The 57671-nt window shown below is 71.8% G+C and carries 41 protein-coding genes (1 of these 41 running past the window's edge); 15 read left to right on the top strand and 26 right to left on the bottom strand.

What is annotated here, in order from left to right:
• The 11 genes from AQJ11_RS24830 to AQJ11_RS24785 all read right to left on the bottom strand — a co-directional run.
• Positions 1-546, bottom strand: the 5' end (the start) of a protein-coding gene (locus tag AQJ11_RS24830; RefSeq protein ID WP_059264430.1) for a putative baseplate assembly protein. Its footprint begins 1422 nt before the window's first position; only the first 546 of its 1968 coding nucleotides appear in the window; its start codon is at positions 544-546; its stop codon lies beyond the left edge, outside the window.
• A complete protein-coding gene (locus AQJ11_RS24825) occupies positions 543-950 on the bottom strand; it encodes a GPW/gp25 family protein (protein WP_014671033.1) in 408 nt (135 codons plus the stop codon). Before AQJ11_RS24825 ends, AQJ11_RS24830 begins: the two co-directional genes overlap by 4 nt.
• 3 nt (positions 951-953) lie before the next feature.
• Positions 954-1229: a PAAR domain-containing protein gene (locus AQJ11_RS24820; protein ID WP_041664984.1), complete on the bottom strand. Its 276-nt coding sequence runs from the start codon at positions 1227-1229 to the stop codon at positions 954-956.
• A 111-nt stretch (positions 1230-1340) separates the two neighbouring features.
• The gene (locus AQJ11_RS24815) at positions 1341-3269 is read right to left on the bottom strand and encodes a VgrG-related protein (RefSeq protein WP_059264429.1); all 1929 of its coding nucleotides are present in this window, start codon (positions 3267-3269) and stop codon (positions 1341-1343) included.
• 8 nt (positions 3270-3277) lie between these two features.
• On the bottom strand, positions 3278-4075 hold the full coding sequence (locus tag AQJ11_RS24810; RefSeq protein ID WP_059264428.1) for a CIS tube protein: 798 nt from the start codon (positions 4073-4075) through the stop codon (positions 3278-3280).
• A 3-nt stretch (positions 4076-4078) separates the two neighbouring features.
• The gene (locus AQJ11_RS24805; protein WP_014671029.1) at positions 4079-4510 is read right to left on the bottom strand and encodes a phage tail protein; all 432 of its coding nucleotides are present in this window, start codon (positions 4508-4510) and stop codon (positions 4079-4081) included.
• Positions 4511-4535: 25 nt separating this feature from the next.
• Complete coding sequence (locus tag AQJ11_RS24800; protein WP_244218337.1) at positions 4536-6176, bottom strand: hypothetical protein; 1641 nt, start codon at positions 6174-6176, stop codon at positions 4536-4538.
• 125 nt (positions 6177-6301) lie between these two features.
• Complete coding sequence (locus tag AQJ11_RS48355; RefSeq protein WP_014671027.1) at positions 6302-6445, bottom strand: DUF6760 family protein; 144 nt, start codon at positions 6443-6445, stop codon at positions 6302-6304.
• Positions 6442-6882, bottom strand: a complete 441-nt coding sequence (locus tag AQJ11_RS24795; protein WP_014671026.1) for a hypothetical protein — start codon at positions 6880-6882, stop codon at positions 6442-6444. Before AQJ11_RS24795 ends, AQJ11_RS48355 begins: the two co-directional genes overlap by 4 nt.
• Positions 6882-7325 (bottom strand): phage tail protein, encoded by a 444-nt coding sequence (locus AQJ11_RS24790; protein WP_014671025.1) that lies wholly within the window; start codon positions 7323-7325, stop codon positions 6882-6884. Before AQJ11_RS24790 ends, AQJ11_RS24795 begins: the two co-directional genes overlap by 1 nt.
• A 50-nt stretch (positions 7326-7375) precedes the next feature.
• Positions 7376-8941, bottom strand: coding sequence for a phage tail sheath family protein (locus tag AQJ11_RS24785; RefSeq protein WP_059264426.1), 1566 nt, complete (start codon positions 8939-8941; stop codon positions 7376-7378).
• A gap of 505 nt (positions 8942-9446) precedes the next feature.
• Here AQJ11_RS24785 and AQJ11_RS24780 point away from each other — a divergent pair.
• Together AQJ11_RS24780 and AQJ11_RS24775 are read left to right on the top strand one after the other, a co-directional pair.
• A complete protein-coding gene (locus AQJ11_RS24780; protein ID WP_244218336.1) occupies positions 9447-12947 on the top strand; it encodes a hypothetical protein in 3501 nt (1166 codons plus the stop codon).
• A 25-nt stretch (positions 12948-12972) separates the two neighbouring features.
• On the top strand, positions 12973-13611 hold the full coding sequence (locus AQJ11_RS24775) for a hypothetical protein (RefSeq protein ID WP_059264425.1): 639 nt from the start codon (positions 12973-12975) through the stop codon (positions 13609-13611).
• 1019 nt (positions 13612-14630) lie between these two features.
• Here the strand turns inward: AQJ11_RS24775 and AQJ11_RS24770 are convergent.
• The 4 genes from AQJ11_RS24770 to AQJ11_RS24755 all read right to left on the bottom strand — a co-directional run bounded on the left by AQJ11_RS24770 (position 14631) and on the right by AQJ11_RS24755 (position 20508).
• Positions 14631-16760, bottom strand: coding sequence for an ATP-binding protein (locus tag AQJ11_RS24770; protein ID WP_059264424.1), 2130 nt, complete (start codon positions 16758-16760; stop codon positions 14631-14633).
• Positions 16757-17452, bottom strand: coding sequence for a Pvc16 family protein (locus AQJ11_RS24765; protein WP_059264423.1), 696 nt, complete (start codon positions 17450-17452; stop codon positions 16757-16759). The genes AQJ11_RS24770 and AQJ11_RS24765 overlap by 4 nt, the downstream gene beginning before the upstream one ends.
• A gap of 9 nt (positions 17453-17461) precedes the next feature.
• Positions 17462-19555: a VWA domain-containing protein gene (locus AQJ11_RS24760; protein WP_059264422.1), complete on the bottom strand. Its 2094-nt coding sequence runs from the start codon at positions 19553-19555 to the stop codon at positions 17462-17464.
• 275 nt (positions 19556-19830) lie between these two features.
• Positions 19831-20508, bottom strand: coding sequence for a helix-turn-helix transcriptional regulator (locus tag AQJ11_RS24755; RefSeq protein WP_059264421.1), 678 nt, complete (start codon positions 20506-20508; stop codon positions 19831-19833).
• Between the two features lie 193 nt (positions 20509-20701).
• Between AQJ11_RS24755 and AQJ11_RS24750 the strand changes: the two genes are divergently transcribed.
• Entirely contained in the window at positions 20702-22084 is a 1383-nt protein-coding gene (locus AQJ11_RS24750) for a COG1470 family protein (protein ID WP_244218335.1), read from the top strand.
• A gap of 107 nt (positions 22085-22191) precedes the next feature.
• Here AQJ11_RS24750 and AQJ11_RS24745 read toward each other — a convergent pair whose 3' ends face one another.
• Both AQJ11_RS24745 and AQJ11_RS24740 read right to left on the bottom strand, forming a co-directional pair.
• A complete protein-coding gene (locus tag AQJ11_RS24745; RefSeq protein ID WP_059264419.1) occupies positions 22192-23019 on the bottom strand; it encodes an eCIS core domain-containing protein in 828 nt (275 codons plus the stop codon).
• Positions 23020-23670: 651 nt separating this feature from the next.
• Positions 23671-25623 carry an APC family permease gene (locus tag AQJ11_RS24740; protein ID WP_059264418.1) on the bottom strand — a complete coding sequence of 651 codons (1953 nt, stop codon included), beginning with the start codon at positions 25621-25623 and terminating at the stop codon, positions 23671-23673.
• A 754-nt stretch (positions 25624-26377) separates the two neighbouring features.
• On the opposite strand from AQJ11_RS24740, the gene AQJ11_RS24735 reads away from it, so the two are divergent.
• The 7 genes from AQJ11_RS24735 (at position 26378) to AQJ11_RS24700 (ending at position 35300) form a co-directional block, all read left to right on the top strand.
• Positions 26378-28873 carry a sensor histidine kinase gene (locus tag AQJ11_RS24735; protein WP_059264417.1) on the top strand — a complete coding sequence of 832 codons (2496 nt, stop codon included), beginning with the start codon at positions 26378-26380 and terminating at the stop codon, positions 28871-28873.
• A gap of 387 nt (positions 28874-29260) precedes the next feature.
• Positions 29261-29350, top strand: coding sequence for a K(+)-transporting ATPase subunit F (gene kdpF, locus AQJ11_RS24725; protein WP_016434100.1), 90 nt, complete (start codon positions 29261-29263; stop codon positions 29348-29350).
• A gap of 7 nt (positions 29351-29357) precedes the next feature.
• On the top strand, positions 29358-31019 hold the full coding sequence (gene kdpA / locus AQJ11_RS24720; RefSeq protein WP_014671013.1) for a potassium-transporting ATPase subunit KdpA: 1662 nt from the start codon (positions 29358-29360) through the stop codon (positions 31017-31019).
• The gene (kdpB, locus tag AQJ11_RS24715; RefSeq protein WP_175252076.1) at positions 31019-33148 is read left to right on the top strand and encodes a potassium-transporting ATPase subunit KdpB; all 2130 of its coding nucleotides are present in this window, start codon (positions 31019-31021) and stop codon (positions 33146-33148) included. Before kdpA ends, kdpB begins: the two co-directional genes overlap by 1 nt.
• A 23-nt stretch (positions 33149-33171) precedes the next feature.
• Complete coding sequence (locus AQJ11_RS24710; RefSeq protein WP_208616600.1) at positions 33172-33840, top strand: potassium-transporting ATPase subunit C; 669 nt, start codon at positions 33172-33174, stop codon at positions 33838-33840.
• Between the two features lie 139 nt (positions 33841-33979).
• Complete coding sequence (locus AQJ11_RS24705; RefSeq protein ID WP_014671010.1) at positions 33980-34663, top strand: response regulator; 684 nt, start codon at positions 33980-33982, stop codon at positions 34661-34663.
• Between the two features lies 1 nt (position 34664).
• Positions 34665-35300, top strand: a complete 636-nt coding sequence (locus AQJ11_RS24700) for a histidine kinase (RefSeq protein ID WP_059264415.1) — start codon at positions 34665-34667, stop codon at positions 35298-35300.
• Positions 35301-35453: 153 nt separating this feature from the next.
• Here AQJ11_RS24700 and AQJ11_RS24695 read toward each other — a convergent pair whose 3' ends face one another.
• A complete protein-coding gene (locus AQJ11_RS24695; protein ID WP_059264513.1) occupies positions 35454-36017 on the bottom strand; it encodes a universal stress protein in 564 nt (187 codons plus the stop codon).
• 306 nt (positions 36018-36323) lie between these two features.
• Here AQJ11_RS24695 and AQJ11_RS24690 point away from each other — a divergent pair, with 306 nt between their 5' ends.
• The 3 genes from AQJ11_RS24690 (at position 36324) to AQJ11_RS24680 (ending at position 38926) form a co-directional block, all read left to right on the top strand.
• On the top strand, positions 36324-36692 hold the full coding sequence (locus AQJ11_RS24690) for an SAV_915 family protein (protein ID WP_058079452.1): 369 nt from the start codon (positions 36324-36326) through the stop codon (positions 36690-36692).
• Positions 36693-36706: 14 nt separating this feature from the next.
• Complete coding sequence (lysA, locus tag AQJ11_RS24685) at positions 36707-38041, top strand: diaminopimelate decarboxylase (RefSeq protein ID WP_059264414.1); 1335 nt, start codon at positions 36707-36709, stop codon at positions 38039-38041.
• A 372-nt stretch (positions 38042-38413) separates the two neighbouring features.
• Entirely contained in the window at positions 38414-38926 is a 513-nt protein-coding gene (locus AQJ11_RS24680; protein WP_279616952.1) for a hypothetical protein, read from the top strand.
• Between the two features lie 87 nt (positions 38927-39013).
• Here AQJ11_RS24680 and AQJ11_RS24675 read toward each other — a convergent pair whose 3' ends face one another.
• Positions 39014-39562, bottom strand: coding sequence for an SMI1/KNR4 family protein (locus tag AQJ11_RS24675; RefSeq protein ID WP_014671004.1), 549 nt, complete (start codon positions 39560-39562; stop codon positions 39014-39016).
• A 24-nt stretch (positions 39563-39586) separates the two neighbouring features.
• On the bottom strand, positions 39587-44332 hold the full coding sequence (locus AQJ11_RS24670) for a DUF6531 domain-containing protein (protein WP_059264412.1): 4746 nt from the start codon (positions 44330-44332) through the stop codon (positions 39587-39589).
• Between the two features lie 152 nt (positions 44333-44484).
• Here AQJ11_RS24670 and AQJ11_RS24665 point away from each other — a divergent pair, with 152 nt between their 5' ends.
• Positions 44485-45228, top strand: coding sequence for a class I SAM-dependent methyltransferase (locus tag AQJ11_RS24665; protein ID WP_059264411.1), 744 nt, complete (start codon positions 44485-44487; stop codon positions 45226-45228).
• A gap of 251 nt (positions 45229-45479) precedes the next feature.
• Here AQJ11_RS24665 and AQJ11_RS24660 read toward each other — a convergent pair whose 3' ends face one another.
• From AQJ11_RS24660 to AQJ11_RS24635, 6 genes are all read right to left on the bottom strand, one after another.
• On the bottom strand, positions 45480-45812 hold the full coding sequence (locus AQJ11_RS24660; RefSeq protein ID WP_014671001.1) for a putative quinol monooxygenase: 333 nt from the start codon (positions 45810-45812) through the stop codon (positions 45480-45482).
• 121 nt (positions 45813-45933) lie between these two features.
• Positions 45934-48753, bottom strand: coding sequence for a SpoIIE family protein phosphatase (locus AQJ11_RS24655; protein ID WP_398780484.1), 2820 nt, complete (start codon positions 48751-48753; stop codon positions 45934-45936).
• A 100-nt stretch (positions 48754-48853) separates the two neighbouring features.
• The gene (locus AQJ11_RS24650; RefSeq protein ID WP_059264409.1) at positions 48854-51235 is read right to left on the bottom strand and encodes a SpoIIE family protein phosphatase; all 2382 of its coding nucleotides are present in this window, start codon (positions 51233-51235) and stop codon (positions 48854-48856) included.
• 88 nt (positions 51236-51323) lie between these two features.
• Complete coding sequence (locus AQJ11_RS24645; protein WP_059264408.1) at positions 51324-54137, bottom strand: M48 family metallopeptidase; 2814 nt, start codon at positions 54135-54137, stop codon at positions 51324-51326.
• Positions 54134-54655: a hypothetical protein gene (locus AQJ11_RS24640; RefSeq protein WP_059264407.1), complete on the bottom strand. Its 522-nt coding sequence runs from the start codon at positions 54653-54655 to the stop codon at positions 54134-54136. Before AQJ11_RS24640 ends, AQJ11_RS24645 begins: the two co-directional genes overlap by 4 nt.
• Before the next feature lie 168 nt (positions 54656-54823).
• Positions 54824-56857 carry an ATP-binding SpoIIE family protein phosphatase gene (locus AQJ11_RS24635; RefSeq protein ID WP_059264406.1) on the bottom strand — a complete coding sequence of 678 codons (2034 nt, stop codon included), beginning with the start codon at positions 56855-56857 and terminating at the stop codon, positions 54824-54826.
• 599 nt (positions 56858-57456) lie between these two features.
• Here AQJ11_RS24635 and AQJ11_RS24625 point away from each other — a divergent pair.
• Positions 57457-57671: LLM class flavin-dependent oxidoreductase (locus AQJ11_RS24625; RefSeq protein WP_159061690.1), on the top strand; the 215-nt coding region annotated here is incomplete at its 3' end.

Raw genomic sequence — 57671 nt, 5'->3', positions numbered from 1 at the left:
GCAGCGGGGCACGGGCCGGGACAGCCCTATGTAGAGACAGTCCCCGGGGGTGGGCGTGCGACCGAAGCACGGCACGTCGCGGCCGAGGGCCAGCTCCTGCGACCGGTCGGCGGCATTGCCGACGGCCGGCCAGGTGGCGAGCTGGGAGAGCGCGCACGGTAGGACCGACAGGTCCCGGCTGGTGGTGAACACCACCGCCTCCTCGGTCTCGGTGCGCACCGTCGCCACCTCGGTCCCGGCTGCGACGCGCACGGTGTCGGGTTGCGGCGCGGACAGCCAGAACGTGGCCTCGGTGCGCGCGGCCGTCGGCGGATACAGCCGCACCCCGATGAGGTCCAGGAAGGCCAGGTAGTTCTTGTCCGGCACCCGGTTCAGCCGGTAGACGAGCTGGTCGACCATGGTGGCGAACGCCTCGATCAGCGTGACACCGGGATCGGAGACGTTGTGGTCGGTCCACTCGGGACAGCGCTGCTGCACCAGCCGCTTGGCCTCGTCCACCAGTTGCTGGAAGCGCCGGTCGTCCAGGTTGGGACTCGGGAGCGTCATGCGGACCCCTCGTCGTCCGGGATCACGTAGAACGGGAAGACCAGGTTGCGCGGATCGTTGGTACCCCGCACCGTGTACCCGATGTCGATGTAGAGCACCCCGTCGTCCGCCTCGTCGAACCGTACGGCGACCTCCGCCACCTCGATGCGCGGCTCCCACCGTTCCAGGGCGAGCCGCACCTCGTAGGCCAGCTGTCCGGCCGTGCCGGCGTCGGCGGGTGCGAAGACGTAGTCGCCGAGCGCGCACCCGAACTCCGGGCGCATCGGCCGCTCACCGGGCGAGGTGGCCAGGATCAGCCGGATCGACTCCTCTATCTCGCGCTCGTCCCGGACCAGCGCGACGCTGCCGGTGGCGTCCGTACGCGGCGGAAACGCCCAGCCCGCGCCGATGAACTGCCGGCCCATGCCTCACCCTCCGATCTGCACGCTCGGGCACCCGGACGTGACCGGCGAGCCGCAGCCCGCCGCATCGCCCACCCGGACGGCCGGCCGGCCGCCGATGAGCACCGTGGAACTGCCGGGCGGGGCGAGGGCGCTCGGGGCGTGCGCGGCGGGCGAGGAGCACTGGTGCGCGGTGCCCACCGTGGCCGCGGGCCGCCCGCCGATCAGCACCGTGGGCTCTCCGGGCGGGCCGATCACCCCGGGATGCCCGGTGGGGTCGCCGACGCGTGCGGCTGCTGGCATGTGCTGTGCCCCCTGCCTGGTCCTGATCCGTCCGGTGCCGTGCCTGTTCGTGCCGTGCCTGTTCGTGCGGTGCCTGTCCGTGCCGTGCCTGTCCGTGCCGTGCCGGGCCGTTCAATTGATGCGCACCATGGGCGCGTTGACGGTCAACGTGCTGCCGCCGCGGAGCTCGGTGCGGCTGCTTCCGTTCACCGACACCTGGCCGCCCCGCACCTCCACCGCGCCACCCGTGGACAACCGCACCTCTCCGGTGCCGCCGTCCACCTGGACCCCGGTGCGGGCCGTGAGCTTCACCGAGTCGCCGGTCAGCTCCAGCGTGCCGCTGCCCGCGTCCAGCGCGACGCCGCTGCCCGCCTTGATCGAGACCTGCTCCCTCGCCTCGATCTCCACCGTGCCGTCGCTGTGCACCACGATGGTGGTGCCCCTGCGGTCGAGGTTGATCCTCAGCTTGCCGTCGCCCGTCACCAGCCGTACGCCCTGCGGGCCGTTCGCGGCGTCCAGCAGCTCCAGCTTGTTTCCGCCGCGCGAGCCGAACGCGCGCTTGTTGACGGCCCCGCTCGTGGGGTCGACGGCTTCCGCCTCCTCACCGTTCCCCTGGCCGCCCTGGCCGCCCTGGCCGCCCTGGCCTCCGGCCTGTGGCTGTCCGCCTCGCGCCTGCCCTGGCCTGTCCTGGCCGTTGTAGAGCGCGGCGAGCACGTAGGGACGGTCCAGATGACCCTGTTCGAACCCGACCAGCACCTCGTCGCCGACCTCGGGGATGAACGCCTCCCCGCCTCCGGTACCGCCCGACTGCGCGGTCCGCGCCCAGTCGCTCGCGTACTCGTCGGACAGCCACGGGAACCGCACCTTGACCCGGCCCAGACCCTCCGGGTCCTTGGTGTCCGTCACCGTGCCGTTCGCCAGCCCGGAACACCGCGAGCCCCCGCCGGCGCCGCCCCCCGGGCCGCCGCCGGTCAGCCCGAACAGCGAACGCTCCTGCTGCCCGGAGACCGTCACCCAGGTCTCGTAGCCGCGGACCGGATCGAAGACATGCCGGGAGGACGTCACCGTGTACCGGCCCTCGAAGGGCGCGCCCACCCCGGCCAGCGCGACCGCGCCGCCCGCCCGTACCTCGGGATTGCCCCGGATCACCGCCTCCAGTTCGGCGAACGACCCCGCGATCCGCGCGGCGAGGGCCTTCGCCGCCTGGTCCACCCGGGCCTGGTTCTCGTACGGCACGTCCGACACCACGAAGTCCGCCTCGCCGAACGGCCGCACCACCTCGGCCGCCGTCACGCCCAGCTCCAGCGTCGCCGTCCCGCCGGCGTCGGCGCGGCCGACCAGCGGCTGCTTGGTCCTCATGTCCCACCCCCGCACCTCGACCGCCGACACCTGTTCGGCGGCGGACACCCCGGCCCGGCAGCGCAGCAGGTTGTCACCCATCTCCAGGACCAGGGGATCGCGGTCGGCCCGCGCGGACGTGTCCGGAGCGGCACTCGCCCCCGTGGGCCTGACGACGTGCAGCCGGCCGTCCGTCACATGGATCTGGGCACCCGCCTCCTCGGCCAGCGAGCGCAGGAACTCCCAGTCGCTGACGTTCGGTTGGGCCACGTGCTCCAGCACGGGGCCCGCCACCTCCACCGTGCCCGGTTGCAGCCCCGCCCGCCGCGCCACCCGCACGCAGATGTCGGCGAGCGTCATGTTCTGGTAGCTGGCCACCCGACGGCCGCGGAAGAGGCGGTGCGCATCGTCCAGCCCCCGCACCACCGTGAACGTGCCCGTGTCATCGATCTCCACCTCCAGCGCCGTCACGCTCCCGGTGAACAGCGGCCGCGGCGACGGACCTCCACCGGCGCCGGCCAGCAGCCGCACCCGGGTGCCGATCCGCACCCCCGTCTGCTCCAGCAGCACCCGGCCGGGGTCACGGAAACGCAGCACGAACAGGTCCGGCAACGTGCGGCTGTCGTCCACGTACCCCTCGACCAGGGTGTTCGCCACGGCCGGCGGCAGCGGACGGCCGTCGAACTCCACCGCCAGCACCTTGGCGACGCTCTGATTGACCATGACCGGCCTCACCGACCCCCGTCGTGTCCGTCGCCGCCGTCACCGCCGCGCTCCAGTTCGTCCAGCGCGGGCAGCAGCAGCTCGCGCCCCTCGGACAGGCGCATCGGATCGTCGATCCCGTTCGCCTCCGCGATCGTCCGCCAGGCCGCCGGGTCGCCGTACTCCCGCCAGGCCAGCAGCGCGAGCGTGTCGCCGGCGCGCACCCGGTGCACACGGCGCGCGTGCAGCGCTCCCGAGGTGGGGTTCTGACCGGGGGTCTCCCCGGTGATCTCCTCCATCGTGACCTGGCACACCGCGCGGATCGGCACCCCCGAGGTGGTGAACAGGGTGTACTTCGCCTGCACCTGGCTGACGTAACCGGGGAAGCCGGTGAGGCCGCCCCAGTGGAAGACCACCCACGGCGGCGAGGCCCGCTGCTGCTGCCGCGTCTCACTCGTCGGCACGCAGCAGGCGAACAGCTTCTCCACGGCGGTCACCACGCTGGTGTCCTGGGTGTCGCTCGCGTCGAAGAACATCTCCACGGTGAGCTTGCTGGGCTGCGGCCCCTGGTACTCGGGCGGCCCCGCGCTCTTCGCCCCCTTCGCCGGAGTCCGCTTCCAGGCCGCCGCCTTGGCCAGCGACAGCTCCTTGGGGTTGAACTGGAAGTCGATCCGTCCGCACGGCGCGCCCGGTGTCAGACTGCCGCCCGGCGGCGGGGTGCGCAGCTCCAGGTACGCGTGCTCCAGCTTGGGCCGGGCCCCGCCACCGCCCCCCTGGGCGGCCCTCGTCCCCGCGCCCGCCGCGCTGAACGCCACCGGCGAACTCACCGCTCAGCCCTCCATCACATAGCCGTGGTGGGCGATCTCGATGGTCTCCGTCGCCACCTTGGGGGACTCCGGGTTGAACGAGGGGCCGGTCCAGCGCACCGGCACCACCTCCAGCAGCCCCCACTGCGCCACCTTGCGGCCGTCGCCGGTACGCGCCTCGATGTGCGCCGTCCTGCGCCTGATGCCGGTGGTCATGCTCGCGAACCACTTGGCCACCTTCTCGGTGTCCCGGGTCAGCGGCCTGGACAGCTTGACGTTCGGGTACTTCAGGCGGGTCGGCAGCTGCCACACGTGGCCGTTGTTGCCGCCCTCCTCGCGCTGTTCGAGCACCACCTCGCAGCCCAGGCCCTCACAGGTGTTGAACGAGCCCAGTTCGATGCCGTCCACGGTGACGACGAAGCAGACGCTGACCGCGGGGTCATCGGTCACGGCCATGCCGTACCCCTCCTCTCCGTACTCGTCAGTGCCTGGTGTCGATCAGATGGCCGGCCCGTTCCCGGTCCAGCCGCAGCTCTGCCTTCAGCAGCCGGCTCAGCGGTGCGAACAGGGCGCGGACCAGTGCGTCGTCCACCTTCGGCGCGCCGGGCCCGGAGCCGCCGGACGCCGGGCCGCGGGCCTGGTCCCCGGGCTGCTCCTGTGCGGCGGAGGGTGCGGCGCCCGAGCTCTCGGGAAGGGGCTCGGGCGACGGCTCGGCGGACGGAGCCGGCGGGTCGGGCGGATCCGGGGGAGGCGGCTCGGAACCGGTTGCGTCCCGCTGGACGACCCCGGACGACGGTGCGGACGGCATGCGCTGGACGGCCGGGGGGAGCGGCACCGGGGCCGGCCGCGGACCGTACGGCGGCGCGGGACGGGCGGACGACACGGACGGCGGGTGGAACACCACCGAGCCGTCGGCCATGCGCTGCGCCACCCCTGCGGCGACGGCCGCCGCGCCCGCATCCGGCACCGGGCCGGACCCGGGACGGGACGGCTCCCGTGCGGCCATGGGCCCGGGACGGGACGGCTGCCGTGCGGCCATGGGCGGGGGAGTGGCGGGCGGAGCGACGGACCGCTGGGCCGACGGCACCGGAGCGGACCTGGACGGTGTCCCCTCCGCGCGGGCCGGATCCGCTCCCGCTGTCGCCGCCGGACCGTCGTCCGTCCCGGAGGACCACCGCAGCGGTACGACGCGCACCCCGGCGTCGCCCCCGCCGACTTCCGGCACGCCCTCGGCTCCCGGGGGCAGCACCCGGGAGAAGAGCGGCACCTGCCGCTGCGCGACGAGCGGCAGCACCGGCCCCGCCGCCGGGACCGGTTCGGCGGCCACCGGCATTCCGGCGGCCGTGGCCCGCTGGATCCGTACGGGCGTGGTGGTGGCGGGGACGGCCGGTTCCGGCTCCGGTGCCGGGCCGGTGTCCGCAGGAGGAACGACGAGCGGGTCGTCGGCGAGCAGCGGCCGGGACGCCGGGTCCGGCAGGGCGGCGCCGGGCTCGTCCGATGCCAGGGGACCACCGGTGCTCGCGGCGGGCCTGCGCTGGGCCGTGGGCGGCAGCCCGGTCAACGGCTCTCCCAGACCGAAGCCGTGCGGGCGTGCGGAGCCCGGCTCCACGGCCCGCTGGACCGGCGGCGGTGACGCGGACTCCGGTGCGGGCGGTGCCGGGGGCCCGTCCGTTCGCACACCGGGCCGCGGCTCCTCGACCGGCACACGTGCCAGCCGACGCAGCGGCATGTCCGGGGACGCGGCCGAGACCAGCGGCGCGGACGTCTCCACGGTGACGCCGCCGCCCGCGTCGTGCGGGGTGGACGGTTCGTCGAGCCCACCCCCGTCCACCGCGCGCTGCAACGCCACGACCGGGAGCCGCATTCCACTCGTCGCCGCCGCGCCCGTCTCGCGCGCCGCACCCCGGGCAGCCGGGGACACCTCACGGCTCACCGTCGGCATCTCGGCGGACGCGCTCGGCGCCACCAGCCCGTGGCCCAGCCCGGACGGCGCCTGCGGACTCACCAGATGGCCGGGCCGGGTGAGGAACGACGCGTCCCGCCAGGTGCCCAGGGAACCGCGGAACCCCGCCGGATCCGTCACCAGGGCGGGAGCGTCCACCGTACGCTGGAGTGGCGGCACCTCGCGCCACCCCGGGACGTGCGCGGGGGGACCGCTCGACTCCGGTGTGCTCGCCGACGCGGTGCGCTGCGCACCCTCGCCGCGGCCACGCCCACCGGTGAGCCGGGAAAGCCATCCCATCGGCGTCACCGCTCGTTCAGGCGGGCGACGTACTCGACGTACCGCAGCCGGTCCGGGTGTTCGAGATCGAGGATCTGGTCGAGGGACCAGTGGAAGTGGTAGGCGAGGTACGCGACTTCCTCATGGATCCGGTCGGCCGCGTACGTCATGATTCCCCCAGGCGACCACCACCGGACAGGTCCACCGCGAAGTTCTCCCGGCACGAGGGACAGGTGACCGCGGCGCGGGTGTGCCCCTCGGCGTTGATCCGGCGGTAGAAGTCCTGGAGGAAGGCGAGGTCGGAGGCGAACAGGTCCTCGACGACGCCGGGGTGGACGTCCTCGATCGTGCCGAGGCGCACGATCACCCGTGAGATCAGCACCACCGACAGGTAGGCGGAGTTCTCCCGGACCCGGTCGTCCCGCAGCGGTACCAGCTCGTCGCGGGCGGTCGCCAGCCGCATGACGCCGTCGCGGTGCACGGTCCCGGACCCGTCCACGTATCCGCGTGGCAGCTCGAAGGGGAACTCGGTACGCAGTGTGCCGGCCGGCCCGCTGCCGTCCGCTTCCGTGCCGGCGGGGGCGGACGCCGTGATCGTGCGCCGCATCAGTCGACTTCCACGCTTTCGTAGGTGATCGACAGCTTCTCCGTCAGCACCGAGGTGTCGCCCGCCTTGAGCGTGCTGATCTCCAGCGACTTGGGCCATGCGTTGATCAGCTTGTAGCGCTTGATCGGGATGCCCTCGTAGTCGTAGACGATGATCGAGCCGTTGCGGCGGGCGTTGACCATCCTCCCGAACCGGGAATCCTTGATCCATCGCTCGAAACTGTTGTCCTCCGTCAGACCGCGGGTGACGGTGACCTCACCGGCCTTGGGACGGCCGGGCAACTTCTTGATCGCGTACTTCCCGTCGGCCGTGTTCTGCTTCAACTCGATGACGTCCTGCTCCATCTTCAGACCACTGACCTCGGTGATCTGCTTGATGAGGACGCTGTCGAACTCAAGGCCGAAGGAATGTCCCACGGAACTGTCGAGCTCGGGGAGCGGCATGCAAGCCTCCTAGAATCCGTCCGTCGTGAGGGCCCTCGCAGCACCCACCGTCACTCGTCGACCCCGCCCGACCCCGCTGACAGCTGCGCGAGCCGGAACACCACGAACTCCGCGGGCTTGACCGGGGCCACCCCGACCTCGCAGATGACCTGGCCCGCCTCGATGGACTCCGGAGGGTTGGTCTCGCGGTCGCACTTCACGTAGAAGGCCTCGTCCGGCGTCAGCCCGAAGAGAGCGCCCTTGCGCCACTCGTTGACCAGGAACGCCGAGATGGTGCGCCGGACACGGGCCCACAGCGCGTCGTCGTTCGGTTCGAAGACCACCCACTGGGTTCCCGCAAGGATCGACTCCTCCAGGTAGTTGAAGAGCCGTCGTACGTTGAGGTACCGCCACGACGCGTCGTCGGCGAGCGTACGCGCGCCCCACACCCGGATACCCCGGCCGGGAAACGCGCGGATGCAGTTGAGCCCGATGGGGTTCAGAAGGTCGTGCTCGCCCTTGGTGATCTGCGTCTGCAACCCGACCGCGCCGCGCAGCACCTCGTTCGCCGGCGCCTTGTGCACCCCGCGCGTCTCGTCGTTGCGCGCCCAGACACCCGCGACATGCCCGCTCGGGGGCACGAAGGCGTCGCGGCCCACAGCCGGGTCGAACACCTTGATCCACGGGTAGTAGAGCGTGGCGTACTTGGAGTCGAACCCCGCCGTCTCCTCACGCCAGGTCTTGATCTGACGCGGGCTCAGTCCGGGCGGGGGATCGAGGATGGCGATCCGGTCACCCATCGCCTCGCAGTGGGTGATCAGTCCCCGCTGCACCGAGATGACCGTCTCCAGATCCAGCGCCCCGCGCTGGAACGCGCTCATCAGGTCGGGTGCGGCCACCATCGTGACCTCCTCGACGGCCTCCAGACCGCCGAACCCGGTGCGCCGGTCAGGGTCGCCGACGTACGCGTCCGCCGACAGCGTGTCGGGCACCGCGACGGCCCCCGCGCCCGGCCCGGCTCCCGGCGCCGCAACCAGCGTCACGGACTGCGCCTCGGGGCGGGCGGGCGCCGCCCCCTTGCCGGACTCCTCCAGCCGGATGAGCTGTGAGCGGGCCCTGACCTGGGTGGCCACGTTGTCCTTGCTGCGCTTGGTGGTCACGGACGGATACGTCTCGGCGACCACCCCGTCCCGCTTGACGATCAGGGTGAAGACGTCCTGCGGCGGGTCCTCGCCCTCGGGATCGGCGACCTCGACGGTGATCTCCCCTGTGACACCGGGCAACATCTTGACGGCATACGGTCCGAGCTGACCCGTGGGCCCCGCGGCGAACTCCCGCGCCGTTCCCGCACCCGCCTCGTCCCGGTCTCCCTCCGGTTCGCCGATCCGTATGACGTAGCAGATGCCGCCGCCGTTGGAGAAGTACCCGTGGACGGAGGAGGCGAGGTACGTCCCCTCGACGAAATCACCGAAGACAGTGGTGAACTGCGTCCAGTTGGTGATCAGCGTCGGCTCGTTGAACGGGCCCTTCTGCGCGAACCCGATGAAGGCGGCGACCGAGGTCCCGACCCCCTCGATCGGCCGTGACCCGGATTCCACCTCTTCGACGTAGACACCCGGGGACAGGTACGACGGCATACCACTCTCCTTGACCGGGGAAACGACAGCGATTGTTCCCGGACGGACGATCCGCGTAGAGGGGCTTTCGGCCGCACCGGCGTACAGAACGCCGTGCCCGAAGGGGCAGTCCACGTCCCTTCCCCATCGGGCACGCCCCTCTGCCCCCGTCGCTACACCGCCTGTCACGGGCATGCCCGCGGTGAGTCGGCACCCTGAGGAGCATGCCGCGGACGTCACTGCCGCCACCGCCACCGCCGTCCCACCGCCGCCCGGCCGAGCGGGTGACGCGGTGACGCCGGCCCCGCGGAAGGAGTCGCAGACGGTCCGCCCCGCCCCGCCCCCGCGGCAGGCGGACACCGCTCCCGCGCCGGAGCGGACGCCTCCCCCCGCGCCTCCCGGGCGGGGGCTGACCCCCCAGGGTCTGCGGCGTCTCCAGGGTGCGGCCGGCAACGCGGCCGTCTCGCGTCTCGTGGCCCAGCGCTACACGGCCCCGGTGAAGCCGCCGCCGTCACAGGCGCCGGGCATGCGCAGGGTCACCGCCGACATCGCCGCCAAGAAGCAGAAGCTGGCCCAGCACAGACCCGCGACCGCCGAGTCCCGCTCGGCCCAGGACGCGGCGAAGGCCCCGCCCGACGACAAGGAGGCCCAGGGCAAGGCCGCCAACGCGGAGAAGATGAACGCGGCCAAGCCCGGTGAGTTCGACAAGGTGGCCTTCATCGCGGCGGTCAACGAGGCGATCGCCGCGCAGGCCCCCAAGAACCTCGACGAGGCGGACAAGTTCGCCGATTCCGGCAAGGCCGAGAAGGTCAAGGGGGCGGTCGACGGCAAGGTCACGGACGGCAAGAAGGCCTCGGCGAAGGACATCGAGACCACGACCAAGGCGGCCCCCGACACCTCCAAGGCCAAGGAGAAGCAGGTCGTCCCGATGCGCCCGGACCAGCCTCCGGCGAATCCGGGTGCGCCGAGCGCCGAGGACGCGACACCACGGCCACAGCCGCCCGAGGTCACGGACTTCTCGGAGGGCCCGAGGAAGACCGACCAGCAGATGGCGGACGCCGACGTCACCGAGGAGCAGCTGGCCAGGAGCAACGAGCCGGAGTTCACCGCCGCGCTGGGGGAGAAGCGGAAGGCCGAACAGCACTCGGCGACGGCTCCCGCCCAGGCCCGTACCGCCGAGAAGGCGCAGCTGGCGACCGCCAAGTCCGGCGCGGCGGCGGCCGGCGCCCAGGCGATGTCCGCCCTGACGGCCACCCGCACCGCGGCGGGCAAGCAGGTCGACGGCGGCAAGGGCGAGGCCAAGTCGAAGGACGAGCAGAAGCGGGCGGAGGTCACGGCCAGGCTCCAGAAGGTCTTCGACGCCACCCAAAAGGACGTCGAAGGAATCCTGGAGGGCCTGGACGGCAAGGTCGACAAGCAGTTCGAGGAAGGCGAGAAGAAGGCCCGGGACGCCTTCACCACCGACCAGAAGCGCCGGATGAAGGCGTACAAGGACAAGCGGTACGGCGGCTTCTGGGGCCCGGCAAAGTGGGCCAAAGACAAGATCGCGGGCATGCCGGAGGAGGCGAACCAGCTCTTCCAGGAGTCCCGCAAGCTGTACGTCCGCATGATGCAGGGCGTCATCTCGTCCATCGCGGACACGATCGGCACCGACCTCGGCAAGGCCAAGGCCCGCATCGCCAAGGGACGCGCGGAACTGAAGGCGGAGGTGGACAAGCTCCCCGCCGACCTGAAGAAGTACGGCGAGGAGGCGGCCAAGGACTTCGCGGGCAAGTTCGACGACCTGGAATCAGAGGTCGACGACAAGTCGAAGCAACTGGTCCAGACCCTGGCCCAGAAGTACACCCAGGCCCTCAACGCGGTCGACGAGGAGATCAAGAAGCTCCAGGAGGCGAACAAGGGCCTGGTGCAAAAGGCCGTGGACGCGGTCGCCGGGGTCATCAAGACCATCAAGGAGCTCAAGGACCTCCTGATGGGCATCCTGGCCAAGGCCGCCGCCGCGATCACGAAGATCATCAAGGACCCGATCGGCTTCCTGGGCAACCTGGTCCGCGCGGTGGGCGCCGGCCTCCAGCAGTTCGTCTCGAACATCGGCACGCACCTGCAATCGGGCCTGGTCTCCTGGCTGTTGGGCACGGCGGTGAAGGCCGGCATCGAGATCCCGTCCCGGTTCGACCTGAAGGGCATCATCCAGCTCATCGCCTCCCTCCTCGGCCTGACCTGGGCGAACATCCGTGCCCGCATCACCCGCAAGGGCGTCCCCGACCAGGCGATGAACACGGTCGAACAGTCGGTCCCGGTGGCGAAGGCCCTGGCGACGGAGGGCCCGGCCGGCGCGGTCAACGAGATCCAGGCCGAGGTGGGCGACCTGAAGTCCACGATCCTGGAGGAACTGAAGTCCTACCTGATCCCCACGGTCATCATCGCGGGCATCACCTGGATCATCTCCCTGCTCAACCCGGCGTCGGCGTTCGTCCGCGCGGTCAAAGGAATCATCGACATCGTCTCGTTCATCGTGAACCAGGGCGCCCAGATCGTGCAGTTCGTCAACGCGGTGCTCGATGCGGTCGTGGCGATCGCGGGCGGGGGCTCGGCGGGCGTCCCGAAGATGGTGGAAACGGCGTTGGCGGCGAGCGTCCCGCTGCTGATCGGGTTCTTGGCATCGCTGCTGGGGATCGGGGGGCTGGCCAACAAGATCAGGCAGGTGTTTCAGAAGGTTGCGCGGCCGGTTAATCGGGCTATCGACAAAGTCGCTGCCAAGATCGCCGCGTTCGGCAAGAAGATCTGGGTCAAACTCAAGAGTAAAGCCAAGGGCAAAGACAGCAAGAGTGCTGACGGGACGGGACCGAGCGGCAAACTGGACGCCAAGGCGATTTCCGTGGACGCGAAGGCGGCAGTCGAGCGGCTCGGCCGCGGCCCGTTCGCTCGCGAGGAGGTCGACGCGGCGCTCGCCCCAGTGCGCACCAAATATCGCACGGCGACCATCACCTCCGAGGACAACTTGTCGGCGCACTGGGGCGTCCACGTGCAGACAGCACGTGCCGACAGCAGGACGAACGCGTTCGACATCAAGGGCGCGCACGAGGAGATCTACAAGTCGCTCAGCACACCGCAGTCTCGGGCGATGCTGAACCAGCTTCAGACGACCGGCGGGATCGCGTACACGACGACGCTCCGCGAACTGATCCCGAAGAGCGACGCCGTGCGCGAGCAGATGCTCGCCAAGGGCTACAAGAACTACACCGACCCCAAGAAGTCCGGGCTTCCGGTCGACAGACTGAAGCGACAGCGTCAGAGGATCGAAATAATCCTGCGCCACGGCATCGCGGAGGAGCGGAAGCGCTCCGGTGACGAGGCCTGCGCCTCCATGCGGCAGCAGATGCAGGCCCTGGAGCAGGAACTGGCGCGGATCGGCGACCGACTGTCGGACGGCAGTGGATGGTCCGAGGCCGAGGAGAAGCACGTCGAGTTCCAGCTCAACGAGATAGCTGAGAATCTGCTCAAGATCTCACAGTCGCACGGCTACGAGTCGGAGGAGCTGCTCAAACATCCGTCAAAGTACGCTGTCAACGGCCGCCTGAAGAACAATTATGCGAAAGACGTCCGTAGATACTTCTACCCATCGGGATTCACCGCGGCAGCCGAGGGCGAGGTCTTCGACCGCGATCTGCCGGTCATGATCAAACGGAAGGAGGACCACCCGGAGCTGAAGAACCAGACCGGCTACAAGGACGACGAGTACTTCTACTGCAGTGGGGTCCCCAGCAAGTCCAATCGACCCCCGCACATCGCGCCGACGTCCGCAGCATCGGTGGACCACATGACTCCGGTGGCTTCGCACTGGAACGCACCGGGACACGGGGGAAGTACCGGAAGCAACACTCACCAGTTGAAGCGGAAAGACTGGTACAACATGGTGTCGAACCTGACATTACTGTGCGGCCCGTGCAACTCTGCGAAGCAGTCCGGCGGTGTGAATTATATGCCTGAAGTCGGGCCACTGTTCAAGGGACCGGACGATCCGTGAGGTGGCGCCCGCCTTTGGAGGACGGATGTCGAATTTCCTTCTGTGGCTTGACCGGTTCGAGCGCGGCGACGGTGTCGCGGTCGTGGAGGTCATGCGCACAAACATCGGCCGTGTGGTCGACGGCGATCCCGAGTTCACGCAGGGCATTGCTGACGCGCTGAGGTTGCCGCTGAGCGTGCGCGAGTGGTCGATCGAGGTATTCCGGAGTTCCTACTACAGCGAGTATCCGGAGTCCGACGACTGGCGGGATCGGTATCCCGAGGTATCGCGCATCACGCTGAGCGGTGATGTGACCGGCGATGGCGAGGTCGAGCCGGCCCTAGAGCCGGCGGAGTTCGACGGCTACGACAGTACCTGGAGCCCGAATCGCCGGAAACGGGCTGACCCGAACGGTCGGTACGCTGCGATCGGTGTCAGGGTCGGCGAGCAGGTCGACGACGCGCTGGCGGAGCGCATTGGCAGAATCCGGCCAGGGGCCATGGTCGACACCGTCGTCGCCCGGTCGAACCGTCTTCGCGGTACGCGGGTGACGCTCGATCTCGGAACAGTCGATTTGGAGAGCGATGCGGAGGCGGTGGACGAAGTCGCGGGGCGACTCTGGGAGCTAGGTCTCATCATCAACCGGCGTGACGTCGAACTGAGATTGGCCGAGCTTGGCAACTGAGCAACCACAACGGACCACGCCTGACCCGGCGATAGGATGACGTTGCTCGACTCCACGAGCCTGCCGTTCACCGCGCACGCCGACAAGGTCAGCCAGACGGCTTAGTCCTACTCGATCACGGTCCAACTCGACGGTGTTGGCGACGTGGCCTGCGCAGTCACCGTGACCACGCCTACGACTACCTTCGTTCGCATGAACCCGATTCCTCGGCCTCGCTGCGGTTGCTGGCCAAGATCCGACAGGAGTTGTGCCCGTGATGGAGAGCGGCCCTTTGTCGGCCTGATGCCGGCGGTCTGGTTCAAGAGCAGCTACAGCGCGGAGGGCGCCCAGGCGGTTTTGGCGGGTGTGGCCCTGGCAGAGGGCCCGGGGCGTGCTGTGGGATTGCTTGCCGTCCGCCCCAACGGCGACCGATTGGGTGGGCCAGCCCAGGTCGATGCGGTAGGAGCAGCCTTGCTCCGAGTCCGGGATGCCCACTGGAGGACGAGGGCGGGAGGCCGTCGTCCAGGCAGATAAGGCGTACTCGGGTTTCCAGGGGGGATTCGGCTCGGGCGTCTGCCAGGCGTAGCCAGTCCCGGGCCCTGGGCGCGCCGGGGCGGCCGGACAGGTGGGCCGGGACCGTGAGGAGGCCGTGCTCGGTCGGCGCAGGTGCGGGCCAGGGTGGTCAGAGGGATGCCGCGCAGTGTCATGCGGGCAGTGGGTCAGACGGTGGTTCGGTGAACGCGTATGCCTGGACGGCTGCGGATCCCGGGAACGCAACGACGGACCCCGGTCGTCCCGCCCCGCCCAGTAGCTGCCCTGGGTCAGCGGAACCCACTGGCCCGACCTGATCATTCGACAATACGGTGTTCCGATCAGCGCCGGCTGACTTGAGCTGTGGGGCTGTTACCACCCGGACCTGCTGCGTGGCAGTGGCGCAGACCCGTTGGAGGACTTCGCTGCTGATCGTCATGTCGCTCTTTGGCGTGAACCTCGGACCGTTCGCAAGGGCTGTGGATAGCAGGTGCAGGCGGAGGACTCTCTCAGGCGCTGAGCAGCGACATATACGGCCCGAACTCCGACGCCAGAGTAAGCCGGCCCAGCTTCTGGTACTCCCGCTGCACCGCGTGGATCAGGTCCGCCATCGTCACCGGAGTCCCCGACTCCGCGGCCAGGTAGGCCGCCGTCACCGCCACCGAGCGGATGTTGCCGCCTGCCAGTTCGAAGGACTCCGCGCAGAAGTCCAGGTCCAGGTCCGTGGTGCGGGGGAGGACCGGGCCCAGGCAGCGGTCCCAGAGGGCGCGTCGCTGGGCGGGATCGGGGACGGGGAAGTCGATGACCAGGTCCAGGCGGCGGGTGAAGGCGTCGTCGAGGTTGGCGCGGAGGTTGGTGGCGAGGATGGCCAGGCCGTCGAAGGTCTCCATGCGCTGGAGGAGGTACGCGCTCTCGACGTTCGCGTAGCGGTCGTGGGCGTCCTTGACCTCCGAGCGCTTGCCGAAGATGGCGTCGGCCTCGTCGAAGAGCAGTACGCCGTTGATGCCGGCCGCCTCCGAGAAGATGCGTTCGAGGTTCTTTTCGGTTTCACCTACGTATTTGTCGATGACCGTGGCCAGGTCGACCGTGTAGAGGTCCAGGCCCAGGTCCGCGGCGATCACCTCGGCGGACATCGTCTTGCCGGTCCCCGAGTCGCCTGCGAACAGGGCCGTCACGCCTCTGCCCCGGCCGCCGCCCGGACGCATGCCCCACTCGCCCAGGACCCGGTCGCGGTGGCGGGCGCGGGCGGTGAGTTCGCGGAGTTGAGTGAGCGTATCCGGGGGGAGGACCAGGTCGGGCCAGGACACCGCCGGTTCTATGCGGCGGGCCAGGCGGTCGAGGCCCGCCGCGTTCTGTGCGCGGGCGCCCGCGCGGATGTGGTCCGGGTGGAGGGTGCCGCCGTTCAGGGTCGCGGCCTGGGAGGCTCCTTGAGCGGCCCTGGCGATCTGGTCCGGGGTGAGGAGGAAGGGGGAGAGGAGGTGCGTGAGGTTCAGGTCCGGGGGGATGGGGGCCGGGTAGGCGTGTGTCCAGAGTGCCGCCCGCGCCGTCGGTTCCACGCGTGGGGCGTGCAGGAGCAGGGGCGGGCGGGACGACCATGTCGCGTCCCACGGCAACCGGCCGATCAGCACTGCGGGGACGGGGACGTCGGTCACCAGGCGGATGATCTCCGTCTTGTCCGGTTCCCGGGTCAGGGCGTCGAGTGGCGCACACACCAGGCCGGCGGTGGTCAGCCGGGCCTCGCGGGACAGGACGCGCACCGCCTCGGTGGGGTTCGGGTCGCGCGCCAGGCGGTCGAGGTCGACGCCCAGCACGCCGCGGCCCGCGCGCGTCAGGGCGGAGGCCGCCAGCGCCGTCCCTGCACCGCCCTGTTCCTCGCGGAGGTATGCGAGCGGGACCCCGGTGGCGAGGGCCCGGGCGAGTCCGGACGCGTCGTCGGTACCGGGGACGACCTGCCAGGGGACGAGGAGGTCGACGATGCGGGGGTCGGGCGTGTCGTCGCCGAGGAGGTGGGCCGTGATCCGGTCGGGGACGCGGAGCGTGCGGGCGAGGAAGGGGCGGTCCTGGTCCTCCACCAGGAGCAGGCCACCGGCGCGGAGCGGCGCGTGCGGGGACAGGCGTGATCTCGCTCCCGCGTCGGCCGCGGACAGGCCGCACAGGCCGAGGGCGAGGCCGATGGTGGGGCGGCGGCGGGTGACGTCGTCGTTGAGGTAGCCGTAGAACTGCTCGAAACGGTCGTCCAGGTCCGGGACCAGCGCGATCAGCAGGATCTCGGTGTCCAGGACGGAGAGGCCGAAGTCGCGGGCGAGGGTGCGCAGCCGGATGGCGTGGCCTGCCGCTTCGGCGGCGTCGGCGCGCGACTCCGCTTCGGCCAGGAAGTCCGTGTCCGTGTCGTCGGGGGCGGTGACCGTGCGGGGGCGGCCGTGTTCCAGGAGGCGGTGGATCGTCTCGTCGCTCAGGTACAGGCCGCGGAACGCGTCGTCCGGGTCCGGGTCCGTGAGCTGCCGGGCGTGGACCGCCCGCCGTACGCGCTGTTCGACGAGGATCGCTCGGTCGAGGAGGTGGCGCAGGCCGGGGTCGGCGGCGCCGTCGGCGGGGTCCGTCTCCACCGGCGTGGTGCGGGGGTCCGTGGGCGGCGTCATTCCGGCTGCTCTTCCGCCACACGCGATGTGATGCCGCCCCGGCGGGCCCCGTACACCGGCAGGTCGGCGCCGCCGGGCATCCGCCGGGTGGAACCCTGGGGCGCCGGCGGGTCCGGGGGGAGCTCGCCGAAGCCGAGCCGTACTCCTTCCTCTCCGACCTGCGGGCCCGCCGGATAGACCGGGGACTCGGTGACCGGCACGCTCACCACCAGGTCGAGCGAGGGCTTGAGTTCGCCGCCGAGCGCGCTCCACACGTCGGCGAACGACCGGTCCTCAGGGGGCGGCAGCGCGACCGACATGGGGACGGAGACGCCGATCTCGCCGAGCGTGCCCGTGAGTTGCTCCGCGGGCAGGGCCTCGTACCGCAGGAGGCAGGACAGGAGGGAGGAGAGGAGGCGGTGTTCGTCCTCGGGGCGTCTGGTCCAGGCGGTGATGAGATACGACAGCTTGAAGTAACGCGGCGGGCGGCGCCGGGCCACGATGGTGCCCTGCTCGTCGTACTCGTTGAGCAGACCGCGCTCGCGGCGGCGCATGTCCTCACGGATGTCGTACAGATACAGGTTGACGGTGGGGGCGTTGACCTTGGCCGCCCAGTCGCGGGTCGGGGCGTCGAAGACCACCGCCACCTGGCCGCCCGCCAGGGCGTCCGTCCGGAACATCGTGCGCAGCGCCTCGTCGACCTCGTGGATCATCGCCCGCCCTCACCTCCGGCCCGCGAAGTCGGGCGGCTGGAGGCCGCCCCGCGCGATCAGCACCGGCTTCGTCAGCGGGTTCAGGCCCCGGACCCGGGCGCGAAGCGTACGCGGACCGAGCCGGTCCTTGCGCAGCACCAGCACCTGCGCCTCGAAGGTGCCGTCCCGGCCGACCCGTACGGCCGACCGTGCCGCCGTGATGCCCGGGTTCCAGCTGAGCGCGACCGTACGGCCGGGCGGGAAGTCCTTGCCGCGTGCCATCACCACGTCGCCGGGCCTCGCCACCTGCGGTGTGACGGTCAGCTCCGGCCGGAGGACGCGGATGCGGGCCGTGCCGGTGTTGTTCGCGGGCCGGGGGTCGCGGGGAGAGCCGGTGACCGAGGCGCGGACCTCACCGTCGACGGCGCTGTCGTAGACACCGCTCTGGGTGACGGTGACGTGTCGGCCGGGCGCGATGGTGCAGGGTTTCGCCCGGGTGCAGTCCGACAGGGCGGACAGGGTGCGCTTGCCGGTGCCCCGCGCGTGCGGCCAACCGGTCGTCAGGACGACGTTCCTGGCGGTTTTCGGGCCCACGTTGGTGAGGGTGAAGCCGGTCCGGGTCGCCAGTCCCGCGTAGGTGGGGACGGGGGACGCGGTCGCAGCCGTGACGGCGATGTCCGCCTCGTTCGGTACGGGAGCCGGGGTGACGGTGAAGGTGGCCGTGTCGGTGCCCGTGTTGCCGGACGAGTCGGTGGCGGTGCAGGTGACCGTGGTGGTGCCGGTGGGGAAGCGGGAGCCGGAGGGCGGGTCGCAGGTGACCGGCAGCGTGCCGTCGACCGCGTCCTGGGCGGTGGCGGAGAAGTCGATGACGGTGCCGTTGCCGCCGGTGGCCCCGACGGTGCGGTCGTCGACCGTGACGACGGGGGCGGTCACGTCATTGACGGTGATGGTGATGTGCTCCTGGTAGTCCTCGGGGGCGAGATCGCCACCACCTCCGCGACCTCCGTTCTGGCCGCCGTCCTGGGCAGCGCCGCTGTCGGAATCACCCTGGCCGCCGTCGGCTCTGCCGTCCGCTGTCCCGGGAACGGTCCTGGGCCCGCGGAACTCCCGGGCCGGCGGTACGTCGACGGGCGCCTGCCCGCTCGGCGGCTCGCCGTCCAGCAGGAACTGGACGGTGCAGCTCACAGTCATGCCCTGCGGGGCGTCGGCCGCCAACGTGATCCTCTCGTCGAAGGCGGCGGTCTCTCCGCTCGTCACACGTTGGCTCGGGGGGTCCAGGGTGACGGAGAGGGCGGGATCGCAGCTGACCGCGCGATGGCTGACGGTGGTGGGCAGGTTGGTCAGCCCCGCTGCGACGGTGTCGGCGACCTGGTCCGCGTCGATGTTCCGGAAGAGCTTGCCGCCGGTGGCCCGGACGACCTTGGTCGCCTCGTCGGGGTCGTGGGTCGGTTCCCGGTTCTGCGCGGGGCCGTTGCCGTTGTCCCCGTTGCCGTCCAGCCCGTCGCCGAGTTCGGTCGCCACGTCCACGCCGATGACCCGCGCACCCACGTTCGTCAGGGCGTTGACGGCGTCGGTGAGGCTGTGCCCCTTGCTGGGGTCGTGGCTTGAGGCGTCACCGACGAGCACCACGACGGGGCTCGCGCCGTCGCGGAAGACGGTCTTGCCTCCCGCACCGTTGCCGATCTGCCACAGGGCGTTGATCCAGTCCTCCGCGGGGCCCGGACTGTAGGCGCCGCGGTCGGCGGTGAGTTGATCGACGCCCCGCTGTACGGCGCCCAGATCGTCCGTGAGTTCCTGGAGCACCGTGAAGACGCGGTCTCCGTCGACCTCCTGATCCCCGAACGTGGCCACCGCGAAACGGGAGTCGGGCTGTTCCTCGCGTACCCGGTCGGTGATCCTGCTCAGGTTCGCCTGGACGTTGTCGATGGTGGGCTGCATGCTGCCCGTGCCGTCGACCAGCAGGACGACGTCCGGCCGGGGTGGCACCACGGGCGTGCGGACCCGCTTGGCCACCGTGAGCGAGCCGTCCGGGTCGAGCGCCTCGTCCACCACGGCGGGGGTCACCGTCGGCTGCGGGACGGCTTCCGGAACCCGGTCGGCGGCACTGACGACGCCGTCGACCACCAGGAGCAGTACGGCGGTCAGCAGGCCGATGCGGACTCCGTGAGGACGTGGACCGGCAGGTGGGCGAAAGCGCCGGAATCCCCTTACAGAACGCACTGGACACCCCACTCAGGACTCCCGGCCGGCCCGGTCGGGTCCGGACTCTCGCGATTGGCGCGCTTGCTCCCCACCCTCACCGATCGCCGGCGCTCGCCGCAGCGGGGTACGAGCCAGCCTTTCGGGAACGGCCGGATGCCCCATGAGGCATTACAGGCGCTATCTGCGCGTGCAATGCCTCAAATCAACCCCTGGCGCAGGGCGTATGCCACGGCATGCGAGCGATTGCGCAGATTGAGACGGGACATGACGGCGTGCAGAATGTTTTTGATCGTGCGTTCGGAGTAGGAGAGCTTTACGGCGATGTCGGCGGTGTCGTATCCCTCGGCCACCAGTCGCAGTACCTCGATCTCGCGAGCCGACAGACCGGTGAAGCTGAGCCCGTGCGGTGCGAGCACCTGCCCCTGGAGCCGTCCGACCTGTTCGAGCAGGCTTCCGAGCAGGTCGGGTGGCACCCGGCCCTCACCCTTGGCCACCGAGCCGATGACCTGCGACAGGCGTTCCGGCGTCGCCTCGGAGCGCCGGACGACGCCGAGGAAACCGCATTCGGCGGCGTTGACCAGTTGCTGTTCGTCGACGTGGGTGGTGACCAGCACCCCCCGCGCGGTACCAGTCCGGTGGATCTGGCGCAACAGTCGTAACGCGTCGTCATCGATGACGTCGAGGACGACGACCACCACCTGCGGCGCGTCCTCCCCGTCCCATTCGACGACCTTGACTTCGGGCCTGGTGCGTAGCTGGCTGGCCACTCCGGCCTGCGAGACCGGATCCTGGGCGCGCAGCGCCACCGTGATGCGCTCTCCGCTCGTCTGCAACACGTCGCTCCCCCTCTTCGGGCGACTGAAGGAGAACGCCATGGAGAAATGAAAAGATCGTGAACATGGTATCGTCACGTTTCATTCACGTGGGTCCCCCCGTTACCAAGTGACTACAGTAATGCCCTTGATTCACCAAGGGAATTACCCGTGACTCCCAGGGCATCGGGATTGCCCGAAAGTATTCCTGCGTGGCCGGTCCTGGTAGGGCGCGCCCGGCAATACGGTGCGCGGCATGAGTGTTTCGGCAAGCCTGGACGAGTCTTCCGTCACCGTTGAGCCCGGCGGCGAAGCGGATCTTCCGGTGCAGGTGGTCAACTCGGGGAACACCGTCGAGGAGTGCCGGTTCGAGGTGGTCGGTCCGTGCGCCGACTGGGCCACGGTGGAACCGGAGAGCCTGTCGCTCTACCCGGGCGCGACCGGCAGCGCCACCGTCAAGCTGCGTCCGCCCCGCGCCGCCCAGGTGGCGCCCGGCGAGACACCGCTCGGGCTGCGCGTCGTGCCGACGACCGACGGCAGCGAGACGGTGGTCCTCGAACGGAGCGTGTCGGTACGGCCGTTCAGCGAGATCACCTCGGAACTGGTGCCGCCCGCATCGAGTGGTGCGTGGCGTGGCCGGCACAGACTGGCCGTGGACAGCAAGGGCAACACGCCCGTCACGATCGCACTGAGCGCGCGGGGAGCGACCGAACGGTCGCGGCTCGCCTTCGATTCCGCCGAGGTGGAGATCCCGCCCGGCCAGGCCAAGTTCGCCACCCTGACCGTGCGCCCCGCCAAGCGGCTGTGGCGCGGCACGCCGATCACCCACCCCTTCCAGGTGATCGTGACTCCCCTGGTGCCGGAGGGGCACGACCCTGACGAGCCGGTGGTCCTGGACGGTTGCTACGAGCAGCAGGCCATCCTGCCCCGCTGGCTTCCCCGTGCCCTCGCCGTGGCGGTGCTGGTCGCGGTGGCGTTGGTGGGGCTCTGGTACTCGGTGCTGCGGCCCACCGTACGCTCGGCCGCCCGTGAGGCGGTCACCCCGCAGGTCGTCGCGTCCGCGGCACGGCAGGGGAACGCCACTCCGGACGGCGGCAAGAACGGACAGGGACCGGGGGCATCCGGCGGTGGCGCGAGCGCAGGCCCGGCCGGCTCCGGCGGCGCGTCGCCGTCCCCGAACGCCGGCGCGAGCGCCAAGCCCGGGGGGAGCGCCAAGCCCGGGGGGAGCGCCAAGCCCGGCCGGTCCACTGCGCCCGGCGGCCCCGCGGTACCGGAGAGCGCCCGGGTGCAGGTGCGGGACGCGGTGGGCGGCGGCGCCACCCGGCGGACCGCCTACGCCGTCCCGAAGGGCAAGACCTTCGAGCTCACCGACATGGTGGTCCAGAACCCGCAGGGCGACGCGGGCACGCTGGTCGTCTCCACCGGCGACGGGCAACTGCTCAACCTGGCGCTGGAGAACTTCCGCGACTCCGACTACCACTTCGTCACCCCCGTCCAGGTGCGGTCGGGGGGCCGGGTCACCATCACCGTGAGCTGCCGGGAGGTGGGCAAGCCGGTCAAGGCCCCGGCGCCGGGGCAGTGCTCGGAGTACCTGTTCCTCGGCGGCAAGATCGCGGCGAACGGGGAGGCCGACGGCTGACTGCCGGGCTCGCGGAACCGGAAGGGACGCGCGGGACGGGCCGGAAGGGGCGGGGGACCGGCATCGCCTGCCCTCGGACGAAGGTGCGGCCGCACGCACCCGCGGGATCAGGTCTCGGACGCGGACTCCTCCTCTTCCTCGCTCCCGCCCTCCGCGGCCCGCTGTACGAACGAACCCTGCACGTCCGCCGGTTCCTCCTCCTCGTCGGCAGCCTGGCGCTGCACCGGGGCGGCGACGGAGGGAGCGGACGACGGCGCGGCCTGAGGGGATACCGCCTCGGAGGGCGAGGGCGAGGGCGAGGGCGAGGGCGAGGGCGCGGGGGCGGCCAGCGCGCGCTCGGCGTTGGCCGACGCCTCCTGCTCGAAGCGGTCGGACGGGTCGCTCACCCGGATCCCGCCCGGCGCCTGTGTGCCGTCCACCGGGCCGTTGCGCTGCTGGATGACATGGGTGAGTTCGTGGGCCAGCGTGGTACGGCCCTGGTGTGAGGAGAAGTCGTGACTGTCCCGCTGGAAGACGATGTTGTCACCGACGGTGTAGGCGTGGGCGCCGATCTCCTTGGCCGAATCGTGTGCCGCCGAGCCGGTGTGCACGCGTACGGAGGAGAAGTCCGCGCCGAGCCTGCCCTCCATGTCCGTGCGGGTGTCGGTGTCCAGGGGCTCACCGCCGCCCGACGAGAGCACGTCGTGGACGCTGGAACGCGGCTCGCGGCCCTCCGGTTCCCCTTCGGCGTCCCGCTGGAGCGCCGCCCCGACCGCCGCGTTGCCGACCGTCCGCTGGAGGGTGGTCATACCTGAGCGGCCGATCACGTCCGTACGCCCGGCGGCGGCGGCCTTCAGCAGCTGCGGAAGCTCCGCCGACGCCTGCTCGCGGCTCTCCCGGCCGGCCTTGACGGACTCGTCGTGCTCGTGTTCCCGTCCCTGATCGTGTGTGCGCATCTGCCGCTCCCCGCGGAATGCCGGATGTCCGCCTCTGGCGTCAAGCGTCGCGGGCGCTGCCGGTTCCGTCCAGGCCCGGCCGTGCCGGGAAGGGGCAACCAAGACTGCCCCTTCGGGCAAGACCCCAGTCGTTCGGGCCACCGGTGCTGCGGGCGCCATACGGAGAGCAGGAGCGCCCCCGGCTCCGGCCCCGGCAGCGGCGTCGGTCGTGGTCAACAGGTGGCCGGCGCCGACATGGCTTGCCGAGGACAGGAGCCGGTGCGGCGGGGGCCCGCTGACGGCCGGAACGACCGTATCGGGGTCGGGAAGGACGTCCTGTGCCCAGCGGACCGCGGCACGGCGGATGGCTTGGGCTTGGTCGGCACCGGGTGGCGCCGAGAAGGGACGGCCTGATCCGCGCGGTAGACAGGCGCCGGCGGATCAAGGCCGGTGGCGGCCTCACGGTCCGGTCCGTCGGCCGTTGAGTGCCCGACCGTCAGCGTCCGGGTTCGGCACGGCTCTGACGCCCGGAGCACTGCCCGCGTCGTTTCGTCGTCGATGTGGTGCCCAGCCGGTCGTCGGTGGCGGTCGCCGTCACTCCTGTGACTGCCTGGCGTCAGCGGTCCTGGCGTGGTACGGGCCGATCCGGACGCGATCCTTACGCAGCGGTCCTCAGCCCGTGTGCACGCGCGGGCGGCGTGCGCGGTCCGGTTCCGCCAAGCGCAGGACCTCGCGGGTCACCGGGGCGACCTCGCCCTGCCCGAAGAGGAAGAAGCGGAGGAAGTTGGCGAACGGAGTGCCCTCGGTCCACTCGAAGTAGATGTGCGGCGTGCAGCCGGTCATGTCGCGGACGTGCAGGAGGAGGGCCGCCAGGGCGTTGGAAATGGAGGAGTGCTCCAGGGTCAGGACGCGGTAGCGGCCGTGCAGCACCTCGCCGCGGACGGTGAGGCCCGCTTCGAACTCGGACGGGTCGGTGACGGTGACCTCGGCGAAGACGAAGTCCTCCGTCATCGGGATGTCGTTGTCGATGCGGATCTGCTCGATCTTGTCGCGGTACTCGGCCTTGTCGCGCAGTCCGGGCTTGTTCGCGATGAAGCGGATACGGCGGTGGGACATGTCCCTGATGAATCGCTCCGCCATGTCGTCCAGCTGGACCTGCGTCACCCGCAGCTCGAAGGCGCGAGCCAGCCGGGACAACAGGGACACCAGCACGATGCCCGCGATGAAGCAGGCACCGATCTTCACACCGTCCGGGCGCTCGATGACGTTCACGACGGTCGTGTACAGGAACACCGCCGAGATCACCGCGAAACCGATGGTCCAACCGCGCTGGCCGGCCTTGTGCGCGGCGATGGTCACGGCGATGGCGGCGGAGCTGATCAGCACCAGCACACCGGTGGCATAGGCGCCGCCCTGCTTGTCGACGTCGGCGTCGAAGATCCTGGTCACCAGGAAGGCGACCAGGGTGAAGACGATGACCATCGGACGGACGGCCCGCGCCCAGTGCGGGGCCATGCCGTAGCGGGGCAGATAGCGCGGCATCAGGTTGAGCAGCCCGGCCATCGCGGAAGCCCCGGCGAACCACAGGATGGCGATGGTGGAGATGTCGTAGACCGTGCCGAAGGCGCTGCCCAGGTACTCGTGCGCGAGGTAGGCAAGCGCGCGGCCGTTGGCCTGGCCGCCCGTCTTGAACTCCTTCTCCGGGATCAGGACCGTGGTGATGAAGCTGGTGGCGATCAGGAAGCAGCTCATGATCAGCGCGGCGGTGGTCAGCAGCTTCTTGGTGTCGCGGATGCGTCCCGCGGGTTGCTCCTCGGTGTCTCCGGCGTCGCCCCTGACGTGCGGCATGACGGCGACACCGGTCTCGAAGCCGGACAGGCCCAGGGCGAGCTTCGGGAAGACGATCAGTGCCACGCCGATCATCACGAAGACGTTGCCGTGTTCGGCCGTCAGGGCGCTGGACCAGTCGGTGACCACATGCCCGGCGGTGACGACGTGCCACAGGCCGGTGATCACTACGACCACGTTCAGCGTGAGGTAGACGCCGACCAGGGCGACCGCGACACCGATGGCCTCCAGGAAGCCCTTGAGGAACACGGCACCGAGCAGCGCCACCAGTAGCAGCGTGATGAGCAGCTGCTTGTCGTGCAGGGCGCTGGTCAGGTGCGGGTTCTGCACCAGGTGGGTGGAGGCGTCGGCGGCCGAGAGGGTGATGGTGATGAGGAAGTCGGTGGCGGCGAAGCCCAGCAGGGTGAGTACGAACAGCTTGCCCTGCCAGAACGACAGCAGCCGCTCCAGCATCGCGATCGAGCCCTCGCCGTGCGGGCTCTCCTTCGCCACTCGACGGTAGACCGGCAGGGCGCCGGCAAGGGTGACGAGGACGAGCACGATGGTCGCGATCGGCGACAGCAGACCGGCGGCCAGGGCGGCGATGCCGGGCTGGTAGCCGAGGGTGGAGAAGTAGTCGACGCCGGTCAGGCACATCACCCGCCACCAGCGCTGTCCCTGGTGCGGGGGCTCCGGCTCGGCGTGCGGCCCGGTGTGGCCGCCCGCCTTGCCCATGTCGGACAGCCCCTCCAGCATCCAGGCACGCAGTCGGTGCGGCGGGCGTTCGGTTGTGACCATCGACGTGCTCCTGCTGCGCGGATTGGCGTGGGGGATTTCCGGCCATCACGCTGACCGCCGCACCAGCGTATGCAAGGAGTGACACCCGGGCCCATCGCTGAGTCCTCCGAACGCGTCAAGACCGCGTTAAGACCCGCTCCGTGCTCGCAGGCGGTGTGCCGAGAGTCGCAAGTCAGAGCCGTCCCCCCCCGGGGCGCCCGTGCACTTCGGGGGCGGAGCGGACCAGGTCAGGGTGGCTACCCGGGGTCATGGCCGGGATGCGGCTCGTACGGTCGTGCAGCGAGCAGTTCCAGCCGGGGGGCTCGCACCGGCCTGTTCTCGTCGGCGGGCTGGCTGCCGGCCGTCGCCGTCACCCTCACCGCCCTTGGCCCGGCCGGTGTGGGCGAGGTGGGAGCGGGCCTCGGCCTCCTCGCGTTCGGTGTGGGCGGGCGCCAGGGCGATACCCCGGCACCTTCTGGTTCATCCGGCCCAGTGGGCCCAGGCTCAGGACCGCCGCCGACAGCGGGGCGATCCACAGCAAGCAAGGATTCCGAACGGCTTCCAGACCGCCGCGGCCCCCGGCCGACCAGACGCCCCCGCACACCCGTCCTCGCCCTGTCGGGCCAGGTCACGTCAAGACCGTGTCAAGGTACTCGGGACCGCTGCCAAGGAAGCGCTAAAAAGCGCGCGGGCCGCCCCGCGAAGCCGCTTCCTTGGCAGGAGGGACTCCCGTGCACGGGGGAGTCGGCCCAGTGAGCGGAGCGCGTCGGCGGCGATGAGTGACGTACGGCCCGGACGACTGAAGGTGTACCTCGGGGCGGCCCCGGGAGTCGGCAAGACCTACCGGATGCTGGACGAGGGACGGCGCCGTGCCGCCCGCGGGGCGGACGTGGTGGTGGGGTTCGCGGAGTGCCACGGGCGCCCGCACACCGAGGCGATGCTCGACGGCCTGGAGAGCGTCCCCCGGGCGTCCTGTGCCCACCGCGGCGGACGGTTCGAGGAGATGGACCTGGCCGCGCTGCTCGCCCGGCGCCCGCAGGTGGCGATCGTCGACGAGTTCGCGCACGGCAACGTCCCCGGCGACGGCCGCAACCCCAAGCGCCGGCAGGACATCGAGATGCTCCTCGACGCCGGCATCGACGTGATCACCGCGCTGAACATCCAGCACCTGGAGTCACTCAACGACGTGGTCGAGAAGATCACCGGGGTTCCCCACCACGAGACCGTGCCCGACGAGGTCGTACGGCGCGCCCGGCAGATCGAGCTGGTCGACATGGAGCCCGAGGGGCTGCGGCGGCGGATGGCGCACGGCGACATCTACGCCCCTGAGAAGATCGACGCCGCCCTGGCCAACTACTTCCGGCCCGGAAACCTCACCTCGCTCAGGCAGTTGGCGCTGCTGTGGGTGGCCGACCGGGTCGACGAGGCGCTACAGGAATACCGTACGCGGCACGGCATCGGCGGGGTGTGGGAGACGCGCGAACGGGTGGTGGTCGCGCTGACCGGAGGCCCGGAGGGGGACACGCTGATCCGGCGGGCCGCCCGGATCGCCGACCGGTCGGCCGGAGGCGACCTGCTCGCCGTGCACGTGGCCCGCAGCGACGGTCTCGCGTCCGGCGTCTCGCACGCCTCGCTCGCCCGGCAGCGGCGGCTGGTCGAGGATCTCGGGGGCAGCTACCACTCGGTCGTCGGCGACGACGTCCCCACCACGCTGGTGGAGTTCGCCCGCGGCGAGAACGCCACCCAGCTCGTCCTCGGCACCAGCCGTCGAGGCCGGCTGGCCCGGTTCCTGACCGGGCCCGGCACGGGGGAGACCGTGACCGAGCTGTCCGGCGACATCGACGTCCACCGGGTCACCCACGAGCGCGCCGGCCGCGGCACCCTCCTGCCGTCGCGGCGGCGTACGCTCTCACCGGCCCGGCTGATCGCCGGCCCGGTGACCGGGCTGGTGCTGCCGGTGCTGCTCACGGTCGTCCTCGCCCGGACACGCGGACCGCTGAACCTGACCAGCGAGGCCCTGCTGTTCCTGCTCGCCGTGGTCGGTGTGGCCTGCATCGGCGGGGTCGCCTCGGCGGTGATCGCTTCGGTGACGGCGTCCCTGCTGCTGAACTACTGGTTCATCCCGCCCATCGGCGCCTTCACCCTGGACGATCCGAACGCCCTGCTGGCCCTGGCGGTGTTCGCAGTGGTGGCCGCCGTAGTGGCGGCCGTGGTGGACCGGTCCCTGCGCCTGTCGCGCCGCTCGGCCCGTGCGACGGCCGAGGCGGAGACGATGTCCTCCCTGGCCGGCAGCATCGTGCGGGGCGAAGCGACCATTCCGGCCCTGCTGGAGCGGACCCGCGAGACGTTCGGCATGGAGTCGGCGGGACTGGTGGACGAGGCGCCCGAGGAAGCGGGCGTGACGGCTGTCCCCGCCGGCCCCGGTGCCTGGCTCGCGCTGCGGGGCCGCACGCTGTCGTCGTCCGAGCGGCGGGTCCTGGCCGCGTTCGCCGCCCACGCGGGCTCCGCGGTGGAGCGGGCCCGGCTGGCCGAAGCCGCGGCCGAGGTGGAGCCCGTGAAGGCCGCCGACCGGCTGCGTACGGCGCTGCTGCGGGCCGTGGGCCATGACCTGCGCACCCCGCTCGCCGCGGGGTGGGCCGCGGTCACCTCGCTGCGCAGCCGGGACATCGAGTTCCCCCCAAAGGACCGGGACGAGCTCCTCGCCACCGCCGACGAGTCCATGGCCAAGCTCAACCGGCTGGTGGAGAACCTCCTCGACCTCAGCCGCCTGGAAGCGGGCGTCCTCACCCTCGACCTTCGCGCCACCTCGCTGGAGGAGGTCCTCCCGACGGCACTCGCGGAGGTGCCCGACGTGGACGTGGTGGACCTGGAGGAGATCCCGGCGGTGCCGGCCGACCCGCCGCTGCTGGAACGGGTGATCGCCAACCTGGCCGGCAACGCCGCCCGCCACACGCCGGACGGCAGGAAGGTGCTGGTCACCGCGAGCGTCCTGGCCGACCAGGTGGAGCTACGGGTCGTGGACCGGGGGCCCGGCCTGCCCGCCGAGGGCCGCGACCGTCTCTTCGAGCCGTTCCAGCGCCTCGGTGACACCGACAACGCCACCGGTCTCGGCCTGGGCCTGGCCCTGGCTCGCGGCCTGACCGAAGCCATGAACGGCACCCTCAGCCCCGAGGACACCCCCGGTGGCGGTCTCACGATGGTGGTGTCGCTGCCGTTCGCCCCGCGGACGCCGAGTGCCGTACCGACCAAGGCGAGTCGGCGGCCGGAGTGACCGTGCTCATCCCGGAGACGGAGCCCGAGCGGCTGTGACACTGGCTGTTGCGGAACCAGCGCGGCGTCGTCGCCGCCCCTGCGCGGGAAACCGGCGCGGTGATCCGCCGGCCGCCTTCCCGACTGCCGTGACCCGGGGCACCGTTGGTCACGGCGGCCCACTGACCGGTGCCGGGCCGGTGCCGTATGGGACCCGTCAAAGCCGTGAGCGTCGCCGTAAGGGAGCCGTCAACGGGTGGCCGGATCCGGCCAGAGAGGCGGTTTCCTCTAAACGTCCCGTTCATCGAACCCCACTCCAGGAGCTCGCGATGGCCGATCTGGCCTTCGTCGTCACCGTGCTCGCGTCCTTCGCGCTGGTGGCCCTCATCGCCAAGGGGGTGACCAAGCTGTGACCGCCGAGAACATCGTCGGCCTCGTCGTGGCCGTCGCCCTGCTGGGCTATCTCGTCCTCGCCCTGATATTCCCGGAGAGGTTCTGAGACAGACATGGGTCCTGTACTCGCGGGCGTGCTCCAGTTGCTCGCCCTCATCGGCGCGCTGGCCCTCGCCTACGTCCCCCTGGGCACCTACATGGCCAGGGTCTACTCGTCCGACAGACATCTGCGGGTCGAGAAGTGGATCTACCGCGGCATCGGTGCCAACCCCGACACGCAGATGCGCTGGCCCGCGTACCTGCGCGGCGTCCTCGCCTTCTCCGTGGCGGGTGTCCTCTTCCTCTACCTGCTCCAGCGGCTCCAGGGCGTGCTGCCCGGCTCGCTCGGCTTCTCCTCGGTCGATCCGGCCCAGTCGTTCAACACGGCCGTGTCGTTCGTGACCAACACCAACTGGCAGTCGTACTACGGCGAGCAGACGATGGGTCACGTCGTGCAGACCGCCGGTCTGGCCGTGCAGAACTTCGTCTCCGCGGCCGTCGGCATGGCCGTCGCCGTGGCGCTGGTGCGCGGGTTCGCACGCTCGCGCACCGGTGAGCTGGGCAACTTCTGGGCCGACCTGGTGCGCGGCACACTACGCGTTCTGGTGCCGATCGCGGCGGTCGCCGCCGTCGTGCTGGTCGCGTGCGGCGCCATCCAGAACTTCTCCGGCATCCACGAGGTCGGCCAGTTCATGGGCGGCTCCCAGCAGTGGAACGGCGGCGCGGTCGCCTCGCAGGAGGCCATCAAGGAACTGGGCACCAACGGCGGCGGCTACTTCAACGCCAACAGCGCCCACCCCTTCGAGAACCCGACGCCCTTGACGAACCTCCTTGAGATCTTCCTCATCCTGGTGATCCCGTTCTCCCTGACCCGCACCTTCGGCGTGCTGGTCGGCAACGTGAAGCAGGGCTACGCGATCCTCGCCACCATGGGCGTCATCTGGCTGGGTTTCACCGCCCTGATGATGTGGACCGAGTTCGCCCACCGCGGCCCCGCGCTCCAGATCGCGGGCGGGGCGCTGGAGGGCAAGGAGGTCCGCTTCGGGGTCGGCGGCTCGTCGATCTTCGCGGTGGCCACGACCCTGACCTCGACCGGTGCGGTGGACTCCTTCCACTCCTCCTTCACCGGCCTCGGGGGCGGCATCACGATGCTCGGCATGATGCTGGGCGAGATCGCGCCCGGCGGTGTCGGTTCCGGTCTCTACGGCATCCTGATCCTGGCCGTCATCGCGGTCTTCATCGCCGGCCTGATGGTGGGCCGTACGCCCGAGTACCTGGGCAAGAAGATCGGCGCCCGGGAGATGAAGCTCGCCGCCGCCTACATCCTGGTCACCCCGGCGCTGGTGCTCGTCTTCACGGCCGCCTCCATGGCGCTGCCGACCCCGCCGCACTCGATGCTCAACCCGGGCGCGCACGGCTTCTCCGAGGTGCTGTACGCCTTCGCCTCCGCCGCCAATAACAACGGCTCGGCCTTCGCCGGGCTGAACGCGAACACCGACTGGTTCAACACCATGACCGGGCTCGCCATGCTGTTCGGCCGCTTCCTGCCCATGGTCTTCGTCCTGGCCCTGGCCGGCTCGCTCGCCGAGCAGAAGCCGATCCCGGTCACCGCGGGCACCCTGCGCACCGAGAAACCGCTGTTCACCGGACTGCTGGTGGGCGCGATCCTGATCATCACCGGTCTCACGTACTTCCCGGCCCTGGCGCTGGGCCCGCTCGCCGAGGGGCTGGCGTGATGACCACCCGCACAGAGAAGTCAGAGGACTCCATGTCCACAGTCACCCCCACCCGCGCGCCGCACAGCGACGTCCCCACCGGACACCACCCCACCGAAGGCCGGGTCGGAGCGGGCCTCTTCGACCCCGGGCAGCTGGTCGATTCGCTGCCGGAGGCGTTCCGCAAGCTGGACCCGCGGGTGATGGTCAAGTCGCCCGTGATGTTCGTGGTGTGGGTCGGCTCGGTGCTGACCACCGCCTTCTCCTTCAAGGACCCCGGTGACTGGTTCGGCTGGACCATCAGCGCCTGGCTGTGGCTGACCGTCGTCTTCGCCAACCTGGCGGAGGCGGTCGCCGAGGGCCGCGGCAAGGCCCAGGCCGACACCCTGCGCAAGGCCAAGACCGACACGGTGGCCAGGCGGCTGGTGAACGACCGTGAGGAGCGGGTGCCGGGCACCGAACTGCGGATCGGCGACCTGGTGGTCTGCGAGGCCGGTGACGTGATCCCCGGCGACGGCGATGTCGTCGAGGGCGTCGCCTCGGTCGACGAGTCGGCGATCACCGGCGAGTCCGCGCCGGTCATCCGCGAGTCCGGTGGTGACCGGTCGGCCGTCACGGGTGGCACGAAGGTGCTCTCCGACCGCATCGTCATCAAGATCACGACGAAGCCCGGCGAGACGTTCATCGACCGGATGATCAGCCTCGTCGAGGGCGCGGCCCGGCAGAAGACGCCGAACGAGATCGCGCTGAACATCCTGCTGGCCTCGCTGACCATCGTCTTCCTGCTGGCCTGCGCCACGCTGCCGCCGTTCGCCACGTACGCGGGCACGCACCTGACCATGGTCGTGCTGGTCGCCCTGCTGGTCTGTCTGATCCCGACCACCATCGGCGCCCTGCTCTCCGCGATCGGCATCGCGGGCATGGACCGGCTGGTGCAGCGCAACGTGCTCGCCATGTCGGGCCGTGCGGTCGAGGCCGCCGGTGACGTCTCCACCCTGCTGCTGGACAAGACGGGCACCATCACCCTCGGCAACCGCCAGGCGTCGGAGTTCGTGCCCGTGCGCGGCACCACCGAGGCCCAGGTGGCCGACGCGGCCCAGCTCTCCTCGCTGGCGGACGAGACGCCCGAGGGCCGCTCGATCGTCGTGCTGGCGAAGGAGAGGTACGGGCTGCGCGAGCGCCACCAGGGCGAGTTGGCGGGAGCCGAGTGGATCGCCTTCACCGCCCAGACGCGCATGTCCGGCGTGGACGTCGACGGACGCCGCATCCGCAAGGGCGCCGCCGGTTCCGTCATCGCCTGGGTGAAGGAACAGGGCGGCGAAGTCGCCGAGGACGCCCAGGCGTTGACCGACCGGATCTCCGAAGCCGGCGGCACGCCGCTGCTCGTCGCCCTCGAAGACGCCGACGGGGCACGGGTCCTGGGCGTCATCCACCTCAAGGACGTCGTCAAGCAGGGCATGCGCGAGCGGTTCGAGGAACTGCGCCGCATGGGCATCAAGACGGTCATGATCACGGGCGACAACCCGCTCACCGCGCAGGCCATCGCCGAGGAGGCGGGCGTCGACGACTTCCTCGCCGAGGCCACCCCCGAGGACAAGATGGCCCTCATCAAGCGGGAGCAGGCCGGCGGCAAGCTCGTCGCGATGACCGGCGACGGCACGAACGACGCCCCGGCCCTCGCCCAGGCCGACGTCGGCGTGGCGATGAACACCGGCACGTCGGCCGCCAAGGAGGCCGGCAACATGGTCGACCTCGACTCCAACCCGACCAAACTCATCGAGATCGTCGAGATCGGCAAGCAACTCCTCATCACCCGGGGCGCGCTGACGACCTTCTCCATCGCCAACGACGTGGCGAAGTACTTCGCGATCATCCCGGCACTGTTCGCGGCGGTCTACCCGGGCCTGGACAAGCTCAACATCATGCACCTGTCCTCGCCCGACTCCGCGATCCTGTCGGCCGTCGTCTTCAACGCCCTGATCATCATCGCGCTGGTGCCGCTGTCGCTGAGGGGCGTGCGGTACCGGCCGATGAGCGCGGACAAGATGCTCCGGCGCAACCTCGGGATCTACGGCCTCGGCGGCCTCGTCGCCCCCTTCGTCGGTATCAAGATCATCGACCTGCTCATCTCCCTCATCCCCGGGCTCTGACGTCAGAAAGCGTGCTGATCGCCATGAACAACTCCGTATCCGGCACCGCCCGGTTGCTCGGGGCGGGCCTGCGCGCCCTCCTCGTGCTGACCCTGGTGACCGGCGTGATCTACCCGCTCGTCGTCACCGGGGTGGCCCAGGCGCTGTTCAGCGACAAGGCCAACGGCTCCGAGATCAGGGCGGACGGCAGGGTCGTCGGCTCGTCCCTGATCGGGCAGTCGTACAACCTGCCACTGAAGAAGGGACAGGAGACGCCGGAGCCCGACCTGAAGTGGTTCCAGGGCCGCCCGGCCAACGGGCTCGGCAGCAACAGCATCAACACCCGGTACAAGCTGCTGCTGTCCGGCGCGACCAACCTGGCCGCCGACAACAAGGTCCTGATCCAGCAGGTGAAGGACGCCAAGGCCGCCGTCATCAAGGACAACTCGGTGCCCGGCTACACGGTCAGGGCGTCCGAGGTGCCCGCCGACGCGGTCACGTCCTCCGGTTCCGGGCTGGACCCGGCGATCTCCCCGCAGTACGCGCGGATCCAGGCCCACCGGGTCGCCGAGAAGAACGGCCTGCCCGTCGCCCGGGTGGAGAAGCTGGTGGAGGACCACACCCAGGGCCGCACCCTCGGCTTCGTCGGCGAGCCCCGCGTGAACGTCCTGGAGCTCAACATCGCGCTCAAGGACCTTCTCGCGAAGCACTGATGGGGCGGCATGACATGCGCGGGAGCCGGCGGCCGGGAGCCATTCTGCATCCTGGTCCGCCGGCTCCCGCCGCCATGAAGCCGGTTGAGCCGCGTCCGGCGCCGTCCGGCCGGCACACGACAGGAAAGGCACACACCCCATGACCAGGGTGCTGGTGGTGGAGGACGACCCGCAGCTCGTCCGGGCCCTCGTGATCAACCTGAAGGCACGCAAGTACGGGGTCGACGCCGCGCCCGACGGGGCCACCGCCCTGCGGCTGGCCGCCGCCCGTCAGCCCGACGTGGTGATGCTCGACCTGGGGCTGCCCGACATGGACGGCATCGACGTCATCAGGGCGCTGCGCGGCCGGAGCCGGGTGCCGGTCCTGGTGCTGTCCGCCCGGCAGTCGTCCGACGAGAAGGTCGCCGCGCTCGACGCGGGCGCCGACGACTACGTCACCAAGCCGTTCAGCATGGACGAACTCCTCGCGCGGCTGCGGGCCGCGGTACGCCGGACCGAGGACGCACCGCTCGCCCCCGAGACGACGCTCGTCGAGACCGGGGACTTCAGCATCGACCTGCTCGCCAGGCGAGTCGTGCGGCAAGGCCGGGACGTGCGGCTGACCCCGACCGAATGGCACCTGCTGGAGATCCTGGTGACCAACCCGGGCCGGCTCATCACCCAGACACGGCTCCTCCAGGAGGTCTGGGGTGCCCCGCAGACCCACAAGACCAACTACCTGCGGGTCTACATGGCCCAGCTCCGCCGCAAACTGGAGACGGACCCCTCCCACCCCCGCTACCTGATCACCGAGCCCGGCATGGGCTACCGGTTCGAGGGCTGACATGGCACGCGGCAAGCTCCGGATCTACCTCGGCGCGGCACCCGGCGCCGGCAAGACGTACGCGATGCTGTCGGAGGCGCACCGCCGTACCGAGCGCGGCACCGACTGCGTGGTCGCCTTCGTCGAGCACCACCACCGGCCCCGCACCGAGGTGATGCCGCACGGACTGGAACAGGTGCCGCGCGGGCGGATCACGTACCGGGACAGCGCCTTCACCGAGATGGACGTGGACGCCGTCCTGCGGCGGGCCCCCGCCGTCGCCCTGGTCGACGAGCTCGCCCACACCAACGTCCCCGGCTCCCGCAACGCCAAGCGCTGGCAGGACGTGGAGGAGTTGCTCGCCGCCGGCATCGACGTCGTCTCCACCGTCAACATCCAGCACCTGGAGTCACTCGGCGACGTGGTCGAGTCGATCACCGGGGTGCGGCCGCGGGAGACCGTCCCGGACGAGGTCGTACGGCGGGCCGACGACATCGAGCTGGTCGACATGTCCCCGCAGGCCCTGCGCCGCCGCATGGCCCACGGCAACATCTACCAGCCGGACAAGGTCGACGCGGCCCTGGCCAACTACTTCCGCCCCGGCAACCTCACCGCGCTGCGGGAGCTGGCGGACCTGTCGGCGGTGGCGGCGTCCTGACGGTCGCCCGCGGCTTCGCCGAGGCCCCCGGCGGCACGCCCGACGCCGAGGACACACCCGGTGGCGGCCCGACCCCGATGCCCGCCCCATGGACGGCACCGCGGCGCCGGCCGGGGCCGCCGGACCTGTCGGCGGCGGCCATCTCCGGAGAGCTCAGGCTTCGAACGGCACGTCGAGCTCCCTCCAGACGCGCTCGGTGTCCAGCCGCAGCCGCCGGGTGGTACGGCGACGCACGGCCGTCAGTTCAAACTCCAGCGGGGACGGCGGTACCGCGAGGACGGGGCAGACGGCCCGCGCGAGGCAGTAGCGGCTGACCGACAGCCCCAGCGCGCGGTGCAGACGGCCACGTCGTCCGGCGCCGATCACCAGGAGGTCGTCCTCGCGGCCGGCGATCCGCAACAGCGCCGGGCCCGGGGTGCCCCGGGCGAGGAGCGCCTGCCCGGGCAGCGCGAGGTCGGCGCTGCCGAACACGTCGCGCAGGGCCTGGAGCAGTCTCTCCCGGGCCAGCCGCTCCCACTCGTCGATCGTGACCACCGGGGCCGGAGACCGGCGCGCGGCGAGCTCCCCTCCGGGCGGCTCCCACGCCAGCACCGGCCAGAGCTCGGCTCCGCGGCGCCGGGCCTCCTCGGCGGCCCGGCGCAAGGCGACCAGGCTGCCCCGAGAGCCGCTCACCCCCACCACGACACGAGCGGCTGAGGGCGCGTCGGACTGGGACATCTCTTCACCGTTTCTCCCCACGCCAGTGGGTCCGTTCCCGCCGGCGATCTCGTCGAATGCGGCTTCCATCTCACGTGCGGAAGCGGTGTTCGAGAAGGGTGCGAGCCAGTTCTTGGCGCTCTTCTGACGGGCCTCTCCGGGGCCGCCCACCAGGCATGTCAGCATTCCGTCAATGTCGGCGCGGTCACCGTCAGCGTTCCGTCAGGAGGGGCCGGGACCGGACGCGGACGGGCATAGCGTCGATGGCGAGCCCCGGTCCGCCTCCCCGCGTCCGGGGCCTTTCAGCTCTCCTTCCGGAGGTATTCCATGGAAGAACTCCTGTACGGCGAAGACCCCGAGCCCTCCGATCGGTTCCCGGCCGGACCCCTGTACGTCCCGGTCCGGCCGGGCCCGTCCGGGTGTGCGGCCCGCCTCTTCCGCACACCGCTCGGCGACCGCACGGCCGTCGGCTTCACCTCCGAGCGCAGGCTCGTCGTGACGCTCGGCGCCGGTCAGGCGTGGATCCGCCTCGCCGAGCCCGCACTGCGCGCACTGACCGCACCGCTGGGCGTCACCAGCGTCACGATCGACCCGCTGTTCACGGCACCGGCACCGGCACCGACCCCGGCCCCGGCCCCAGTCGGGCCGGCCGTCCTGGAGGCGGCACTGGCCGCCCCGGCCCAGCGGATCGGCTGAGAGGAGAGCACGCGATGACCACCGTTCACGAACCCGCCGTCCCCGCGGCCCTCGCCGACCTGTCGGTGTGGCCCGCTTCGACGACCGAGTCCGGCCCCGGCCACCTGGCCGTGGGCGGAGTACGGCTCGCGGAGATCGCCGACCGCTTCGGCACCCCCGTCTACGTCCTCGACGAGGCCGAGGTGCGCCACCGCTGCCGCACCTACCGGGACGCCTTCCCGGACGCCGAAGTCCTCTACGCGGCCAAGGCGTTCCTGTGCCGGGCCATGGTCCGCTGGATGGACGAGGAGGGCCTCGGACTGGACGTGTGCTCGGCCGGCGAGCTGGAGCTCGCGGTCACCGCCGGCTTCGCACCGGAGCGGATGGTGCTGCACGGCAACGCCAAGTCGCCGCGGGACCTGGAGACGGCTCTCCGCCTGGGCGTAGGCCGTGTCGTCATCGACAGCCCCTCGGAGATCGCCCGGCTGGCCGCCGCCGTGGGCCCCAGCGGCAGTCAGAAGGTCATGGTGCGCGTGGTGCCCGGCATCAGCGCGGGCGGCCACGAGAAGATCCGGACCGGCACGGACGGCCAGAAGTTCGGACTCTCCATCGCAGACGGCTACGCCCAGCACGCCATCGCCCGCATCCTCGACCAGCCGCAGCTCGAACTCACCGGCCTGCACTGCCACCTGGGCTCGCAGATCACCAGCGTCAAGCCGTACCTCGCGGCCGTGCGCCGCATGGTCGGCCTGATGGCCCGCCTGCACGAACAGCACGGCCTGGTCCTGCCCGAACTCGACCTCGGCGGCGGGCACGGCATCGCCTACCGACCCGGCGAGGACGCCCTCGACCTGACGTCACTGGCCCGCAAGGTCCGCGCCGAGCTCGCCGACGCCTGCGCCTCGGCCGGGCTCCCCGTGCCCCGGCTGGTCATCGAGCCGGGGCGCGGGATAGCGGGCCCCGCCGGGATCGCTCTGTACCGTGTCCTGTCCGTGAAGCACTCGGGCGAGACCGTGTTCGTGGCCGTGGACGGCGGTATGAGCGACAACCCCCGGCCGGCCCTGTACGGCGTCCGCTACGCACCCCGTCTGATCGGCCGGCACAGCACCGCGGCCTCCGCCCGGGTCACCGTGGTGGGGCGGCACTGCGAGGCAGGCGACATCCTGGCCGCCGACGCCGAACTCCCCGCCGACGTACGCCCCGGCGACCTGCTCGCCGTACCCGTGGCCGGCGCCTACCACCTTTCCATGGCCTCCGGCTACAACCTGGTCGGCCGCCCGCCCGTGGTCGCCGTACGCGACGGCCTCGCCCGCCTCCTGGTCCGCCGCGAGTCGATGGAGGACATCCGCGGCCGAGACGTGGGCCTGTAGCCGCGGCCCCGGCCCGGCGGTCACCCGCGGCTCCGCCGAGGTCATCGGCGGCACGCTCCCTCGCCGCGGACACATCCGGCGGCGGCCACGCCCTGACGCACCGGGCCGGACCGGAACCCGGCTCGGTGCGTGTGGTGCGCGTACCGGATCGTGCTCGCCGTCCCGGCGAGGCAGCCCCCGTCGTCGCCAGCCTTGCCGGCGGCGGCCGGTTCGGCGGGTACCGCCGTGCTCGGGGCGTCCTGAGTCCCGTCCCCTCCACGGTTGTTCACGGTCGACGCGAGTCGCGTGCCGCCGCGTCGGTTTCATCGCCACGGGCACGCCTGAAAACGCTTTGAAGCGGCGGTGAAGGTCGGATCGGCCATGGTCTCCGGCATGACGACGACGGCCCCGCGAGGGGCGGCCAGGGAGGGGACCACCATGAACGGCCTGCGGCTGATGCGCCGTCACACGGCTTCCTTCGTAAGGTTCTCCGGGCTGGGCAGCGCGGTCACCCTGGCGGCCTCGGCGGCCCTGGTGCTCCTCGCGCAGTGGATCCCGTGGATGGCCGCGAACGCGCTGACGACCGTCGCCTCCGCCGTGGCCGCCACCGAGCTGCACGCCCGCGTCTCGTTCGGCCACGGACGGCCGGGCCTGGCGGGCCATGTGAAGAGCGCGGCCACCATCGCCGTCGGCTGGCTGGTCACGTCGGCGGCGCTCGGCGCGCTGGCCGCGCTCCGCCCCGGAGCCGGACTCGTCATGCAGCAGACGGTGTACCTGTCGGCCACCGCGCTCGTCGGGACCGGCCGCTACCTCGTGCTGCGTCTGTCCGTGTTCGCGGAGCAGGCCCCACGGCCGCGGACCGACGAGGGCGTGCGGTCGCGGGCCGCTTACGACGCGGCGGCGTGAGGCCCCGGTGCGGGCGCCGGCCAGGCCGGCGCCCGCAGTCGACCGGCACGTGCGCCTGTCCGACCTGATGGTCCTCGCCGGAATTCCTCAGTCCTCCTCGCCGAGGATCTCGTCGTTGGAGTCGAACTGGTGGCTGTCGGCGGGGAGGTCGGGGAAGTACGCGCTCTCGGACTCTCCCGTCAGGACGGCCAGGAGAAAGGGGGCGCACTGAGTGGCGTGGTGCTCCCACTCGGGACCGCGCCCCTCGTTGAGCATCACGGTCCACTCGTCCGGGCTCTGCCCCGGTGCGGCGAGCCAGTAGAGCATCGCTCCGCTGTCCTCGATGTAGGCCCAGGGCAGGACCCGCGTACCCGGCCTGTCGAGTTCCGCCGGCTTCGGCTCGGTCTGCCACAGCCGGCCGAGCACCTCCTCCCGCTCCGCGAACTGGGCCACGAGGTTGTAGTCCTCGTCAGGGCACTCCGGGTCGAACAGCCATACCGTCTCGTCGAAGACGCCGCCCCCGTAGACCTCGACCAGTTCCTTGTAGTCCTGCGGCAACGGCGTGCCGAGCTCACGTTCGACAGCGTTCCAGTCGCGGGTCCGCCGGGCGGTGCCCGGCGGAACGATCTCGATGAGCCTGGTCACTGCGGGATGCATGAGGCGCGTGTCTCCTCGGGGGCGTCATATGCGTTTGGGGACGTTCAGGATAGTGATGATGTTCGTACTCCCGCCGCCTTCGTAGGGGGTGAAGGCGAATCCCTTGTTCCCCCGGGCCTCGATGGTCAGCCCCAGCGGAATGACGTCGGTGGGGTCGTTCGTGCGGTAGACGGGCGTGACGGTGTACTCGATGGTCTCACCGCGCTTGTCGACCGCTTCCCTGATCTGGTCCTCGATCTTCCGCATGACCGGCGAATTCGCGAACCGGTGCATGGTGACGAAGTTCCGGGGGTCCCGGTTGGAGCCGCCGATCTGCGCGCCGAGCAAGTGGGTCTTGTTGAGCTTCTTGTACTTCTGGTAACCGGGCACATTGACCCGGGGATCGGTCTTTCCACCGGTCATGTCGGACTCGATCGTCGCGCGCATGGTGGTGGCGCGGCCTCCGGGACCGGGCGCACCGTAGCGGACCCGGCCGCCCCACGTGACGTCGTTCTCGTCACAGGGAGTGAGGCCCAGCGGATCGGACAGCGTGTGCGGGTTGTCGACGTAGGCGAAGGGGTTCGGCGCGGGGTCCAGGCCGAGGGGGTCCGAGGTGAGGTAGCGCGCGGTCTCGGGATCGTAGTGACGGAAGTAGTTGTGGTGCAGCCCCGTCTCGGGGTCGTAGTACTGGCCCGGGAACCTGAGCGGTGTGTAGGCGGTGGCGTCCTGGTTCCAGGTCGTTGAGCCCCAGAGGGTCGCGCGGGTGCGCCACGCGATCCCGCCCTCCTCGTCGACGAGTTCGGTGGGCGTGCCGATCTGGTCGGTGACGATGGCGAAGAAACGCTGGTCGATGACGTCCTGCGGAGCGTCCGCGAGGGACTTGGTCTCGGTCTGCGCGACAGGTGCCTGGCCGTCGTGGTCCCAGGTGAGCGTGACCAGTTCGGCCGCGCCGCCGACCCGGGTGGTCTGCTCCACCAGCGTGGAACCGTCCCAGACGAACCGGGTCTCCTCGGCGATGGCGCCGTCCGCGGTCAGACGCTGTTTCGCCATGCGCCGCCCGAGGGGGTCGTACAGGTACCGCCAGCAGGTGCCGTCGGGGGTGACGACGGAGAGGAGCCGGTCCTCGGCGTCCCAGGTGTAACGCCAGGTGTCGGGCTTGCGGGAGAGACGTTTGACCTGCCGGAGCACGCACCGGCCGCCGGCATCGTGCTCGTAGCGCACGTTGCCGGCGCTGACCAGGCGCGTTCCGGCGTAGCCGCGCGTTCCGCGCGCCTGGCTGCCGGGATGCCTCTCCGGCCAGGTCGCCCGCGTCTGATTGCCCCTCTCGTCGTAGGCGTAGCTCTCGCTCCAGCGCCCGGCCTCGACGGCGGTGACCCGTCCCGCCGGGTCCAGGAGGAACGAGCGCCGGCCGGCGTCCCGGTCGGTGATGCCGGTCAGCAGCCCGTCGTGACGGTAGGTGTAGCCGCGCTGGATCGACGGCCGCGCGGTGCCGTGGACGGTGAGTGTCTGCCCGCTGAGGCTGCCGACGGGATTCCAGTCGAAGGCGAGGGTGAACCGGTCGCCGAGGTGCCGCAGCACCTCCCGTCCCGCCGCGTCGTGCTCGAAGGAGAGGGTGCGGCCCGACAGCGACAGTTCGGCGTAGCGGCCGGCCGTGTCGTAGGAGTACGTCGTCTCGACGCCCCCGGGTGTCCTGCGCAGTGTCCGGCGCCCCGAGGCGTCGCAGGCCGTGGTCAGCGTCCGGCCGTCGATGGTCTCCGCGATGACACGCCCCACCGCGTCGTACGCGTAGGCCAGCGTCCCGTCGGGACCGGCCGCCGAGACGAGCCGCCCGCACGCGTCGTTCCGGAAGACGGTCCTGCGTCCGTCGACGACCTTCTCGACGAGTTGGCCGGACGCGTCGTAGTGGTAACCGACGGTCTGCCCGGCCGCGTTGGTCCGCGCGGTCAGGTCGCCCGCCGCGTCGTAGCGGTAGGTCGTCTCGTACCCGTCGAAGTCGGTCTCCTTCACCAGTTGTCCGGCGGCGTCGTAGACGTACCGCCAGACGAGCCCCTGGGGGTCGAGCACCTCGGTCAGCCGGCGTTCGGTGTCGTAGCGGAACCGGTGTTCCACGCCGTCCGGGGAGATGCGGGCGGCCAGCAGGTCGAAGGGGCCGTGGACCAGCCGCGTACGCCCCCCGACAGGATCGGTGTGACTGGTGCAGTTGCCCTCTCCGTCGTACGTCCAGGACTCGGTGGCGCCGTTGGCCGCGGTACGTTCCCGCAGCCGGCCCTCGGCGTCCCACACGAGCGTGGTGGTCGCCCCGAGCGGGTCGGTGATGCGCACCGGGCGTCCGAAGGCGTCCCGCAGGTAGCGGGTGCGGTTCCCCTGGGCGTCTTCGAGGGCGGTGGCCAGGCCCGCCGGGTCGGTGTCGATGCGGAGTGTGTCGCCCGCGGGACCGCTGACCGTGGCGACGGCGCCCGTGGCATGGTGGGTGAACCGGTGGACCGAGCCGTCCGGCGCGGTCAGGGCGGTGCGGTTGCCCCGTGCGTCGAAGTCCTGGACGTAGGTCGCCCCCTGCGGATCGGTGATGCGGACCGGCCGGTGCGACGCGTCGTAGGCGACGTGGCTGCTCGTGCCGTCGGGAGCCGTGACCGAGACCAGGTCGCCCGCGTCGTCCCACGTCCAGCGGGTGGTACGGCCCAGTGGGTCGGTGCGGGAGAGCAGGTGGTCGTGGCGGTCCCAGGTCTGGGTGACGGTGTGCCCGAGCGGGTCGGTGATCGCGACGATCTGCCCGTGCCGGTTGGCGCGGTAGACCGTGGTGTTGCCGAGCGAGTCGGTGTACGCGGCGGTGCTGGTGCCGTCGTCCTGGCGCTCGCCGTAGGACAGGCGGGAGTTGAGGATGCCGTCGGTGCCGCGGGTCTCGATCACCCGCCCCTCGGCGTCGTAGACGTAGGTGAACTCGGTGTCGTTGGAGTCCCGCCACCCCGTCACGCGGTGGGCGCCGTCGTAGGTGAACCGCGTGGGCGCGTCGACCGCGTTGCGGACTTCACTCAGGTTCCCGGTCGCGGCGTCGTAGCCGAAGGCGCGCAGCCGTACCGGGTCGTCGTCGGTGAGGGCCCACAGCGCGGTGACGCGCCGCTGGTCGTCGTGGTCGACGCGTATGCGGTAACCGCCGCCGTGGGTGACGGTGAGCGGCACACCGTCGTCGTCGCGTTCGACGGAGAGGTGGTTGCCGTTGCGGTCCTCGATGCCGACCAGCCACCACGGTCCGCCCCGTGCCGTACCGGCTTCGAACTGGCGCGTGAGTCCCGAGTACGGATCCTCCACCGTCAGGACGTAACCGCTGCCGCGGCTCACATAGGTCAGCGGGAGGCGGACGCCCTCGGCGGGTCCCACCCGGTCGCCGGGCAGGTCGGGCAGACGCGGATAGGCGAGCGCGGACCCGTCCTCCCGGTGCCACCAGTACCCGCCCAGGGCGTCGTCCTGCTGGATCCGCTCGTCGAGGGTGGAGGCCCAGGACGGGCCGAAGAAGCGGCCCGCCCGGTAGCCGGAAAGGTGGGTACGGCGCAGGATCAGGGGCAGGACGCCCGGCAACGCCACGTCCGTCTGGGCCAGCGCCATCTGGCCGGTGGCCATGTCGATGGGATCGCCGCACAACTGCTTGGCGTTGAGCTCGCGGCCCTGCCTGGACAGGTCGGCGGAGTCGATCTTCAGGCCGGGGTCCGGCTTGCGGCCGGAGGCGGGGGCGCCGTGGTGGTCCGAACCGCCGCCCGGCTTGCCGGAGTTGACGTGGATGCCGTCGGCCCGCCGGCCGACGTCGATGTCGATGCCCTTGTGCAGCCGGGAGGTTGCCTTCACGCGGTCCGGGACGGTCTCGGAGAGGTGCTTGACGATCTTCTTGACGGCCTTCTCCGAGCCCTTGAGGGAGCCCTCCAGGACCGACTCGAACGGCGCGGTGAAGGCGTCCTTGCCCTTGGTGCGGCCGAAGTGGCCCTTGGCGCGTTCCAACGGGTCGGTGACGGCCGTGTGCAGATCGCTGCCGTGCCGGGAGACCTTGTCGGCGCCGTCCTCGAACTCGACGTGGTCGACGTGCAGATCACCACCGGACCCGCCGCCCGCGGAGGCCAGTGTCATCGCGCCGCCGGCCGAGGCCAGTCGCATGCCGCCGCCGTGGCCGTGTTGGCCGGAGCCGCCACCGCCATCGCCACCGCCGCCGGTCGTGGGCTCCGGGGGCAGGGAGAACGCGCCCTCGGCCAGGTCCAGGACCGCGTCCTCGACCATCTTCTCCAGCTTGGCGTTGACCGGCTCGGTCACCCGGGCGACCAGTTCGTCCACGATCTGGTCGGCGGCCTCGTCGACGATCCGCTTGACCGCCTGCCGCATCGCCGTGATCTCGGCGGCGCCGAGCAGCGCGGACAGACCGCCGGTGAACGCGGCCAGGCCGAGCGAGATGCCCACCGAGGCGGCCATCGCGCCGAGTTCGATCTCGGCCTTGATCTTCATCCCGTAGATGACGTCCGCGACGACGTCGCACGCGTCCGCGAACAGCCGCGCCAGCTCCGGGATCTTGTCGAGGTGCCCGGCCTTCACATGCGACCAGTGCTTCTCCATCGCGTCGACGGCCCAGCCCCGGGAGGAGGAGAGGATCCGGCTCACCGCCTGGTGCGCGTCCCCGCCCTTGCCCTCGAAGTTCTCCGCGAACTCCCGCATGGACGTGGCCATCTCGCGATAGTCGTCCTCGTCCACGTTGGGGAAGTTCACCCCGATGACGTCGAGTATCTCGTCCAGCCAACCCGGGATCGTGTAGCCCATCCCCATGCTCCCCGTTGATCGATCATGCGTGCGTCGCGCGTGCGAACGAATGGTAGCCAGTCCGCTTGACGCCCTGTCAGTTCGCCTGGTTCCGTGCCGGCCGCGCCGGAAAATGCCGCGCTCGGGCCGGGCGACCGCCGTACCGTCGACGCATGCTCGATGAAGACGGTTACTTCGGGGAGTCCGTCGCCGCGTCGTACGACGAGTCGTCGGCGGAGATGTTCGATCCGCGCGTCGTGGAGCCTGCCGTGGACCTGCTGGCGGAGCTGGCCGGGGACGGTGGGCGGGCGCTGGAGTTCGGGGTCGGGACCGGGCGGGTCGCCCTGCCGCTCGCGGCGCGTGGCGTCGCGGTGCACGGCATCGACATGTCCCGGGCGATGGTCGAGCGGCTGCGGGCCAAGCCCGGCGGGGACGGGATCGGTGTCACGATCGGGGACTTCGCGACCGCCAAGGTCGAGGGGACCTTCCCGGTCGCCTACCTCGTCTACAACACGATCATGAACCTGACCTCACAGGACGCCCAGGTGGACTGCTTCCGCAACGCCGCCGGTCATCTGGAGCCCGGCGGCTGCTTCGTGGTCGAGGTCGGCGTGCCCGATCTGCGGCGGCTGCCGCCCGGCCAGAACGCCGTGCCGTTCCGGGTGGGCGAGGGGCGGCTCGGGTTCGACCTGTACGACGTGGCCGGCCAGTCCGTCACCTCGCACCACGTCTCCGTCCGGGACGGCCGCGGCAGCTACCTGGCCGTCCCGTTCCGCTACGTCTGGCCCGCCGAACTGGACCTCATGGCCCGGCTGGCCGGGATGCGGCTGCGGGAGCGCTGGGACGGGTGGACGCGCGAGCCGTTCACCAGCGAGAGCCGGCAGCACGTGTCCGTGTGGGAGAAGGTCGCGGGCTGAGAGCGGTCGGCGTTCCCCGTCTTGGGATGACCGCCGCTCCAGGGAGTGGGGGCGGTGACCCGCCGGCCGTCCCCGGGACGCGAGCGCCGCGAGGTCCCTGAGGCATGCGGCAGGGGCCCGGGTCCGTGTCCCGCCCGAACTCCTCGATGCGGTCTTCCGGGTCAGCGCACCGGGGACCGCCGTTGATCAGCGGTTCGGGTGGGACCAGGCGGTCTCGGGTGGTTGTGCACGCGGGCGGCCGCCAAGCCGAGTCAGCCCCCGTCCTGTACGGCCATCTCCGCGAGCAGGGACCAATCCTCCTGCGGGAGCGTCGTGTTGACGATGCGCGGCGTCTCGGCGAGGTGCGGGGGCAGCGTCCGCTGTGCGTCGCGGAAGTGCTTCGAACGGACGTGCGCGGCACCCGCCTCCTCGTCGCGGAACGCCTCGACGAGCACGTACTCGGTCGGATCGTCGACGCTGCGGGACCAGTCGAACCACAGGCACCCCGGTTCGGCGCGTGTCGCCTCGGTGAACGCGGCCGAGATCTCCGGCCAGCGGTCGGCATGCTCCGGGCGCACCCGGAACTTCGCGGTGATGAAGATCATTCCAAGCTCCTCGTCGGGCTTCGTGTCGCGTGCGTCCATGGTCGGTGCGGTGCGCCCCCGACGAGGCGGCCGACGCGCCGAGCGATGTGCCGGGAGGGCGGCGCCCGGGGCACACCTCGGCTCACGAGCCGGGATCGTCGAACTGGTCGAGGTCGAACTGGTCGAGAAGGAAGTCGACCGGTGCGGGGGCGGGGGCGGCCGACGCGCCGTCGTGAAGAACCTGTTCCGCCCAGATGACCTTGCCGCGGGGCGTGTACCGCGTCCCCCACCGCTGGGCGAACTGCGCCACCAGGAACAGCCCCCGTCCGCCCTCGTCCGTGGTCGCCGCCCGCCGCAGGCGCGGCGAGGTGCCGCTGCCGTCCGAGACCTCGCAGGTCAGACAGCGTCCGCGCAGCAACCGCACGCCCACCGGAGGTGAGCCGTACCGGATCGCGTTCGTGACCAGCTCGCTGACGATCAGCTCCGCGGCGAACGCGGTCTCCTCCAGCCCCCACGTCCGCAACGTCTCCCTGCAGCGCGCCCGCACCGAGGGGACCAGCGCCGGGTCCGACGGCACGTCCCACTCGGCCACGCGCGAGGGCGGGAACGTCCGGGTACGTGCCGTGAGCAGCGCGATGTCGTCGCAGGAGTGCGACGGCTTCAGCGCGTCGATCACCGCCTGGCACGTCTCCTCCGGGGTGCGGCTCCCGGACCCGTCCAACGCCCGGCGCAGCCGCTCCAGCCCGACGTCGATGTCCTGGGTGCGGTCCTCCACCAGACCGTTGGTGTACAGCACCAGTTGCGAACCCTCCGGCAGGAGCAGCTCGGTGGTCTCGAACGGGTAGCCGCCGCCCAGACCGAGGGGCGCCGAGGCCGGCACCCCGGCACAGGTGACCGTCCCGTCCGGGCGCACCACCACCGGTTCCGGGTGTCCCGCACGGGCCATGGCGCAGGCCCCCGCCACCGGGTCGTAGACCGCGTAGAGGCAGGTGGCTCCGGTCACGCCCACGCTCTCGTGGTCTTCCGCGGCACCATCCGTGCGCTCCTCGTCGTCCATGCGGACGACCAGGTCGTCCAGGTTCCCCAGCACCTCGTCCACGGGCAGGTCCAGGACGGCGAAGTTGTGCACCGCGGTACGCAGCCGGCCCATCGTCGCCGCCGCGTGCAGACCGCGCCCCACGACGTCGCCCATCACCAGGGCCACACGAGACCCCGGGAGCGGGATGACGTCGAACCAGTCCCCGCCCACCCCCGCCTCCGCCGGCAGGTACCGCCAGGCCACCTCCAGGGCGTCCTGCTCCGGCTGCCCCCGCGGCAGCAGACTGCGCTGGAGGGTCACCGCCATCGCGTGCTCCCGGGTGAACCTCCGCGCGTTGTCGAGGGCCACCGCCGCCCGTACGGCCAGTTCCTCCGCGAAGGCGAGGTCATCCGGCTCGAACGCCGGGGACTGAACCGTCCGGTAGAAGTTCACCACCCCCAGCACCACGTTCCGGGCCCGCAGCGGCACGGTCACCAGCGACCGCAGTCCGCCCTCCAGGGCCGTCCGGGAGCGCTCCGGATCCTGTTCCCGCCAGCCGCGGGCCTGCCGCAGGTCCGCCTCCAGCACGCCCCGCCCCTCCCGCAACGTCCGCGTCTGCGGACTCCCGGCCGAGAGGGTGATCACTTCGCCCAGCGGGTACACCGGGATCATCCGCTGGGTGCCGCCGATCGCCGCCCGGCGCAGCTGCCGCCAGCCCTCCGCGGTCGGCTCCCACCCCCGCAGCACCGCGTCGAGCAGATCCACCGTCACCAGGTCGGCGAACCGCGGCGCCGCCACCTCGGCCAGCTCCTGGGCCGTACGCTCCACGTCCAGCGTCGTACCGATCCCCACCCCCGCCTCGTACAGCAGGTCCAGCCGCTCCCGCGCGAGCTCGGCCCGCCCCGTGACCGCCGCCAGTTCCGTGGTGTCCCGCAGGGTCACCACGCTGCCGCCCCGGTCGGCCCGCGGGTACGTCGGCCGCTTGTTCACCGCCAGCAGCCGGTTCCCCACGCGGTACACCTCATCGGTGACCGGCTCCGGCGACGACAGCAGGCGCATGACCGGCTCCGGCAGTCCCAGCTCCCGCACCGGACGCCCCCGTAGGTCCTCCGCCAGTCCGAGCAGCCGCCTCGCCTCGTCGTTCGCCAGCAGCAGCCGTCCGTCGGCGCCGGTGATCAGCACCCCCTCCCGCACCGCGTGCAGGACCGCGTCGTGGTGCTCGTACAACTGTGCCAGTTCCACCGGGGACAAGCCGTGCGTGTGCCGCCGCAGCCGCCGGGACACCAGCGTCGTGCCCGCCGTGGCCAGCGCCAGCGCGGCCGTGCCAGTGCCCAGGATGATAGGTAGCTGCGGCAGCCACAGTGCCGCGACGTTCCTGACCGTGAGTCCGGCGGAGACCAGGCCGACCACCGTGCCACGCGAGTCCGTCACCGGGACCACGGCCTGCACGACCGTCCCCCTGCCCGCGGGCAGGGGCGGCCCGCCGGCCTGCTCGACGACGGTACGGCCCTGCAACGCGGGTCCGATGGTGCCGACGAACTTCTTCCCGATCTCACCCGGGTAGGGGTAGGTGTAGCGAATCCCCGTCGTGCTGATGACGATGACGAAGTCCATGCCGGCGCGCTTGCGCGCCGCCTCGGCCCGTGGCTGGAGCACCGCTGACGGGTCCCGGCTCCGCAGCGCCGCGGCGGTGCCCGGGGCGCTCGCGAAGGACTGGGCCGCGATCACCGACGCCCGTCGCCCCTGCTGGAGAGCGGCACGCGCCGCCTGGAGGATCGAGCCCACCACCGTGGCGGCGACCAGCAGGACCACGATGACGACCTGGAGAAGGAACACCTGACCGGCCGCGCTGCGCAGGTTCAGCAGGGAAGCGCGATGCTCACGCGGGCGTCCCACGGGCGGATGACGTTCCGGGCTGCGGGAGCGCCCGGAAAATACCTCCATACACCCTTGATAACACCACGGTGGAGCAGCCGACGCTGATCGAGCGCCCGCCCCGCCCTCCTCTCCGGCCCGGCCTTCGCCACCCCCGGGGAGCGCTCACTCAGGGAATCGCCAGCTCGGCCCAGATGGTCTTCCCGGACGCGGTGTAGCGCGTCCCCCAGCGCTGGGACATCTGGGCGACGAGGAAGAGGCCGCGGCCACCCTCTTCGTCCCGGCGCGCCCGCCGCAGGTGGGGTGCGGTGTGCGCGTTGTCGGACACCTCGCACAGCAGGCAGCGGTCCCTGATCAGCCTCAGCACGACGGGCCCGGTGGCGTACCGGATGCTGTTGGTGACCAGCTCGCTCACCACGAGTGCCGCGCTGAACGACAGGTCGGCGAGGCCCCACTCCGCCAGTTGGCGCTCGGTGTCCGTGCGGGCGTGCGCCACCATGGCGGGGTCCGGCGGCAGTTCCAGGTCCGCCACGCGGTCGGCGCCGAGCCGCCGGGTGCGGACCAGCAGCAGCGTGGCATCGTCCGTCTGCGGGCCGGGCGGCCGGGCCGACAGCGCGCGGTCGCACAGTTCCTCCAGCGGGCACCGCTGCCAGGTGAGCACATGGGCCAGGCGGTCGATTCCGCTGTCGATGTCGGTGTGCCGGTCCTCCACGACCCCGTCGGTGAAGAACGCCACGACGCTGCCGCTGGACAGACTCAGCTCGACGTTCTCGTAGGGCAGGCCGCCCAGCCCCAGGGGCGGCCCCGGCGCCAGCGCGGACAGGGCCACCGAGCCGCTGGAGTCGGCCACGATCGGCGGCGGATGGCCCGCGCTCGCCCAGACGCACCGGCCGCCGACCGGGTCGTAGATCGCGTACAGGCAGGTCACCCCGAGCGTCTCGTCGCCCAGCCCGTCATCGGCATCGCATTCCGAGTCCTGCGCGACCAGGCCGTCCAGCCGGGTGAGCAGTTCGGCCGGGTCCAGGTCCAGCAGCGCCAGGGTCCGTACGGTGGCGCGCAGCCGGCCCATGGTCGCGGCGGCGTGCATCCCGTGGCCCACCACGTCGCCGACGGTCAGGCCCACCCTGGCGCCCGACAGCGGGATCAGGTCGAACCAGTCGCCGCCCACCCCCACCCGGTTGTCGGCGGGCAGGTAGCGGTACGCCACGTCGACCGCGCTCTGCTCGGGCAGGTGCCGGGGCAGCAGGCTCCGTTGCAGGACCAGGGCCGCCGCGTGCTGGCTGGTGTAACGGCGGGCGTTGTCGATGCCGACGGCGGCCCGCTCGGCCAGTTCCACCGCGAGCGTCTGCTCCTCGGGCCCGAAGCGGTCGGGGTTGCTGCTGCGCCGGAAGGTGGCCAGGCCCAGGACCGCGTCGCGGGTGAGCAGCGGGACGAAGAGGCAGCAGTGCGAGGCGGCCGGCCCCGTGCCGTCCCGTGTCCCGGGCGGGGCGTCGTCGACGACCGGGCGGCTGGTGGCCAGGCTCTGGGCCTGCGGTGACGAGGGCGGGTAGGAGACGGGACTGGTCCGGAACTCCTCCGGGGTCCGGCCGTGCATCCGCAGCAGACTGTGCCCCGGCGCCGAGCCCGTGGGCGGCTGCCGCCCCTCGATGACCGCCGGCGGCAGGTCCACCAGCACCTCGTCGGCCAGCTGCGGTACCGCCACGTCCGCGAGTTCCGCGGCCGTACGACGCACGTCCAACGAGGCACCGATGCGCTTTCCGGCCCGTACGAGCAATGACAGCCGTTCCTGGGCGCGGTAGCGGTCGGTGATGTCCAGGGACTCCTCGAAGAGCCCCAGCAGTTCGCCCCGGGCGTCCACCATCCGGTGGTACGAGCAGGACCAGACGTGCTCGCGCACCGGATCGGCCGGGGCACGCCCGCGGTAGTGCATGCCCATGATCGGTTCGCCCGTCGTCAGGACGTGCTCCATGATCTGGTCCTCGTCCGGAGGGTGGTGGCGGGAGATGAATTCGCCCTCCGGGAAGAGATCCGCGGCCGGGCGGCCGATGTACGGGGCGATCCCCGCCAGCTCCAGATCGGTGGAGACGTTGCCCCAGACGACGCGCATGTCGGTGTCGAAGATCGTCAGGCCCACGACGGACTCGGTCGCCAGCCCCTGCAACATCGCCAGCTGCGCCTCCCAGCCGCGCAGCGTGTCCAGGTCGGCCGCGACCACGACGGTCGCGGCGGCGCCCCGGTGCGCCAGCGGGCTGAACGTCACGGCCGCGCGCAGGGTCCGTCCGTCCCGGCAGCAGAGGTCCAGGACGGTGCCGCGGGGCTTGTGCCCCTTGCAGAGCTTGCACAGGGTGGACAGTCGCTGTCCGGGGGCCGCGGCCAGCAGCCGGGCAGCCGGCCGCCCGAGCACCTCCTCGGGGGAATGCCCGAGCAGGCGCTGGGCCGAGGATCCCCATCCGGAGACGCGGCCTTCGGCGTCCAGTACCGCGGCGGCGGCCTTGGAGAGATCCAGCGGACTGTGGAAATCGACGTTGGCGGCGTGCGGAAAACGATCCATGGCACCGCTTCCCTCCGTGCTCCCTCAGCATCCCGTGCCGGCCGACGCACGACAACCGCAGAGGGGGACCGGCCCCGTGGCGGGCCGGTCAGCCGCTCTTCTTCCACTGCGGCCACTGCTCCAGCGCGGTGGTGACGCGCTGCGTCAGGGACGGGACGGTTCTGGTCGCCTGTTCGTACGCCGCGACGAGGTCTTCCAGCATCTTCGTGTTGCGCCGTACGTCGTCGGTCCGCGAGTCGAGCACGGACGTGCACTCGCGGGCCGCGTCCCGGCTCTTGGCCAGCAGCGTGGACCACGCGCGGCCCAGTTCCGGGTCGGGCACGCCCAGATGGCGCCGGGCGGTGGCCGTGTCGCGGGCGAGGCCGGCGCAGACGGGGCGCAGGGTGTCACCGTCGATGGCACCGGTCTCCGCGTCCGTCGACTCCTTGAACCACTGCGCGAACGCGGTGTAGCGAGAGGCCACGGCGACGATGTCTGCCTGGCCGCTCGTCTTGAACCAGGCCAGTAGCTGGAAGCTGCGCACGCGTTCGCCGGTGCCGGCAGCCGGTGGGCGGTCGGGCACCACCAGAGCCGTGTCGCGGCCCGTCACCGAACGCACCGCCACGACGGACGACGCCACGGCCAGGACAGCGACGGCGCCCACGGCGACGCGGGTCGGCCAGGACCGCCGTACGGCCTCGGCGGGCGCCGGGGGCCTTCGGGCGCGGGGGATCCGGGCCAGGGGCGCGGCGACCAGGGCGGCGCCGAACATCGCCGGTGCGGCCGTCGGCACCAGGATTTCGGTCAGCGACCAGGACGCCCCCGGCAGCCAGTGGCAGGTGTCGCCCATGACCCGCAGCGGGCCCAGACAGCCGTCGGCGGACTGGAGCGGGAACTGCCCCGCCAGCGCCAGGATCTGGGCGATGCCGGCGGCGGTCAGGGCGCGGGGCAGCCGGTGGGTGCGGGTGGTCACGGCGACGACGGCCGCCGTCACGGTCACGCCGGTCCACAGGGCGACGGTCCGCCACCACATGAAGACGAGGCCGAAGGCCGTGCCCCGCTCGCCGAGCGGAGGCCGCCAGGGGTGGACGTACGCCATCGCCGCCGCCACGGCGGCGACCCCGAGCAGGCCCCCGGCCAGGCCGGCGAGGAGCGTGGAGCGCAGCCCCGTCGCCCGGGGCCGTCTGAGCAGCAGTACGGCCGGGTACACCCACAGCACCACCGAGGCCGCCGCGATCACGAGGGTCGAGCCCGCGACGCTCAGGCTCGTGAGGACCGAGGCGATCCAGGGCAGCACCGCCGCGTACTCCCGCGTCCCCCACGGGCCGGGGAACATCCGACGGATCTCCTGCTGAAGACCGCCCGCCCGGTACAGGTCCCCGGCCAGCAGCAGCTTGCCCGCGCCCATCCACCAGCTCAGACCGGCCGCCGCCACGACGCACCCCGCGACGGCCGCGACGAGCACCGCTCCGCGCAGCGCGCGCGGCGTGCCCGGGGTGTCCCGCAGGCTCAGCCGGGCGCACCGGGCCAGCCAGCAGACGTAGGCCACGCCCCCGAGGAGCGGGAAGAGCAGGGGCTCGGGGTGCGCGGGCCACCAGCCCGGACCGATGCTCGGCCCGGACAGCAACTCCCCGCACACCAGGCCGAGTCCGAGCGCCGAGCCGGCCCGCACACCCGAGGGACCGGGAACGCCCCGGTGCGCGGCGTACAGGGCCGCGCGCCAGACCGAGACCGTCAGGAGGGCCGCCGCCAGGCCCCCGACGACCCAGGCGGCCTGAAGTGCGTCCCACCGGTCGCTCAGCGCGTTGCCGGTGACCAGGGTCACCGCCCCGAGCAGGAACAACGGCACGTCCGTCAGCGTGAACAGGGCCGCCGGGTCCTCCAGCGCGCGGTGCCGCTCCGCCCAGGACGGGTGACTGCGCCACAACGCCGTGACGCTCCGCGCCGGGCGGCCCTGTGTCCCCGCCGCCTCGGCCCGCGCCCGCCAGACACCGGGATCGGCGCCCAGCGCCACGGCCCCCCGGTCGGCGTACAGCTCGCGGTGGCGCAGGGTGTCGGCGCGGGCCAGGACGACCAGCAGGAACAGGAACCCGGCGGTCGCGATCTCCCGGACCATGTACGGCCGTGAGGCGGGCCAGAAGACGGCGTCGGCGCCCATGAACCAGCCGAACTGCGCCGCGACGAGGCTCCCGCCGAGCACGAGGGTGAACGGGACGGCGGCCAGGGTGAGGAAGGCCCGCCACAGGGCCGTCACGGCGTACGCGATGTCCACGTCCCGGTGGCGTAGATGGGCCAGTTCGTGCAGGAGCACCGCCTGGAAGCGGGCCGGGTCGGAGCGGCGGACGTGCAGCAGGCCGTTGTCGAGGCAGAGGGTGCGCCTGCCCGCCCGGCCGAAGACGACCGCGCCGGCGTCGAACGCCGTCAGGTCGACCACCAGGTCGGGCAGGGCGCGCACTCCGGCGAGCCCGGCCAGCCGGGCGACCTCGGCCCGGACCTCGCCCTGCGGGTCCCGGCCGTGCAGCGGCACCAGACCGTGCCGCCGCCGCCTCCAGCGCGGCAGCAGCAGGTACACGGCCGCGGCCACCAGCAGGACGACGGCACCGCCGGCCAGGCCGTACCACTGCGGGGTCACGGGGGCGCCCTCGGCGCACTCCTTGATGGCCTCCGCGTGGGCGTTGCTGCGCGTCACGTTGTCGATGACGTTGCCGCCCGGGTCGTAGCCGGCCGCGAACTCGCAGAGGAACGCGACGTTCTGGGCGGGGTACGGCCGCAGGAGACCGGTCAGCATCTCGACCGTGGCCGCCGCCATCGCGACGACGAGGACGAGGAAGCGCAAGGAGGTCCCGGCGGGCAGCACGCCCGGGTCGGGGGCCGGCGGCGTGGGCGCCGGGCGGGCGCTGGCCGCCTCCGTGGCTCCGCTCACCGGACCGCCCCGTCCTCCTGACGGCCCCCGTCCTCATCCCGCCGGTCGGCGCGCGGTTCGTCCGCGCCCGCCAGGGCCAGCCGTGCGACCACGCTGTCCGCGAGGCCGTCGGCGTCGGAGAAGCCGCGCCGGACCGCTTCCTCGTGCACCCGCCGCCGTACGGACGCCAGTTGCTCCCGGTCGAGAGGGGGCACCTCGGGCGGCGCGACCGGGCGGCGGGCGGACGGGCGCAGCCGCCCCAGGGCGGTCGCGGCCCGGTTCACCAGCCGCCCGGTGCCGTCCGCGACGGCGGCGCGGCACGCCTCGTCCACCACCAGCAGGACCAGCGGGGTGACCAGGGCCGCGACGGTGTCGAGGCCGAAGCCCAGCGGGTCGGACCGTCCGCCGGAGGACGCCCGCCGCGTCCGCCGAACCACCAGACCGTAGTCCAGGCCCGCCAGGTCGTCGACCAACTGCCGTTCCTCCGGCGCGTGTCGGTCGATGACGTCGCGCACCACATCGAGCACGGTCGCACGCATGCGCCCGCTCCCTCCCCCGTCCGTTCCCCGTGCGCACCCGTACCCGAGCGCGCTGTTCGGGTATTTCCCGCTGGAGCATGCCGTACGCCTGCCGGAACCCCCGGTTCACCGGACCGCCGGGCCGGTACGGCGTCGGCCGGCCACGGTGGCCCGGTACGGCCCCGGCGTTCAGCCGCCGTCCAGGGTCTGCTCGCACCAGATCGTCTTGCCCCGGCGTCCGAACCGGGTGCCCCAGCGGGCGGCGAGCCGGGCGACGAGCGACAGTCCTCGGCCGCCCTCGTCGATGGCGCGGGCGTTGCGCAGGTGGGGCGCGGTACTGCTGCCGTCGGACACCTCGCAGATCAGGCTCCGGTCGCGGATCATGCGCAGCCGGATCGGCGGACTGCCGTACCGGATGGCGTTGGTGACCAGTTCACTGACGAGCAGTTCGGTCGTGAAGGCCAGGTCTTCCAGCCCCCAGTCCGCGAGCTGGTGCCGGGCGAGCCGTCGGGCGGTGCCGACGACGGCCGCGTCCTTGGGCAGCGTCCATTCGGCGAGCCGGTCCTCCGGCAGGCCGCGGGTGCGGGCGAGCAGCAGAACGGCGTCGTCCTCGCCCTGGCCGGGCAGGAGGGCGTACACCGCGTCGTCGGCGAGCCGGGACAGGGGGCGGTCGGGATGGCTCAGGACGCGCAGCAGGGTCTGCCGGGCGCCCGCCGCCGCGCGGACGAGACCGTTGGTGTACAGCGCCAGCAGGCTGCCGTCCGGGAGTTCGGCGCGCACCGCCTCGTACCCGCCGCGCCCCGTGCCGAGCAGCGGGCCGGCGGGCGGTTCGAGGGCCAGGGGTTCGCCGGGCGGGCCGAGGACCACCGGGGGCGCGTGCCCCGCGCTGGCGGCCGTACAGGCGCGGGTCACCGGGTCGAACACCGCGTACAGGCAGGACGCCGTGACCGGCTCGCCCGTGTCCCGTGTCAACGAGACGGTGGTCTCGTCGAGGCAGGAGAGCAGCTCCTCCGGCGCCGGGTCCCGGACCGCGAGGGTCGTCAGTGCGGTGCGCAACTGGCCCATGGCGGCGGCCACTTCGATGCCGCTGCCGGTGACGTCGCCGACGGTCAGGGCCACCCGGCTGCCGGAGAGGGGGATGACGTCGTACCAGTCCCCGCCGCCGCCCATGGTGCCGGGCAGGTGGAGGGCGGCCGTGTCGACCACGGTCAGCCGCGGCGGGGTGCGGGGCAGCAGATGGCGTTGCAGGCCGGTCGCGATGGTGCGCTCGCGGGCGTAGCTGCGGGCGTTGTCGATGCTGAGCGCCGTGCGCTGGGCCAGCTGCTCGGCCAGGGAGAGATCGTCCTCGTCGTACGGCCGTGGGTCTCGGTGCCGGTAGAAGCAGACGACCCCGAGGACGGTGCGGCGCACCACCAGCGGGGTGATCAGGAGCGAGTGGACACCCGCGTCGGTCAGCAGCCGGGCCCGCTCGGGGTCGGTGGCCAGCCACGGCTCGTCCGGCGTCAGGTGGGTGACGAGCCGGGGCGAGGCGTCTTGCAGGCTCCGGCTGAAGGGCGTGGGGAAGGGGAAGGTGGCCAGCGTGTCCGAGGGGGCCTGCCGCGCGGGGTCGTTCACCGAGCGGAAGGCGACCCGGCGCAGGGGTACGTCCGCGTCGACCGGCCCGCCGGACAGCGCGGCGCCGCGCACCGCCTCGTCCAGTACGTCCACCGACACGGCGTCCGCGAACCGGTCCACCACCACCTCGGCCAGCGCGTCCGCCGTGTCCCGCACGTCCAGGCTCGTGCCGATGGCCTGGTGGGCGCGGTGCAGGATGTCCAGCCGGTCCGCCGTGTGCTGGCGCGCGGAGACGTCCTCCACGACGGCGACGCCCAGGACGTGTCCGCCGCCGGGGCGGACCCGGAAGGCCGACACCGAGAGCACCGTCTCCCGGTCCGGGCCGCCGGGAGGCCGGCCGCGGATCAGGCGGTCCCGGACCCGCGCCTCTCCCGTGAGCACCTGACGGGCGAGGGGGAGCAGTTCGGGATCGTGGAACCCTTCCGCGACCTCGTCGAGCCGCCGCCCGAGCACCGCGTCGCCGGGCAGTCCGGGCACCCCGCGCCGCGCGGTGTTGTAGCGCACGACCCGCAGCTGTTCGTCGAACACGTACAGCCCCATGGGTGCCTGGGCGAACAGCGCCTCCAGCACCCTGGCCGACAGGTCCTCGCTGTCGTGCGGCGCCGACATGGCCGGGCCTAGCCCCGCGCGCCGGCGGCGGCGCCCGGGGCGTCGGGGGCGGGGACCGCGGCGGCCGGTCCGCTCGCGCGGGGCAGGACCGTGCGGTGAGCGGCGAAGAGGCCCGGGGGGTCGGACCGCGCAGAGCACAACCGGTCGGGCACGGCCCCGGAGGGGACCGGCGCGCAGGTCCGCGCATCGGCGGTGAGACCGTGATCGGCGATGGGCGGATAGCGGCGCATCACTGGCCCCTTCGGCGTCGACACCGGGCTCTTGCTTGAGACCCTGGCGGGTGGGCCGGACGGCAGCCATCGGGGTGGGCCGAGCGGGTGACGGTGCGGGGCCGGGGCCCCGGGGAACGCGGACGTGAGCGGTCGCGCGCGGTGGCCGGACCGGGTGATCGGTGGCCGCCGACGCCCACGCCACCCGGCAGGTCCCCGGAGGAGACCGGTCCGGGCCCGGAGACCCTGCTAGCCGACGACGCCGACGACGTCGGCCGCGCCGGTGCCGGGGTGCCGCCCCACCCCTGCTGAGCTGCGGAATACGTGTGGGGGCGATCGTGTTGCGGGGGTATAGTTGAAACATCAACCTGTTGGAGAGGCGGAGGGCGGATGCAGTTCGGCATCTTCACCGTCGGTGACGTGACCATCGACCCCACCACGGGGCGTACGCCGACCGAGCGCGAGCGGATCAAGGCCATGGTCGCCATCGCGCTGAAGGCGGAGGAGGTCGGTCTGGACGTCTTCGCGATGGGTGAGCACCACAACCCGCCGTTCGTGCCGTCCTCGCCGACCACGATGCTCGGCTACATCGCCGCGCGCACGGA

Source organism: Streptomyces corchorusii, assembly GCF_001514055.1.
GTDB lineage: Bacteria > Actinomycetota > Actinomycetes > Streptomycetales > Streptomycetaceae > Streptomyces > Streptomyces olivaceoviridis.
The sequence above is the reverse complement of the archived record's forward strand: the minus strand, read 5'-3'. Positions and strand labels throughout refer to the sequence as shown.

Bases quoted from the DNA above. Each gene is read 5' to 3' on its own strand.
- AQJ11_RS24705 (WP_014671010.1), top strand. From the start codon at position 33,980: ATGACCAGGGTGCTGGTGGTGGAGGACGACCCGCAGCTCGTCCGGGCC.
- AQJ11_RS24780 (WP_244218336.1), top strand. From the start codon at position 9,447: ATGCGCAGGGTCACCGCCGACATCGCCGCCAAGAAGCAGAAGCTGGCC.
- AQJ11_RS24805 (WP_014671029.1), bottom strand. From the start codon at position 4,510: ATGGCCGTGACCGATGACCCCGCGGTCAGCGTCTGCTTCGTCGTCACC.
- AQJ11_RS24785 (WP_059264426.1), bottom strand. From the start codon at position 8,941: ATGCCGTCGTACCTGTCCCCGGGTGTCTACGTCGAAGAGGTGGAATCC.
- AQJ11_RS24675 (WP_014671004.1), bottom strand. From the start codon at position 39,562: ATGCATCCCGCAGTGACCAGGCTCATCGAGATCGTTCCGCCGGGCACC.
- AQJ11_RS24670 (WP_059264412.1), bottom strand. From the start codon at position 44,332: ATGGGCTACACGATCCCGGGTTGGCTGGACGAGATACTCGACGTCATC.
- AQJ11_RS24655 (WP_398780484.1), bottom strand. From the start codon at position 48,753: ATGGAGGTATTTTCCGGGCGCTCCCGCAGCCCGGAACGTCATCCGCCC.
- AQJ11_RS24770 (WP_059264424.1), bottom strand. From the start codon at position 16,760: ATGACGCCGCCCACGGACCCCCGCACCACGCCGGTGGAGACGGACCCC.
- AQJ11_RS24740 (WP_059264418.1), bottom strand. From the start codon at position 25,623: ATGGTCACAACCGAACGCCCGCCGCACCGACTGCGTGCCTGGATGCTG.
- AQJ11_RS24710 (WP_208616600.1), top strand. From the start codon at position 33,172: ATGAACAACTCCGTATCCGGCACCGCCCGGTTGCTCGGGGCGGGCCTG.
- AQJ11_RS24635 (WP_059264406.1), bottom strand. From the start codon at position 56,857: ATGTCGGCGCCGCACGACAGCGAGGACCTGTCGGCCAGGGTGCTGGAG.
- AQJ11_RS48355 (WP_014671027.1), bottom strand. From the start codon at position 6,445: ATGACGTACGCGGCCGACCGGATCCATGAGGAAGTCGCGTACCTCGCC.
- AQJ11_RS24795 (WP_014671026.1), bottom strand. From the start codon at position 6,882: ATGCGGCGCACGATCACGGCGTCCGCCCCCGCCGGCACGGAAGCGGAC.
- AQJ11_RS24665 (WP_059264411.1), top strand. From the start codon at position 44,485: ATGCTCGATGAAGACGGTTACTTCGGGGAGTCCGTCGCCGCGTCGTAC.
- AQJ11_RS24755 (WP_059264421.1), bottom strand. From the start codon at position 20,508: ATGGCGTTCTCCTTCAGTCGCCCGAAGAGGGGGAGCGACGTGTTGCAG.
- AQJ11_RS24660 (WP_014671001.1), bottom strand. From the start codon at position 45,812: ATGATCTTCATCACCGCGAAGTTCCGGGTGCGCCCGGAGCATGCCGAC.
- AQJ11_RS24700 (WP_059264415.1), top strand. From the start codon at position 34,665: ATGGCACGCGGCAAGCTCCGGATCTACCTCGGCGCGGCACCCGGCGCC.
- lysA (WP_059264414.1), top strand. From the start codon at position 36,707: ATGACCACCGTTCACGAACCCGCCGTCCCCGCGGCCCTCGCCGACCTG.
- kdpB (WP_175252076.1), top strand. From the start codon at position 31,019: ATGACCACCCGCACAGAGAAGTCAGAGGACTCCATGTCCACAGTCACC.
- AQJ11_RS24825 (WP_014671033.1), bottom strand. From the start codon at position 950: ATGGGCCGGCAGTTCATCGGCGCGGGCTGGGCGTTTCCGCCGCGTACG.
- AQJ11_RS24690 (WP_058079452.1), top strand. From the start codon at position 36,324: ATGGAAGAACTCCTGTACGGCGAAGACCCCGAGCCCTCCGATCGGTTC.
- AQJ11_RS24745 (WP_059264419.1), bottom strand. From the start codon at position 23,019: ATGCGCACACACGATCAGGGACGGGAACACGAGCACGACGAGTCCGTC.
- AQJ11_RS24765 (WP_059264423.1), bottom strand. From the start codon at position 17,452: ATGATCCACGAGGTCGACGAGGCGCTGCGCACGATGTTCCGGACGGAC.
- AQJ11_RS24650 (WP_059264409.1), bottom strand. From the start codon at position 51,235: ATGGATCGTTTTCCGCACGCCGCCAACGTCGATTTCCACAGTCCGCTG.
- AQJ11_RS24775 (WP_059264425.1), top strand. From the start codon at position 12,973: ATGTCGAATTTCCTTCTGTGGCTTGACCGGTTCGAGCGCGGCGACGGT.
- AQJ11_RS24735 (WP_059264417.1), top strand. From the start codon at position 26,378: ATGAGTGACGTACGGCCCGGACGACTGAAGGTGTACCTCGGGGCGGCC.
- AQJ11_RS24640 (WP_059264407.1), bottom strand. From the start codon at position 54,655: ATGCGTGCGACCGTGCTCGATGTGGTGCGCGACGTCATCGACCGACAC.
- AQJ11_RS24815 (WP_059264429.1), bottom strand. From the start codon at position 3,269: ATGGTCAATCAGAGCGTCGCCAAGGTGCTGGCGGTGGAGTTCGACGGC.
- AQJ11_RS24790 (WP_014671025.1), bottom strand. From the start codon at position 7,325: ATGCCGCTCCCCGAGCTCGACAGTTCCGTGGGACATTCCTTCGGCCTT.
- AQJ11_RS24750 (WP_244218335.1), top strand. From the start codon at position 20,702: ATGAGTGTTTCGGCAAGCCTGGACGAGTCTTCCGTCACCGTTGAGCCC.
- AQJ11_RS24820 (WP_041664984.1), bottom strand. From the start codon at position 1,229: ATGCCAGCAGCCGCACGCGTCGGCGACCCCACCGGGCATCCCGGGGTG.
- kdpA (WP_014671013.1), top strand. From the start codon at position 29,358: ATGGGTCCTGTACTCGCGGGCGTGCTCCAGTTGCTCGCCCTCATCGGC.
- AQJ11_RS24680 (WP_279616952.1), top strand. From the start codon at position 38,414: ATGACGACGACGGCCCCGCGAGGGGCGGCCAGGGAGGGGACCACCATG.
- AQJ11_RS24695 (WP_059264513.1), bottom strand. From the start codon at position 36,017: ATGTCCCAGTCCGACGCGCCCTCAGCCGCTCGTGTCGTGGTGGGGGTG.